This is a genomic window from Streptomyces sp. NPDC059224, from assembly GCF_042754285.1.
Lineage (GTDB): Bacteria > Actinomycetota > Actinomycetes > Streptomycetales > Streptomycetaceae > Streptomyces.
Map to the genome: position 1 here is coordinate 1 of NZ_JBHZAN010000042.1, position 54,781 is coordinate 54,781.

Sequence of the window (54,781 nt, forward strand, 5' to 3'; positions counted from 1 at the left end):
CGCGGTCCTCCCCTCCCCCTTCCCTTCCTGGTTTCGGACCCCCCCACCGATCTATGGGGTCCCCGCCACGTCCCGGTGAGCCCGGGTGCGGCACGGCCGTTGGCCAACGGCCGTGCCGCACCCGGGCCGTTTCGCGCTCTCGGCGTACACCGCGGTGTGGTGATCCTTCCGTCGTCCCGTACGCCGAGGAACGCCGTGGTGCCGCCTCCGTGAAGCGACCCCGTCCCCTCGCCCTCCGCCGCCGCGAGATCTCCGTGGCACCGGAACGGCCGGCGATGCTCGGCGACGCCGTGCTCGCCATCGCCGTCACCCTGCTCGCGCTCGACATCAACGTCCCCGAAGGCCTGCCCGAATCCGATGTGGCCCACGCGGTGCGGGAGGTGTTCCCGGCGGTCGGCGCGTACCTGCTGAGCTTCGCCGTCACCGGCGTGCTCTGGCTGACCCGGCACGCGCTGTTCACCCTGATCGCCGAAGTGGACCGCTCCTGCTCTACCTGTACTTCGCCCTGCTCGCGGTCGTGGCCGCGCTGCCCTTCCCGGCCAAGCTGCTCAGCGAGTACGGCCGGACGACCACCTCGACGGCCTGCTACTCGGGCGCGATCGCCCTGTCCATCGGCCTCCTGTGGACGATGAACCTGCGGCTGCTCACCGCGCCCGCGCCGGCCGGCCCGGAGGCGGACCCCGGGCGGCTGAGGGCGACGGTCCGCCGCGACCTGCTGCTGTTCCTGGTCTTCGCCACGGCGATCCCGGTGGCCTTCTGGTCACCGGGCCTCGCCGAGTACTGGTGGCTGCTGGCCGTCCCGGTCCGTGCCGTGCACCGCAGGCCCGTGGCGCCGGCCGCGGTCCGCCGAACACCTCCGCGAACTACGTGAGCGCCGACTCCCCGTCCGTGGCGGACCGTTCGCCGAGAACGCCGGCCCGCGGCTCGGTGGCCCGCGCCGTCCGCGGGGCTCCTGCGAGCCCGTCCACCCAGGCCGGTTCGGCGCGCGGCCGGTGAAGCCGTGCACGGACCGACAGGGGCCGGGCTGCTCCGCGCCATGGGGCTTTGACCCGCATCGAAGGCCCGCAGGCCTGGTCGCACTCCGGACGGCCGCCGCTCCGTCGCCCGAAGGGCGCAGCAGAACTTGCATCACTCGTACGGCGGGCCTGGCGTGCAGCCGGTCGCCCGACCCGGAAGCCTAGGATCCAACAGCGGACAAAAGGGACATCTCTCACTTCGTCCGGAAGGGTGGGGCTGTGACCTCACGACGGTAAGGAGACGGGATGTCGCACCGCGCCGGGAGAACCCGCTGGCGGCTCTTCGGGGTGGTCCTGGTGCCCGCCGTCGCCGCCTGCGCGACCCTCGGCATCGGCATGGCAGAGGGCGTCCTCGCCGCCTCGTTCCTCGTCTCGGGCCAGAAGTTCCAGGTCACCGCCGACTCCCTGAACGCCCGTGGGGTCAGCCTCTACAGCATGATCGACGTGACCAGGAAGCGCGAACTCATCCCCGTCGTGGTCACCGGCTTCCGGCACGCGACGATCAGCGGCCTGTGCGAGGCCATCACGGTCGACGTTCCGGTGCTGGGCCCCCAGACCCTGCTGATCAGCGGAGGCGACAAGCGGCTGGTACTGGCGTCGGACCTGTTTCTCGACGCCACGGCGGAAGCCGTCGCGCAGGCGAACTTCACCGGACTCGACATCGGTGTCGCCCAGGGCGCCATCTCCAAGGGCCCGGTCCGGTCCGGAGACCGGGACTCCCGGTTCTTCAACCCGGACGGCGTCGGGCTCCAGTCCACGTCGGTCACCCTGACGGACGTACGGGTGAACGCGGTCGCGGTGTCCGCCGGCACCTTCAACATCCCGGGTCTGCGGATCCGCATCGAAGCGGGCGAGCACTCATGCCCCTGACCCGGCGGACGATGACATCACTGATCAGGACGGGGCGCGTGATGATCGGCCCCTTCGGCAGGCCGGGTGAACTGGTCTCCGCCGCACCGGAGTTCCGCCACAGGTTCCGCACCTGGCGCGGCGAACGGCCCTTTTGGGCCGGGCTGTTCACCTTCACCGCCGGACTGCCCATCCTCTACTGGCCCTTCGCGAGACTGGACCTGGCCGGGATCCCGCTCGCCCTGTCGACCACATCGGGTGCGGGCGCCCTGGTGATCGGAACCCTGCTCCTGGTCCTGGGGATCGCCCTGTGCTGCCGTCCCCACCTCCGGGTCTTCGCCGGTATCGCCACCCTCCTGCTCGCGATCCTCTCCTTTCCCGTCGCGAACTTCGGCGGCCTCTTCCTGGGCGTCGCCTCCGGCCTGATCGGCGGCTCCCTGGCCTGCGCCTGGTTGCCGCCCGCGGCCGAGGGACAGCCGACACCGCCGGACGACGGCGCGACAACCGCCGTCGCGGCACCGGAGGGCCGACGTGGCGGCCGCTGACGACCGCACCGGCCGGCCCGTGCCCACCGGCGGGCCCGGCCGCCCGCGCCGCGCGGGCACGACCCGTTCCGTCCTGGCCCGGGCGCTCCGGCCGCTCGCCTGCGCGATGGCCGTGACCTGCCTGTCCCTGTACCCGGCGGTGAACGGCTCCACGGCGCCCGCCGACGCATCGCGGCCCGGTGCGCCGCCCCGCACCGGCAGGGGCACCCTGGTGCTGCGCGCCGACCGTCTCGTGCTGCGCGGCGCCAGGTTCCACGGGACGGCCACGGTGCACACCGCCACGGGGAGCGTCCGGACGCTCCGGCTCACCGTACGGTCGCTGGACGCCGTCGATCTCGACCTGACGGCCGGGCGGGGCCGCGCGGCGCTGCGCCTGCGGGCCAGACCGGAGACGACCGCCACGGTCAGGGGCCTGGGAGCGGACGGCGTGGTCACGCTCTACGTCCGCAAGCTGTCCGGCCGGGTCACCGGCCTCGGCGGCGGCCGGCTCCCGGCGCACCGTACCGTCACCGTCACGCCGGGCGCCGTACCCCGCTGGCTCGCGCACCCCGCCACCCGGACCCGCACGATCACCCTCGTCTCCGCGACCGTCACCCAGGTCGTGCAGCGCGGCGGCCGGCTGTCCATCAAGGGCGCCCAGCTGCGCGCCGCGGCCAGGTGACCTAGTGCCCCGTCAGCGGCCGGACCGTCAGGATCTGTGAGGCGTGTCCGACCGGGCCGTCCACGTCGTGCAGGACGGTACTGGTGAGACCCTGCCCGGTGGGGCCGAAGGTGACCCTGGTGTCCAACCCCGTCCAGATGCCGCGGGGCTGACGGTGGAGATGGACGGTCAGATCGACGTTCGGGAACATCCACTCGCCGGGCGGCTGCCGCACCGCGATGCCGTTGGCGGTGTCGACCAGGGTGAGATACGAGGCGAGCGGGCTGACCGGAACGCCGGCGACCAGCTCCACCGGCGAGGAGATCCAGGCCGCCGTACGGCCCGGGCGCCGCGGTCCGACCGGGCGGATCTCCACGGAGTCGATGTAGCCGCCGGGCCAGAGCTCGGCGGCCGGCCACGGGGCGAGGGAGTCCGGCGGGACGAGACGGTCGTCGGGGCCGCCGGCGACCGCGGCGGTGTCGAGTTCCGCCAGGTACCAGGCGCGGGCCCGCAGGACCGAGCGGCCGGAGATCCGTACGACCGCTTCGAGGAGCTCGATGGTCCGCCCCGGACGGACGGTCTCCACCTCGATCTCGCACTCGTCCAGGGCCAGGCGGCCGAGGATGTCGTAGCTGATCCGGGACAGCAGCAGACCGTCGTCCGCTCCCGCGGCCCGGTACTGGTCGAGGGCGTGCACGACGAGCCCCGACAGCGGACTGAAGTGCTGTTCGTCCGGGGCCCAGGCCCCGCCCGCGTGCGGGGTCGGCTTGTAACGGTGGCCGCCGACGGCCTCGAAGTAACTGCCCTGGGACACGGTCGGGATGGACAACGGACGCCTCTCCTCGCGGGGTGTGCACCTCGGACGCTAGCGGTATCCGCGCCCGCGCGGCGGGTGAGAAAGTGCACAGTGCACCTAAGTGGCCGGGGGCCTGGGAGGCGTCACGGGGTGCGGAAGCCGCGGAAGGTCACGTGCCTGCGGCTCTCGAAGCCGAGCCGTTCGTAGAGCGCGAGCGCGCGGGTGTTCGACTCGGCCGCGTGCAGGAAGGGACGCTCGCCCCGGGACAGGACGCGTGCCACGAGGGTGCTCACCAGGCGGGCGGCATGGCCCCGGCCGCGGGCCTCGGGGGCGGTGCAGACGGCGCTGATCTCGGTCCAGCCCGGCGGCCTGAGCCGTTCGCCGGCCATGGCCACCAGCACGCCCCCGTCGCGGATGCCGAGGTAGCTGCCGAGTTCACGGGTGCGCGGCCGGAACGGCCCCGGTTCGGTCCGGGCGACGAGCGCGAGCATCTCGGGGACGTCGGCCGCGCTCAGTTCGACCAGGTCGCCACCGCCAGGGACGAGGGCCGGTGCGGGCCGGCCGGTGCCGGGCCAGACCAGCTGCCGGCCTTCGAGGACGAAGACCGGCTCCCAGTCCGGCGGTGGCGGCGCCGGGCAGTTGAACATGTCGGCGAACGCGCCCGGGCCGAGCAGTTCGGCCAGATCGGTCCAGTCCTCGGGCCCGGGACCGGCGGACACCGACGAGAAGGTCGCGACGTCCGGCTGATAGGTCGCGGCCCGGCCGAGGCGGCGGCCCAGATGCGCGTGGCGGCCGCTCAGGGACGCGCCCACCGGGTCGTCGAGCACGATGCTCTCCTCGCTCGTCATCGTGGAGCCTCCCTTCGGGCCGGTGTCCGTGCCGCCGATGATCGTAACCAGCGTGCGCGGGGCGGGAGACGGGAGTCCCGCGGAGGTGCCCGAGGACGGCCCCCTCGGGCGGGGTCCACGGGTGCCGTGCCGGGGCGCGGCGGCCGCACGCGTACGGTATCGGGAGGACCAACCGTGACCTGCGGGTCCACCGGATCCCGGAAGGAACAACGAGATCATGCGCGTCGACCTGGCCCGCGGCCGCACGGAGGCCTCCGGATGAGCGACGTCCTGCTCCACGTCGCCGGCCGGGCGGGCCGCATCACCCTCGACCGGCCGAAGGCGCTCAACGCCCTCACCCACGCCATGGTGCTCGACATCGCCGAGGCGCTCACCGAGTGAGAGCACGACCCGGCCGTGGAGACGGTCGTCATCACCGGCGCCGGAGAACGCGGCCTGTGCGCGGGCGGTGACATCCGGGCCATCCACGACGACGCCCGCGACGGCGACGGCAGGGCCTCCGCCGCGTTCTGGCGCGACGAGTACCGCCTCAACGCCCGGATCGCCCGCTACCCGAAGCCGTACGTCGCCGTGATGGACGGCATCGTCATGGGTGGCGGCGTCGGCGTCTCCGCGCACGGCAGCGTCCGGATCGCCACCGAGCGTTCCCGGATCGCCATGCCGGAGACGGGCATCGGCTTCGTCCCCGACGTCGGCGGCACGTACCTGCTCGCCCTCGCCCCCGGGGAACTGGGCACCCACCTCGCCCTGACGGGGAGGCAGATCGGCGCCGCCGACGCCCTGTTGTGCGGGCTGGCCGACCACTGCGTGCCATCGGACAGGATCGAGCGGCTGATCGACGACCTCGCCGAACGGCCGGTGCGCGACGCGCTCGCCGGGCACGTGCGAACGGCGCCGGAGGGCGAACTGGCCCGCCGGCGCGCGTGGATCGACGCCTGCTACGCCGCCGGCACGGTCGAGGAGATCGTCCGCCGCCTGCTCGCCCACGGTGACCCGGCCGCGAAGGAGGCGGCGCGGACCCTGCTGTCGAGGTCGCCGACAGCCCTGAAGGTCACCCTGGCCGCGCTGCGCGGGGCCCGTCGGCTCGGTTCGCTGGAGCGCGTCCTCGACCAGGAGTACCGCGTCTCCTGCGCCGCCCTGTCCGCGGCCGACCTGGTGGAGGGCATCCGCGCCCAGGTCATCGACAAGGACCGCGCCCCGCGCTGGTCCCCGGCCACGCTCGCCGAGGTCACCGACGCCGAGGTGGCCCGCTTCTTCGCTCCGCTCGGCGAGCGCGAACTGGGACTCGCCGGCCCCGCCGGGTTCCGCCGCCGCTGACCCGGCGGGCGCGGAACGGACCGCCGGACGCGAGATGAAGATCACGGCTGGTGGGGCGGTCTTGGCCGTGCCCCTGACACGCGGTACGGTCGGTCCGATATCGACGACGGCAGAACGGAAGCCGGTGCAAGTCCGGCACGGTCGCGCCACTGTATGCGAGAGCCCCCGGGATCTCGTGAGTCAGACCCGTAGCCGTCGTCCAGTGCTCCACCGAGATGGGACGCGAACTCCCAGAGGAGGTTCTGCCATGGCGCAGACCGTCGCGCAGCCGACAGCCACCACCCCCGTCGTTCCCGCCAAGCTGCCGCTGAGCGCGATAGCTCCCTGGGCGGTCTTCTTCGGCGTCCTCATGCTCGTCCTGCTCTACTTCGTCGGCGCCGAGCAGGGCGCCACCTCCGTGTTCAGCGGTACCGACGTCCACGAGTGGGTGCACGACGCCCGCCACCTCCTCGGCTTCCCCTGCCACTGACGCGAGGGACGCCGCACGCTCATGAACTCCACAACGGTAAGAAACCTCCTGGTGCGGGGCATGCTCGCCGGCCTCGCGGCCGGTCTGCTCGCCCTGGTCGTCGCCTATCTCCTCGGTGAGCCGAACGTCGACAAGGCGATCAGCTTCGAGGACGCCCACGCGCACGAGCACGAGATGGAGGTCGTCTCCCGCTCCCTGCAGTCCACCGCGGGCCTGGCCACCGGTGTGCTGGTGTACGGGGTCGCCTTCGGCGGTATCGCCGCCCTCGCCTACTGCTTCGCCCTGGGGCGCGTCGGCCGCTTCTCGCCACGGGCGACGGCACTGCTGCTGTCCGGCTGCGCGCTGCTCGCCGTGTACGTGGTGCCCTTCCTGAAATACCCGGCCAACCCGCCGTCGGTGGGCGACCCGGACACCATCGGCAAACGGACCACGCTGTACTTCCTGATGATGGTGCTCAGCGTGCTGCTGGCGGTCGCCGCCACCATCCTCGGCAAGCGGCTGCAGCCGGGCCTCGGCACCTGGTGGGCGACCATGGCCGCGGTGGCCGCGTTCGCCGTGGTCGTCGGACTCGCCTACCAGTTCCTGCCGGCCATCAACGAGGTGCCGAGGGACTTCCCGGCCACCCTGCTGTGGCGGTTCCGGATCTCGGCACTGGCCGTCCAGCTGGTGCTGTGGGGCGGATTCGGCCTGCTCTTCGGTGAGTTGGCGGATCGGCAGCTCAACCCCAGGCCGGCGAAGGCCCCGGCCGGGCGGACGGTTCCCGCCGCTCACTGAACGATTCACGTCACGCGAGGGCCCTTCGGAACCATCCGGGGGCCCTCGCCTTCTGCGGGCACCGCGACCGATCAGGCAGGGACGGGCAGGACGAGGAGCGGAGGACCCGAGTGGCCGGACACCCCCGGCCACGCCGCATCAGCCGCGGCGGCCAGAGCAGCTCCTGAGCGAGCTGGAGACCCTGGTCGGCGACCTGGCGGACCGTCACGATCCGGACTGCCGGGAGCTGACCGGCCGGGCCGCGCCGGAGTGCCGGTCCGCTTCGGGCACGGCAGCCGCGCCTCAGGCCGAGTGCCTGCGCTGCGCGAGGGCCGGCCTGCTTTGCCGCCACCGCGTCCCGGCCGCCTCACGCCCGCCGGCGGGGGACACCGCGGCCCGAAGTCAGAGCCCGCGGGGGCCGGACCGCTCCGCCCGGGTGGTCGCCAGGTAGGCACGCACCAGCGCCTGCCCCGTCCGGCAGCGCGCGGGCCGGCAGTCGGGGCAGCTCCGCACATGGCTCAGATAGGTGTCGTAGCGATCCTGAGCGGCGGGCGCGAGGGAGTTCTCCACGGGTGCTGCCTCTCGTGAGTGCCCCGGGGGCGCGGGAGTTGACCGATGTTCAGTATGTCGCCCCGGAGGCCTTCCGGAACGTCCGCCGCGCCCGTCGGGGAGCCGTTCGGCCGACCGCCCGGCCGCCGCGGCACGAACGCCGTATCCTGCGGGCCGTGAACCAGCCGTGAACCCGCTGTGTCTTCGGGGCCGACGCCGGTCCCGCACTCGCGTCCGCCGCCCCTGACAAGGAAAGATGGGCGTCCAGCGATCGATCAACGACTGCGGAGGAAGTGGACTCATGCCGCATGAGCGAGCGGGCCGGCCGGCGGCTCCGGAGGACCTCGTCGACGTGGCCCGGCTGGTCACGGCCTACTACGCACGGCACCCGGACCCGGCCGACCCGGCCCAGCGGGTGGCGTTCGGCACGTCGGGGCACCGCGGATCGTCACTGGCGACCGCGTTCAACGAGGACCACATCGCGGCCACCAGCCAGGCCATCTGCGAGTACCGGAGCGGCCAGGGCACCGACGGTCCCCTCTTCCTGGGCGCCGACACGCACGCCCTGTCCGAGCCCGCGAAGGTCACCGCCCTGGAGGTGTTCGCCGCCAACGGCGTCACCGTCCTGGTCGACAGCGCCGACGGCTACACGCCGACCCCCGCCGTCTCGCACGCCATCCTCACCCACAACCGCGGCCGCGCGACCGGCCTCGCGGACGGCGTCGTGGTCACCCCCTCGCACAACCCGCCCGCCGACGGCGGCTTCAAGTACAACCCGCCCAGCGGCGGCCCCGCCGCCTCCGACGCCACCTCCTGGATCCAGGACCGCGCCAACCGGATCATCGCCGACGGGATGAAGGACGTACAGCGCCTGCCCTACGAGCGCGCCCTCGCCGCGCCCACCACCGGCCGCTACGACTTCATGGGCGTGTACGTCGACGACCTGCCCAGCGTCCTCGACCTCGACGCCGTCCGGGCGTCCGGGCTGCGCATCGGCGCCGACCCGCTCGGCGGTGCCTCCGTCGACTACTGGGGCCGCATCGCCGAACGGCACAGCCTCGACCTCACCGTGGTCAACCCGTACACCGACCCCACCTGGCGGTTCATGACGCTGGACTGGGACGGCAAGATCCGCATGGACTGCTCCTCGCCGTACGCGATGGCCTCGCTGATCGAGAAGCGGGACGAGTTCCGGGTCGCCACCGGCAACGACGCGGACGCCGACCGGCACGGCATCGTCACCCGCGACGCCGGCCTGATGAATCCCAACCACTACCTGGCCGTCGCCATCTCCTACCTCTACCGCCACCGCGAGCAGTGGGCTCCGGGCGCGGGCATCGGCAAGACCCTCGTCTCCTCCTCGATGATCGACCGGGTCGCCGCCGACCTCGGCCGGCGGCTGGCCGAAGTGCCCGTCGGGTTCAAGTGGTTCGTGGACGGGCTGATCAGCGGTGAGATCGGGTTCGGCGGCGAGGAGTCGGCCGGCGCCTCCTTCCTGCGCCGGGACGGCTCGGTGTGGACCACCGACAAGGACGGCATCCTGCTCGCCCTGCTCGCCTCCGAGATCACGGCCGTGACGGACAAGACCCCGTCCGAGCACTACGCGGACCTGACGGCCCGGTTCGGCGAGCCCGCCTACGCCCGTATCGACGCTCCGGCGACCCGCGAGGAGAAGGCCCTCCTCGCCAAGCTCTCCCCGGCCCAGGTCACGGCCGAGACGCTGGCCGGTGAACCGGTCACCGGGGTCCTCACCGAGGCGCCGGGCAACGGCGCCGCTATCGGCGGCATCAAGGTGACCACGGAGAACGCCTGGTTCGCGGCCCGCCCGTCCGGCACGGAGGACGTGTACAAGATCTACGCCGAGTCCTTCCAGGGCCCCGACCACCTGGCCCGGGTACAGGAGGAGGCCAAGGCGGTCGTGATGGCCGCGCTCGGCGGCTGACGCCCGGCTGCGGAGGCGACGGAGGGCCGGACCGGCCGGCGCCGTCGCCTCCGGTACCCGCCGTGGATCGGCCGGGTGCTGTGGCGGACCGTCGGCCGCCGCCAGTACGCGGCCCGCCGCCGCACCGTGCGCGCGCCGCTGGACGGGGAGTAGCCCGGTGACCGTACTCGACTCCGCTGCGCTCGCGGTCCTGGACGCCCACCGCACCTGCGAGTTCGTCACCCCGGGCCGGGACGGCACCCCCTGGCGTGGCCGACGGCCGTGCGGCGCCGCCGGGACGGAACCCTGCTGTCGAGCACGTCCCTGGCGTTCGCTCAGAAGGCGCTCAGCATCCGCGGGGACGGGCCACCGACCGCCGACTGCGCCGGCGCGGTCGGCCCCGGCCTCGGGTGCGATGGCAGGAGTTCAGGGAACTGCCGCAGGACGCGAAGCGGCGCGGCCGGCGCGGTCGCGGCGCCCGGTGGTCCCTACCCGGCCCGGCACTCCATGAGCCTTTTCTCCAGGAACCTCCGCTCGGCCGTGTTCTCCACCAGTTCCAGGGCCCGTTCGTAGGACGCGGCCGCCTCGCCGCCGCGCCCCATGCGGCGCAGCAGGTCGGCGCGGGTCGCCGGCAGCAGGTGGTAACCGGCCAGGTCGTCCGTCGCCTCCAGCTCCGCCACCAGGGCGAGGCCCGCCTCACCGCCCTCGGCCATGCCCACGGCGACCGCGCGGTTGAGCCGGACCACGGCCGAGGGGACGTACCGCTCGAGTTCGCCGTACAGACCGGCGACGTCCGCCCAGTCGGTGTCGGCGGCGGTCGCCGCGGTGGCGTGGCAGGCCGCGATCGCCGCCTGGATCTGGTACGGGCCGGGGCGGCCGCGACGCAGCGCGCCCTCCAGGAGCGCGGCGCCCTCGTCGATCTCGGCGCGGTCCCACGCCGTGCGGTCCTGGTCCTCCAGGGTCACCAGGTCGCCTGCCGCGTCCACCCGGGTGTCCCGGCGGGCGTCGTGCAGCAGCAGGAGCGCGAGCAGCCCGACGACCTCCGGCTCGTCGGGCATCAGCCGGGCCAGCAGCCGGGCCAGCCGGACGGCCTCGGCGCACAGCCCGGCCCGCGTCAGGCCGTCGCCGGCCGTCGCCGCGTACCCCTCGTTGAACAGCAGGTAGAGCACGGCGAGGACGCCCGTCGTGCGGTCGGGCAGCAGATGCGCCGGCGGCACCCGGTACGGGATGCCGGCGTTGCGGATCTTCCGCTTGGCGCGCACCAGCCGCTGCGCCATCGTCGCCTCGGGGACGAGGAACGCGCGGGCGATCTCCGGCGTGGTCAGCCCGGCGAGGGTGCGCAGGGTCAGGGCGACCCGGGCCTCGATGGGCAGCGCCGGATGGCAGCAGGTGAAGATCAGCCGCAGCCGGTCGTCGGCCACACCGCTGTCGTCGCCCTCGTGATCCGGATCGCAGGGTCCCTCGTCCCGTGCCAGCACGGCCGCCTCCCGCAGCTTCGCCGCCCCCACCGCCTCCCTGCGCAGCACGTCCAGGGCGCGGTTGCGGGCGGTCGTGGTCAGCCAGGCGCCCGGGCGGCGCGGCACTCCGTCGTGCCGCCACCGCACGAGCGCCTGGGCGAAGGCGTCCTGCGCGCATTCCTCGGCGAGGTCCCAGTCGCCGGTCACCCGGATCAGGGTGGCGACGACCTGGGACCACTCCTCGCGGAAGGCGGCGGCGACGGCCTTCCCGCCGTCGTCCGTGACACTCACTCCCAGACCGGCCGCACCTCGACCGAGCCGCCGGCGAGTGCCGCCGGGTGCCGGGAGGCGAGCGCGATGGCCTCGTCGAGGTCGGCGACCTCGATGATGTCGAGGCCCGCCACGTACTCCTTGGTCTCGGCGAACGGGCCGTCGCTCAGCAGCACGTCGTCACCCCGCACGCGCACGGTGGTCGCGTCGGCGGCGGGCCGCAGCCGGGCGCCGCCCTTGACGACGTCACGGCTGCGGACCTCGTGGATGTACGAGGTGAAGCGCGGGTCCTCGGCGATCTCGGCGGGGCTGAGCTCCTCGCCGCCGACGGGCGTGCAGATGAACAGGACGTACTTCATGACCACTCCTTCCCGGCCGTCTCCGCCGGCGGCACCGATACGTGCTCGTGGGCGATCAGCCAGCTGAAACCGGTGTCCCGGTAGCCGGTGGTGACGCGCACCGTCCGGTCCAGGCGCTCCCCGGTCGGGCGGGTGCCGCGGATCCGGACGAGGGCGTGGCTGAACGCGCTGCCCTCCCCGGGCCGCACCCGCAGGTCCAGCACCTCGCGGTGGACCGGCCCGTCGAGCGCCGCGAACCACCCCTCGGCCGCCTTGCGGAACGCGGCGATCCCCGACCGCCCCTGCACGTCACCGGGCGCGAAGGCCTCCAGATCGGGCGCGTAGCAGGCCGTGAGCCGCTCGACGTCCCGCTCGCGGAAGGCCTCGGTCAGCTCGGTGTCGAGAGCGCGGATCGCCGTCTCGGCGTCCTCGGTGAACCCCTCGTCCCAGAACGGCCGCACCTCCATGGCCCCGATGGTGGCCACGGGGTGCCCGGCCGCGATCCGTACGGCCTCCTCCAGGCTGTCGCAGTCGACGACGTCGAATCCGGCGACGTACTCCTTCGTCTCCGCGAACGGACCGTCGGTCCGCAGCACCTCACCGTCGCGGACGCGTACGGTGACCGCCGTGTCGGGCAGTTGCAGCCGGTGGCCGTAGAGCCGGGCCCCGCGCCGGACACCGTGCTCCTCCACCCAGGGCCCGACCGGCGCCATCCCGGTGGCGTCGGCGGTGTCGTCGCCGCAGACCAGCAGCATGTACTTCATCGTTCCTCCCGGTCCTCAAGAGCTTCTTACACCCCACCGACGAACGGCGCCGCGCGGAATCGACACCCCGGCGGACCCAGATGCTCAGGGCACCATGCCGTGGCCCCGGCCGAGGATGCCGTGCGGGTCGTGGACAGCCCTGGCCCGGACCAGGGCGTCCCACTGGCCGCCGTAGTGCTCCCGCCAGTCGGCCGGGGTCATCGCCAGCGCGTTGACCGGATAGGCGACGGCGCCCCTCGCCCGCGGAACCATCTTCGGGCCGGCGGTCCGGCGGACGTGTGAGGTTTCCCGCATGGACGCCGGCGCGTCACGGCAGGTTTACTTCGCGGGATTCCGGAGAGCAGCGTGACCGGAGTACCGCCCGGGTACCGCCGCCGTGCACCGCCCCGTGCGGAGCCCCGTGCACGGCCCCCCTTCGCTCCCGTGAGCGCATGATGTGTGAGAGGTGTTCTGGTCTGTCCGGCTCCCGCGAGACAGCAGCCACAGTCGACGCGCCGCCCGCCGGCGCGGCGGACGCGGACCGGACCCGGGTCCCGCCGCCCCGCCCGGCCCCGCGGAACGGCCCGGCCGCCCGGAACGGACCGCCCCCCGCCCGGCGCGACGCCTACTTCGACAACGCCAAGTACCTGGCGATCGTCCTCGTGGCCGTGGGGCACGCCTGGGAGCCGCTGCGCTCGGACAGCCGTACCGTCACCGCGTTCTACACGTTCGTCTACGCCTTCCACATGCCGGCGTTCATCATCATCTCCGGCTACTTCTCCCGCCGCTTCGACGCCGGCCCCGCCCGCATCAAGCGGCTGGTCACCGGGGTCGCGGTGCCCTACGTGGTGTTCGAGGTCGCCTACACCCTCTTCACCCGGTGGAGCGACCACGCCCCCGACCGCGAGATCAGCCTGCTGGATCCGCTGTACCTGACCTGGTTCCTGGCGGCCCTGTTCATCTGGCGGCTGACGACGCCGATCTGGCGGCTCGTGCGGTGGCCGCTGCCCCTCGCGCTCGCCGTCGCCGCGCTGGCGAGCCTCACGCCGTCCATCGGCAGCGACTTCGACCTGCAGCGGGTCCTGCAGTTCCTGCCGTACTTCGTGCTCGGCCTGTGCCTGCGGCCGGAGCACTTCCGCCTGCTGCGCCGGTGGAGCGTGCGCCTGTGGGCCGTCCCCGTCGCCCTGTGCGCCCTCGCCGTCGCGTACTGGTCGGCGCCGCACCTGGGCTACCGCTGGTTCTTCCACCGGGACAGCGCCCAGCAGCTCGGCCTGCCCGCCTGGTACGGGCCCGTCATGACCCTCGCCGTCTTCGGCTGCTCCCTGGTGCTGGCCGCCTGCTTCCTCGCCTGGGTGCCGGGCCGCCGCACCTGGTTCACCGCCCTCGGCGCCGGCACGCTCTACGGCTACCTGCTGCACGGCTTCGTCGCGCAGAGCGCCAAGCCCGCCCACTGGTACGGCCCGTCCTGGACGCACGGCCCGCTGGGCGCCGTGACGGCCACCCTCGTCGCCGCCGCGGTGGTGACCCTGCTGTGCACACCGCCGGTGCGCCGGGTCTTCCGGTTCGTACTGGAACCCAGGATGGAGTGGGCGTTCCGGGCGCAGACGGAACACAGGGAAGGGCGACAGGAGGGACGGGGGGAGGAGCGCCCCGTCCAGGACGGCCGGCGAAACGCCGCCGGGGTGCTTCCCGCAGAGCGCTGAAGCGGCAAATATGCCGCACCATGGACATTCTGCTCGTCGCCAGCGCCTTCAACAGCCTGTCCCAACGGGTGTACGCCGAACTGTCCGACCTCGGCCACCGGGTGGACATCGTCCTCGCCGACCGCGGCCCGGACGCCGTCCGCTCCGCGGTGCGGGGCCGCCGTCCGGAACTGATCATCGCGCCGATGCTGAAGACCGCGCTCCCCGGTGACGTCTGGCGCGACCACACCTGTCTGGTCGTGCACCCGGGACCGCCCGGCGACCGCGGCCCCTCCTCGCTCGACTGGGCCGTCGCCCGGCGGGAGCGCCGCTGGGGAGTGACCGTGCTCCAGGCCGAGGCGGCAGTGGACGCCGGCGCGGTCTGGGCGAGCGAATCCTTCCCGGTGGAGCCGGTCGGCAAGAGCGACCTCTACCGGGGCGAGGTCGCCGACGCCGCCCTCACCGCCGTCCACGAGGCCGTACGCCGGTATGCGGAGGGCTCGTACAAGCCGGTGCCGCAGAGCGATCCCGCGATCCGCGGCCGGATCGTCTGGCGGGACGTCTTCCGCCAGTCGCGGCGGCGGATCGACTGGGCGGCCGACGACACCGAGACGGTCCTGTGCAAGCTGCGCGGCGCAGACTCCCAGCCCGGGGTGCTCGACGAACTCCTCGGCCGGGAGCTGTTCCTGCACGGCGGCCACCCCGAGGACCTGCTGCGCGGCCGCCCCGGTGAGCTGCTCGCGACCCGCGCGGGTGCGGTCTGCCGGGCCACCCGGGACGGCGCCGTGTGGATCCCCGAGCTGCGCCCCCGCAAGAACTCCGGCGACCCGGCACCCTTCCGCCGCCCCGCGGCCGACGTCCTCGCGGACCACGGCCTCCCCGACAGCCCCGCCCCGCTCGAACCGCCCCCCGGCCGCCGCACCTGGACCGACATCGGCTACCGGCAGCGCGGCGACGTCGGGTTCGTCTCCTTCTCCTTCCCCGGCGGCGCGATGAGCACCGACCACTGCCGGCGCCTGCTCGCCGCCTACACGTACGCGCTCGCCCGTCCCACCCGGGTACTGGTGCTGGGCGGCCGGCGGGACTTCTTCTCCAACGGCATCCATCTGAACGTCATCGAGGCCGCCCCGGACCCCGCCGAGGAGTCCCGGGCCAACCTCGACGCCATGGACGACCTGGTGGAGGCCGTGCTGCGGACCACCGACCGGCTGGTCGTGGCGGCGCTCGGCGGGAACGCGGCGGCCGGCGGCGCCATGCTCGCCCTCGCCGCCGACGAGGTCTGGTGCCGGGCCGGCACCGTTCTCAACCCGCACTACCGGCGGATGGGACTGTACGGCTCGGAGTTCTGGACGTACTCGCTGCCCCGCCGCGCCGGGGCGCGGACCGCGCGCCGGCTGACCGAGGAGGCGCGGCCGGTGAGCGCCGCGACCGCCCTCAGGACCGGGCTCGTCGACCGGGTGCTGCCGGTCCCCGCACAGTGCTTCGCCGCCGAGGTCGAGGAGCTGGCGACCGCGCTCGCCGGCACCCCGGAACTCGGCCGGCGCGTCGCCGCCAAGGCCGCGGCGCGCGAGGCCGACGAGGCACGCAGACCGCTCGCCGAGTACCGCAAGGACGAACTCGACCGGATGCACGCCCTGTTCTTCGACCCGGCCGCCGCCTACCACGCGCTGCGCTCGGACTTCGTCCGCAAGGTCCCGGGCGGTGCCCGGTGACGCGGCTGCTGGTGGCGGGTGTCGGCAACATCTTCCTCGGCGACGACTCCTTCGGGCCCGAGGTGATCCGCGCTCTGACCCGGCGCCCGCTGCCCGCCGGGGCGGCGGTCCGGGACTTCGGCATCCGGGGCATGGACCTCGCCTACGCCCTGCTCGACGGCTGGACGGTCGCCGTCCTCGTCGACGCCGCCGCGGGCGGCAGGCCCCCCGGCACGCTCTCCCTGATCGAGCCCGAACTCCCGGGCCGCGCCCCGGCGGCCCCGCCCGAGGCACACGGCATGGACCCGGCGAAGGTGCTCGCCCTGGCCGCCCACCTCGGCGACGAACCCCTGCCGCGGGTCCTGGTGCTCGCCTGCGAACCCGCAGAGCTGCCACGCGGCGACGAGGACATCGCCCCCGGCCTGAGCGAGCCGGTGCGCGGCGCGGTCGGACAGGCCGTCGAAGCCCTGCACGTCCTGGTCCCGGCACTGCTGGCGGATCCCCAGGTCACGCCCTCGTTGGCCCGCCCGGAGGAATCCACGGGCCCCTCCGCGGCCGGGCTCCCGCACCCGGCAGCCACCGGCGCGGAGGATCGCTAGCGGACCGGGACGAGCCCCGCCCGATCCGAGGGTTCCACCGGAACGCAGCGATCGAGGAGCACCCATGTGTCAGTCCGAGGACGTCACCCGGGCCGTCCTGGCCCGCAACGACGGCTTGGCCGCAAGCCTGCGCGACGACCTGGCCGCACGCGGGGTGAGCGTGGTGAACCTGCTCTCCAGCCCCGGCAGCGGCAAGACCGAACTGCTGGGCCGGGTGCTGGCCCGGGCACTGGAGCGGGACGTACCCGTCGCCGCCTTCACCGCCGACCTCGCCACCGAGAACGACGCCAGGCGGCTGGCCCGGTCCGGGGCACCGGTGAAACAGCTGCTCACCGACGGGCTCTGCCATCTGGAGGCCCGGCAGGTGCGCGGCCATCTGGAGGGCTGGCTGCCGCCGGACACCGCGCTCTTGTTCGTGGAGAACGTCGGCAACCTCGTCTGCCCGGCCTCCTACGACCTCGGTGAACAGCTGCGGATCGTGCTGATGGCGGTGACCGAGGGCGAGGACAAGCCCGCCAAGTACCCCACCGCCTTCGGCTCGGCGCACCTCGTCGTGCTCACCAAGACCGACCTCGCCGCGCCGGCCGGCTTTGACGAGAGGGCCTTCGCCGACCAGGTGCGGCGGGTCAATCCCGGGGTGGAGATCGTCCGCTCCTGCGCCCGTACCGGCGAGGGCGTCGACACGGTCCTGGACCGGGTGCTCGCCGTACGGGACGGCGCGCCCGCGCACCGGCCGCCGCTCGCCCCGCACCCGCACGGTCACGTCCACGCGCCCAGCGCCCCGTGACCTCCCCCACCACGGCGACGGCCGTGCGCCGGCGCATCACCGTGCGCGGAACCGTGCAGGGCGTCGGCTTCCGTCCCCACGTCCACCGCCTCGCCGCCGCTCTCGCGCTCACCGGGTTCGTCGGCAACACGGCGAACGGTGTGATCATCGAGGTCGAGGGACCGGCCGCCGACGTCGAACGGTTCGGTGAGCTGCTCGCCGCCGAGCCGCCGCCGCTGGCCACCGTGAGCGCCGTCGGCGTCGAGGACGTACCCGTCACCGGGGCGGACCCCGGGTTCACCATCCGCGCGACCGAGCAGTCCGCCCCGGGCCGCACCCAGCTCCCGCCGGACACCGCGACCTGCGCCGACTGCCTGCGGGAGCTGGCCGATCCGGCCGACCGCAGACACCGCCACCCCTTCATCACCTGCACCCACTGCGGCCCCCGCTTCACCATCGCCACCGCCCTGCCCTACGACCGTGCGGTCACCACCATGTCCGGCTTCCCGCTGTGCGCCGCCTGCGCCCGGGAGTACGACGCCCCGGCCGACCGCCGCTTCCACGCCCAGCCCGTGGCCTGCCCGGACTGCGGGCCCCGGCTGCGGCTGGTGCCCGCCGCGGGCGGCGGAGTGCGGGCCGCTCGCGACGGTGACGCCCTCTCACGGGCGCGAGAGCTGCTCGCCGCCGGTCGGATCGTCGCCGTCAAGGGCATCGGCGGCTACCACCTGGCCTGCGACGCCACCGACGCCCGGGCCGTCGAGACCCTGCGCACCCGCAAGGCGCGCGGGGACAAGCCGTTCGCCGTGATGTGCGCGGACCTGGCGGAGGCGGAGCGGATCGCCGTGGTCGGCGCCGCCGAACGGGCCGTGCTCACCGGCCCCCGCCGCCCCGTCGTCCTGCTCCGGCCCCGCGACGGCGTACGGCTGGCACCCGGGGTCTGCCCCGGCAGCCCCCACCTCGGCGTCATGCTGCCCTACACCCCCGTCCACACCCTCCTGTTCGGACTTCCCGGCGACCCGCCCGGCCCTCGCGTCCTGGTCATGACCAGCGGCAACCGCTCGGGCGAACCGATCGTCACGGACGACGACGAGGCGCTGACCCGGCTGTTCGGACTGGCCGACGCCTGGCTCGCCCACGACCGGCCCATCGCCTCACCCTGCGACGACTCCCTGTTGCGGGTGCGCGCCGACGGCACCGCACAGGTCCTGCGCCGCTCCCGCGGATACGTGCCCGGCCCGCTGCGCCTGCCGGTCCCGGTACGGCCCGCGCTCGCGGTCGGCGGCGACCTCAAGAACGCGCTGTGCGTCGGCGAGGGCGAACTGGCCTGGCTCGGGCCGCACATCGGCGACATGGGCGACCTGGCCACGCTGGAGGCCGCCGTCCGCGCGGAACGGCATCTGCACCGGCTCACCGGAGTCAGCCCCGAACTCGTCGCCGCCGACCGCCACCCCGGCTACCACGCGTCCGCCTGGGCCCGCCGCCGCGCCGCCCGGCTCCCGCTGAAGAAACCGGTGTTCGTCCAGCACCACCACGCCCATGTCGCCGCCGCCATGGCGGAGTCCGGCCTCGACGGCACCACGCCGGTCATCGGCGTCGCCTTCGACGGCACCGGCTACGGCGACGACGGCACCGTGTGGGGCGGCGAGGTGCTCGTCGCCGACTACACCGGCTACCGGCGCCTCGCCCACCTCGCCCCCGCCCCGCTCCCCGGAGGTGACGCGGGGGTCGCCAACCCGTGCCGGACGGCGCTGGCCCGGCTGTGGGCGGCCGGCCTGCCCTGGGACCCGGACCTGCCCAGTGTCGCCGCCTGCTCGAACGAGGAACTCCACCTACTGGCCCGGCAGTTGCCCAGCCAGGCCGGCTGCGTGGCCACCTCCAGCATGGGCCGGCTCTTCGACGCGGTGTCCTCCCTCACCGGTGTGTGCCACCGCGCCGGGTACGAGGCCCAGGCCGCCCTGGAACTGGAGGCGCAGGCCTGCCTGGCCTGGCACGAGGAGGCGGCCGCCTACGCCTTCGGCGATCGCTTCGACCCGGCCCCGGCCCTCAGCGCGCTCGTCACCGACCTGCGGCGCGGTACCCCGGTACCGGTGATGGCGGCCCGCTTCCACCGCGGTGTCGCCCGGGTGGTCCTGGACCTGTGCCGCGCCGCACGCCGGGCCACCGGCCTGAGCACCGTCGCCCTCACCGGTGGCGTCTTCGCCAACGCCCTGTTGGAGCAGGCCGGTTCCGACCTGCTGCGCGGCGACGGGTTCACGGTCCTGCTGCACCGCGAAGTCCCGCCGAACGACGGCGGGCTGGCCCTCGGGCAGCTGATGGTCGCGGCCCACGGACAACGACCCGAGGACGGCCGGCGTACGGCAGTCTGCGACGAGACGGAGTGACCCATGTGTTTGGCAGTGCCCGGCAGAGTCGTGAGCATCGACGGCACGTCCGATCCGCTCACCGGCCTGATCGACTTCGGCGGTGTGCAGAAGCAGGCCTGTCTGGAGTACGTGTCCGACGTCCGCGTCGGTGAGTACGTCATCGTGCACGTCGGATTCGCCCTCCAGCGGCTCGACGAGGAGTCGGCCCTGGCCTCCCTCAAGCTCTTCGAGGAACTGGGGCTGATGGAAGAGGAGTTCGGCGACGCCTGGCAGCAGGCGGCCCGGCAGGCCGAGGGGGACGAGGTCCGGTGAAGTATCTCGATGAGTTCAACGACCCCCAGCTGGCCCGCCGTCTGCTGGAAGGCATCCGGTCCACCGTCACCCGGCCCTGGGCCCTGATGGAGGTGTGCGGGGGCCAGACCCACTCGATCATCCGACACGGCATCGACCAACTCCTGCCCGAGGAGGTGGAGTTGATCCACGGCCCGGGCTGCCCGGTCTGCGTGACCCCACTGGAGTGCATCGACAAGGCACTGGAGATCGCCGCCCGCCCCGGGGTGATCTTCTGCTCCTTCGGCGACATGCTCCGGGTTCCCGGCACCGACCGCGACCTGTTCCGGGTCAAGGGCGAGGGCGGCGACGTCCGCGTGGTGTACTCGCCGCTCGACGCGGTCAAGCTCGCCCAGCGGCACCCCGACCGCCAGGTGGTGTTCTTCGCCATCGGCTTCGAGACCACCGCGCCCGCCAACGCCATGGCCGTCCACCAGGCCAGGCGGCTGGGCCTGGGCAACTTCAGCCTGCTGGTCTCCCACGTCCGGGTCCCCCCGGCCATCGAGGCCATCATGACCGCCCCCAGCTGCCGGGTGCAGGGCTTCCTGGCCGCCGGACACGTGTGCAGCGTGATGGGCATGGCCGAGTACCCGGAACTGGCCGCGCGCCACCGGGTCCCCGTCGTCGTCACCGGCTTCGAACCGCTCGACATCCTGGAGGGCATCCGCCGCACGGTCCTCCAACTGGAGCGCGGCGAGCACCGGGTGGAGAACGCCTACCCCCGCGCCGTGCGCGAGGACGGCAACCCGGCGGCCGTCCGCATGATCGAGGAGGTCTTCGAGGTCACGGACCGCTCCTGGCGCGGCATCGGCCCCATTCCGGCCAGCGGCTGGCGGCTCGGCCCGGCCTACCGGGACTTCGACGCCGAGCACCGCTTCGACGTCACCGGCATCCGCACCGAGGAACCGGCCGAGTGCCGGGCCGGCGAGGTCCTGCAAGGGCTCATCAAACCCACCGAGTGCGCGGCCTTCGGCACCGGCTGCACCCCGCGCACCCCGCTCGGCGCCACCATGGTCTCCAGCGAGGGTGCCTGCGCCGCCTACTACCTGTACCGCCGGATGTCCGAACCGGCCGCGCGCGAGGAGATGAACCCCGTTGGCTGAGCAGACCGTCGCCGACCCGGCGAACTGGAGCTGTCCGGCACCGATCCGCGACCAGCCGGTCGTGGTGATGGGCCACGGCGGCGGCGGCGCCCTCTCCGCCGAACTGATCGAGCAGGTCTTCGTCCCCGCCTACGGCAACGCCGTGCTCGCCGGCATGACCGACTCGGCCGTCCTGCAGCTCGGCGGTGCCCGGCTGGCGCTCTCCACCGATTCCTACGTCGTACGGCCGCTGTTCTTCCCCGGCGGCTGTCTCGGCGACCTCGCCGTCAACGGCACGGTCAACGACCTGGCGATGAGCGGCGCCCGGCCCGCCTACCTGTCCGCCGCGTTCGTCCTGGAGGAGGGCGTGGAGCTGGCCGTCGTCGAGCGCGTCGCGCGGGCGATCGGCGCGGCGGCCGAGACGGCCGGGGTCACCATCGCCACCGGTGACACCAAGGTGGTCGAGGCCGGGCACGGGGACGGCGTGTACGTCACCACCGCGGGCGTCGGGCTCGTCCCCGAACGCGTCGACATCCGGCCGCAGCGGGCCCGTCCCGGTGACGCCGTCATCGTCAGCGGTCCGATCGGGCTGCACGGGGTGGCCGTGCTGAGCGTGCGCGAGGGGCTGGAGTTCGGCGTCGAGATCGCCAGCGACACCGCGCCGCTGGCCGACCTGGTCGCCACCATGCTGGACGTCACCCCGGACATCCACGTGCTGCGCGACCCCACCCGCGGTGGCCTGGCCGCCTCGCTCAACGAGATCGCCCGGGCCTCGGGCACGGGGGTGCGGCTGGCCGAGCGGGCCATCCCGGTACCGGAGGCGGTCGCCAACGCCTGCGGGTTCCTCGGGCTCGACCCGCTCTACGTCGCCAACGAGGGCCGGCTCGTCGCCTTCGTGCCGCCGGGCGAGGCCGAGGCCGTCCTGGAGGCGATGCGCGCCCATCCGCAGGGGGCGGGCGCGACCCGGATCGGTGAGTGCGTGGCCGACCATCCCGGGATGGTCGTGGTGGCCACCGGACTGGGCGGCACCCGGGTCGTCGACCTGCCGCTCGGCGAGCAGCTGCCCCGCATCTGCTGAGGACGGCCCGATGACCCGCCCGGTGCCCCGGTTCGTTCCGGGGCACCGGGCGGGGTCATTGCACCGCGGTGATCTCCAGTTCCCGGCCGCTGCGCAGCTCGGGACAGGGCCGGTCGCAGCGCGGGCACCAGAAGAACGGCGGCATGCCCACCGCGAACTCCTGCGCGCACGGGTCGCACCAGGCCCGGGCGGGCACCTGCTCGACCACGAGGTCGGCCCCCGCCAGCGCGGTGCCGTCACGGGCCACCTCGAAGGCGAAGGTCAGAGCGTCGGGGACCACCCCGGACAACTCGCCGACCCGGACGGACACCGCCGAGACGGTGTCCGCCCCGTCCGCCCGGGCCCATGCACCGGCCTGTTCCACGATCGCGGTCGCGATCGACAGTTCATGCACGACCGGCTCACGGATACCGGTGGCCGGCGCGCAGACCACCCGCGATCCGCCAGATCTTCATCTCGCGCATGATCGAGGGCAGCTCCGTGACGAACACCGCCAGGGCGAGGGCGCCCACGACGGCGATCTCGGCCGTCAGCACGCGCTGGGCCGCCGTTCCGGTTCTCTTTCGCTGGACCTTCATTCGCTGGACCTTCATGTGGGGAACTCCCTGTTCTGTGTCATCCGGGAGGGATGTTCGGCATGACGTCCAGCAGGGTGTCGTGCCGCTTCCAGTGGATGCCGGTGGAGCGCCGCGCGTCGGCGGTGCCGTCCGGGTGGTGCCCGGTCTGGGTGGTGTGCGGCCCCTGGTTGCCCTGGTGCATACCGGGCACGTGGGACGGTGTGTCGGGCCTCGCCTGGGCTCGGCCGACTCGGATGCTTCCCATGGGGTTTCTCCTTCCTGTGCTGCCGTTCCTCAAGGCCGCTCGGTGAGCTCCTCGAAGAAACGCTCCACGGCCGGCCACATCCGTCCGCCGCCGGACAGGCCGCGCCACTCCCGGCGGACCACCGCGAGCATGCGGAAGCAGTCGTCGACCGGTGCGATCCAGTGGTGGTCCAGGCCGTGGACGGTGTTGACCAGCAGCGCCTCGACGTCGGGGACCAGACCGGCCAGGGGCGGGCAGCCGGCGACCGCCCGCTGCCAGGCCGCCGCGTCCACCTCCCAGCGCATGGCACCCGCCGGGCTCGGTCCCTCGGCGGTGACCGAGCCGTCGGCGCGCGGTACGAAGAAGACCAGACCGACCGGGACCCCGAGGGTCGCGGTGTCCACCTTCGGAAGGCGGACCCGGCGGGTCGGGATCAGCCGGAACTGCACGTCGCCGGAGCCGTGTCCCGGCCGTCCCGGGTCTCCCGGGAACAGCAGCGCACAGGGGCGGCAGGCGCAGCGGACCTCGCCCTGGCCGGTGTCGTACAGGTGCGGATGGTGCTCGGGAACCGGGGCGGCGCACAGGTCGCACACCTCCGCCTCCGCCGCCGGCCGGTGGTCGGCGGCGGAGCGGATGAGGCGGGCAAGGGCTCCGTCGGTGCTCACCGGGCCTCCTGCGGCCGGCGCAGGGAGTCCAGGGGGACGAAGGCGGGGGCCGGGGCCTCGGGCAGGGGCTGCACGTCCACCAGCTCGGGGGCCGCGGCGAGCACCGCCTCGCGGACCGCGTCGGCCACCTCCGTGGTACCTCCGCCGCACCCGGAGCCGCAACCGCCGCCCGTGGTCAGCCGCACCCGGCCCACCTGGCCCTCCACTCCGGCCCACTCGACGTCGCCGCCGCGTTCGCGCACGGCGGGGCGCAGCCGCTCGACCGCGCGGGCCGCCCGGCGCTCGGGCGAGTCGGGGTGGATGTCGTGCAGGACCAGGAGATGGTCGAGGAGCTCGTCGTCGAAGAGCTGCCCGGCCAGGGCCGCGTCCGCGCGGTCCAGGACGCGGGCGAGCGCCTCGCCGTAGACCTCGGTCAGCAGGCGTACCGCCTCGACGGCCGGACCGCCGGTCGGGCCGGGGGCGGACTCCAGCCCCTCCAGCAGCGTGTCGAGGCGGGCCAGCCGGGCCTCGACCGCCCGGCCGTCGAGCCGCCCCGGGTCAGCCATGGTTCGCCCCGTAGGTGGGCGAGTGCGTGACGCTCAGCGTCTTGCCCTTGCCCGTGTACATGTGGACACCGCACGGCAGACACGGGTCGAAGCTGCGGACCGTACGCATGATGTCGACGCCCTTGAAGTCGTCCGGCCCGTTCTCCTCGAAGATCGGCTGGCCCTGGACGGCGTCCTCGTAGGGACCGGGGGTGCCGAACTTGTCCCGGGGGCTGGCGTTCCACGGGGTCGGCGGGTACGGGTGGTAGTTGGCGATCTTCTTGTCCTTGATCACCAGGTGGTGGGAGAGGACCCCGCGCACCGCCTCGTGGAAGCCGCAGCCGATCGCCTCGTCCGGCACCTCGAAGTCCTCGAACACCTTGGTGTCGCCGGACCGCACCAGCCCCATCGCCTCGTCCAGGAACTGCAGGGCCATGGCCGCCGCGTAGGCGACGAAGTACGGCCTGGCGCGGTCACGTTCGAGGGTGTTGGACCACTTCGGGATCTTCCACTCCAGGGTGGTCTCCGGCAGGGACTCGCCCTTGGGCAGCGAGATCCGCACACTGGTGCCGGTGGCCTTGATGTACGGCGTGTCGACGATGCCGCTGAGCGCGGTCGACCAGAGCCGGGCGAGCGGGCCGCCACCGGTGTCCAGCGCCAGGTGGTCGCCGGTGCGCTGGTCGAACCAGCGCGGGCTCATCACCCAGCTGTAGTTGGCGTCGAAGTCCCGCTTCTGCGGCACCGGGAGGGTGGTCTGGTTCCACGGGTGGCGCATGTCGACCGGGTTGCCCAGCGGGTCGTGGGTGACGAAGGGGTCCTCGTTCACCCAGTCCTCGTAGAAGGAGCTGCCGAGCATGATCCTCAGGCCCAGGTTGATGTCGACGAGGTTGTTGGTGACCAGCTCGCCGTCGACCACGATGCCCGGGGTGACGTACATCGCCTTGCCCCAGCGGTCCATGTTCTCGTACTTGTAGTCGACCACCTTCGGGTCCTGCCAGGCGCCCCAGCAGCCGAGCAGGATGCGGCGCTTGCCGACCTCCTCGTAGCCGGGCAGCGCCTCGTAGAAGAAGTCGAAGACGTCGTCGTTCATGGCGACGGCCTTCTTCACGAAGTCGATGACGTGCATCAGCCGGCTGAGGTAGTCGGTGAACGCGGTCGGCGACGGCATGGTGCCGACACCGCCCGGATACAGCGTGGAGGGATGGACGTGCCGGCCCTCCATCAGACAGAACATCTCGCGGGTGGTCCGGGAGACCTTCAGGGCCTCCTTGTAGACCTCGCCCTCGAAGGGGTTGAAGGCCTTCATGATGTCCGCGACGGTCCGGTACCCGTGGATGTCCCCGCGCGGGGCGGCGGTCTTCTGCGCCCGCGCCAGCACGCTGGGGTTGGTGGCCTTGACCATCTGCTCGCAGAAGTCCACGAAGACCAGGTTGTCCTGGAAGATCGTGTGGTCGAACATGTACTCGGCCGCCTCGCCGAGGTTGACGATGTGCTCGGCCAGCGGCGGCGGCTTCACCCCGTACGCCATCTGCTGGGCGTAGTCGGAGCACGTGGTGTGGTTGTCGCCGCAGATCCCGCAGATCCGCGAGGTGATGAAGCCCGCGTCGCGCGGGTCCTTCCCCTTCATGAAGACGGAGTAGCCGCGGAAGAGGGAGGAGGTGCTGTGACACTCCACCACCTCCCGGTTGGCAAAGTCGATCTTCGTGTAGATGCCCAGGTTTCCGATGATCCGGGTGATCGGATCCCAGGACATGTCCACGATCTGCTCGGGCTTGCGCCCTGTCTTCCGGGCCTCGGTTGTCATCGGCGTCGCTGACCTTTGCTGTGGGGGGACGTGGGGCGGGAGGACTCTGGGGCGTCAGGGCCGCCAGCGCGGGGCGTACCCGCTGGTGAGCTTGCGCTTGTTGTGGCGCCACTTGGGCTCGTGGTTGACCAGGTCGTTGGTGAAGCCGCGCAGCCTGCGGATGACCGCCCCGTACGGCTTGATGGCCAGCGAGGAGAGGGTGCCGCCGGGCGGTTCGTCCATGAACGGCATGAACGCGTCCGGGAAGCCGGGCATGGTGCAGCCGATGCAGATGCCGCCGACGTTGGGGCAGCCGCCGATGCCGGCCATCCAGCCCCGCTTGGGCACGTTGCAGTTCACGACCGGACCCCAGCAGCCGGTCTTGACCAGGCACTTGGGGGAGTTGTAGTCCATCGCGAAGGACGCCTGCTCGTAGTACGACCCCCGGTCGCAGCCCTCGTGGACCGTGCGCCCGAACAGCCACTGCGGGCGCAGCATGTGGTCCAGCGGAGGCGGGGGAGCGGTGCCGGCGGCGTGGTAGAGCACCCAGACCAGGGTCTCCATGAAGTTCTCCGGCTGCACCGGGCAGCCCGGGATGTTCACCACGGGCAGGCCGCCCTGCGACTTGTAGTCCCAGCCCAGGTAGTCCGCGAGGCCCATCGAACCGGTCGGGTTGCCGGCCATCGCGTGGATACCGCCGAAGGTGGCACACGTGCCGACGGCCACCACCGCCCAGGCCTTGGGCGCCAGTTGGTCGATCCAGTCGTTGAGGGTCTGCGGCTGGCCGGTCTCCGGGTCGTTGCCGAAGGACGTCCAGTAGCCCTCGCCCTCGATGATGTTCTGGTTCGGGACCGAGCCCTCGATGACGAGGATGAACGGCTCCAGCTCGCCCCGCGCGGCCTTCCGGTACGGCGCGAGGAAGTCCTCGCCGCCCAGGCTCGGCGACAGCACCTTGTTGACCAGGTTGACCTTGGGAATGCCCGGGATCAGGCCGAGTACCAGGTCCTCGATGGACGGCTGGTCGGCCGCGGTCACGGAGACGGTGTCGCCGTCACAGCTCATGCCCTCGGAGATCCACAGGATGGTGATCTCGTCGAAGCCCTGGTGTTCGCCGGCTTCGCCCGGTTCGCCGCCGACGGCGGTGGTGGCGTTCTTGGTGCTCATGCGCTAGGCCTCCGGTGGAGTGGGTCCCGTGGGCGGCCCTTGCGCCACCGCTGGATCCGGGACGTCGGTACCCCCGAGCGGCTCGAGTTCGTCGGGCCGGAAGTAGTGGAAACGGCCGTACCAGCCGTGCAGTTCGGCCGCCGGATCGTCGTCGACGGTGACGGCCAGGTGGGTACTGCCGTCCACGTCGTGGAAGACGGCGGCCACGGTCGCGGTCCGTCCGGCCAGGAACATGTCCTGGGCGTCGGCGCCCCGGCCGCGCGGCCGCAGCCGCACCGCACTGCCGCCGCCGACCCGCACGCCGGCGACCAGAACGGTGTCGGTGGCCGGACAGAGCCCCTCGTCGGCGCCCTCCTGCCACCAGGCGGGACGGCCGGCGGCCGGCTTCAGCGAACGGATGGCGCCGTGCAGCCGCCCGAGGACCTCGGGCGGCATGGTGTCGACACGGTCGAGGATCTCGGCGGCCCGCGGGTCGGTGGCGCGGGCCTCCCGCTTCTCCGCGTCCGTCAGCAGCATGGTGCGCAGGGTGAGGATCTCGTCGATCTCCCCGGCGTCGTGCAGATCCCCGGGGCTCTCCGGTGCCACCTGCGGATGGTCGGGCAGGATGATCGGCGAGGACAGCAGCAGGGCGGAGACCGAGCCGTCCGCGGGGGCGTCGGCGGGGGGTGCGCCGCCGAGCACCGGGAACGTGAAGTCGTTGCGGCAGCTCCGGGCGGCCTCCTGACGGGCCGCGCCGGGGTCGATGAGGGAGACGAACTCCGCGCCCTCGGCGCCGAGCAGGGTGTGGGTGGCGATGAGGGCGTGACGCAACGCCCGGTCGCGGGAGGCGTGCGGATCGGCCGGGTGCCCCTCGTGCGCGGTGCGCACCCGGAGCCGCAGGAGGTCCTCGCCGAGCCGCTCGACCACCAGCGTGGTGCTCGCCCGGATCTCCTCCCGGTGCCTGACGATCCGCCCGGCACCTGCGGACAGCACCTCCCGGTCCGTACCGGCGGGGGAGCCCACCGGAAAGCGGTGCTCACCCTCGACCGCGCTGACCGTGAGGTCGGCCGCGCGCGGCACCGCCTCCTCGAAGGTCAGCTGCACGGTCCCGTCGTCGCACGTCAGCGACTCCACCGGCCGGCCCTCGGCGTCCTCGACCTGCTTGTGCTGCATCTGCAGGTACCGCACCCGCACCCGCAGCACCGCGTCCGGCCGGTGCACCCTCACCAGACACTCCGTCTGCTGGTACCAGGAGTCCGCCGAACCCGACACACCCGGGCTGACCGGACCGTCGGCCTCCACCCAGTCCTTCGGGAAGAGGACCCCGAACTGCCAGCGGGCACGGTTCTTCGGCGAGGACCGCCGATAGGGGTACAGGAGGTAGCCCTCGTAGAGCACGGCGTCGGCGACGGCGCTCAGCTGTCCGAAGACGTGCCCGGACCGGTCACAGGGCCGCTGCGATCCGTCCGCCGGGGCAGTGCGGGGTGCCCTGCCGTCGACCAGTGGCTCGGCCATGCAGCCTCCTCGGATCCGTACGCGCGCCCATACCTTCCACCACGGTCACATCGGTCACGCCCGCTCGCCTCTTCTGGGCGAGCGGGGTTGGGCCGAACGGGGTGTGCCGGGGCGTGCGCCGGACCGGCCGGGGGAGGCGGCGGTCAGGGGGCGGTGAACAAGGAGGGGAAGCGGGGGGCCAGCCAGGGCTTGCGGCCGGTGGCGAGTATCTGGCCGCGGGCCATGGCCGACCACGGGCTGCGGCGGCCGAGGGCGATGAGGAGGAAGGCGGCCGGATCGATGAGGATCGTGCAGTCCGGACGGTCCTGCGGTTCCGGGGCCACCCGGACGGCATCACCGGCAACGGTCACCCCGAAGGCGCCGCCGTCACCGCGCAGCCGGATCGTGTAGCGGGCGGTGAGTCCGGCGACGGCCGGGGCGTTCGCCACGGCCGGCATCACCGACAGCATGAACGGCATGCACAGCGCCACCCGTTCGGCGTGGATCATGTGCGGGCGCCGCAGCGCGCGGGCGAGATCGTAGCCGTGGCCCAGCATGTGCGTGAGCAGGTAGGAGGCGAGCACGGACCGGTCCATCCGGCCGAGCGGCGTGACCGGCGCAGGCCCGTCCGCCGTCGCGGCCAGCGCGGCGACGGCGCGTGCGGCCTGTTCGGTGATCATGGCGGCGAGCGGTTCGGCCCGGCGTTCCCCGAACCCGGCCAGGGACTCGGCGTTGGCCGCCGCGAGGCTCTGCGGTGTGCCGTCCCCGTAAGGGCGTTCGGTGCCGAGGGCGAGGTCGGCCATCAGCTCGTTGGCCAGCGCCAGGTGGGCCGCCGCCTCGCCGACGGTCCATTGCGACCCCGGTACGGCGGATCGCGTCTGCGCCACGCCGTCCAGCACGGCCGCGATGTCGTCGCCGGTCCGCCGTATCGCCCGTCCGAGCCCTTCGGGCAGCGCCCCCTGGACGTCCCGCCGTGCCGCCTGGTCCATGTCGGTTGCTCCCGTTCTGCCGGGCGGTACCCAATCAGAGGTACGGGCGCACCACAAGACCCGTGGCGATCACCGCGGGCCGAGGCCGTTCAGGAAGGTGTCGACGACCACGTCGGCGGCCTGGGCGGCGCTGAGCCCGGTCAACTCCTGTGCGGCCGAGTGCATCAGCTGCGGCAGCAGTGAACTCGCCCACGCGAGCGGCAGATCGGCGCGCAGCAGCCCCTCGTCGGTGGCGCGCCGCAGGAAGTCGTCGATCTCCCCGATCAGAGCATCGCGCCGCCGGCGGATCGAGTCGTCGGCGCGCAGCCGGCCGAGTTCCACCGGCCATGTGCGGTTCACGCCGATGATCTCCTCGACGTAGCGGTGCAGCGCCACGGCGACCGGAGCCGCGCGCAGCCTGGCGTTCTGCACGGCGCGCTCGACCGCGTCGTAGCGCGCCTCGTAGACGGCGGCGAGCAGCTCGTCGCGGGACGCGAACCGCCGGTAGACGGTGCGCCGGTCGACGCCCGCCTCGGCCGCGATCGCGGCGATGCTCGCGGCCGGGTCGGCGGCGAGCATGCGGGCCCCGGTCGTCAGGACCGCTTCCAGGTTGCGTGCTGCGTCTGCTCTCACGCGCCGAGCATAGCCCGATGTGTGGAACCTGACTCGCCTAGTGACTCATGAACGATGCGGTGAAGGAGCTAAGTGCTACATTGAAGTGACAGATAACCGAATGGTTCACTCGACAACCTCGGAAGAGGGCACATGATCACGTACGACCGCCTCTTCATCGCCGGCTCCTGGGAGGCACCCAGCGACCCCGGACTGCTCGACATCCGGTCGCCGCACGACCAGAGGGTCCTCGGCCGTGCCGCCCAGGCCCGGCCCGCCGACATCGACCGCGCGGTGGCCGCCGCCCGGCTCGCCTTCGACGAGGGGCCCTGGCCGCGCACGGCGCCGGCCGACCGCATCGCCGTCATACGGCGTCTGAACGCGCTGCGCGAGGCCGGTGCCGAGAAGATCGCCGACCTCATCTCGGCCGAGAACGGCTCGGCCGCCTGGTTCACCAGGGCCGGGCAGCCGGGGCTCACCCGGCAGGCCGAGGCCTACCTCGCGGCCGCCGAGGGGTTCGGCTGGGAGGAGCCGGTGGGGTCCGGCTCCGCGGTGCGCGCCGTCGTACGCCGGGAGCCCGTCGGTGTCGTCGCCGCCGTCATTCCCTGGAACTCCCCGTACTCGGCGGCCCTGGCGAAGATCATCCCGGCGCTGCTGGCCGGCAACACGGTCGTCCTGAAGGTGTCCCCGGAGAACTCGCTGAGCATGGGTTTCCTCGCCGAGCTGCTGGAGCGGACCGGTCTGCCGGAAGGGGTGATCAGCGTGCTCGCCGCCGACCGGGAGACCAGCGAGTACCTGGTGTCCCACCCCGGCATCGACAAGATCGCGTTCACCGGCTCGACCGGGGCCGGGCGCCGGATCGCCGCCATCGCGGGCCGACAGCTGAAGCGGGTCAGCCTGGAACTGGGCGGCAAGTCGGCCGCGATCATCCTGCCGGACGCCGACATCGACCGCGCGGTGCGCGGGCTCAAGTTCGCCTCGCTGCTCAACAACGGCGAGTCCTGCATCGCCCAGACCCGCGTCCTCGCCCCGCGCGACCGGTACGAGGAGGTCGTCACCGGCCTCAAGGACCTCGTGGAGTCGCTCAAGGTCGGTGACCCGGCCGACCCCGACACCTTCATCGGCCCGATGATCCGCCGCGACCAGCAACAGCGCGTGCGCGACTACATCGAGGCCGGCGTCAGGGAAGGGGCCCGGCTCGTCACCGGTGGCCCGGGCGTCCCGCCGGGGCTGGAGAACGGCAACTACGTGACCCCGACCGTCTTCGCGGACGTCGACAACTCCATGCGGATCGCCCGCGAGGAGATCTTCGGCCCGGTCCTCGTGGTCATCCCCTACGACGACGAGGACGACGCCGTACGGATCGCCAACGACTCCGAGTACGGCCTCTCCGGGGGCGTGTGGTCCGCCGACGAGGCGCACGCGCTGGAGACCGCCCGCAGGCTGCGGACCGGCACGGTCACCGTCAACGGCGCGGCCATCTCCTTCGACGGCCCGTTCGGCGGTTACAAGGCGAGTGGGATCGGCCGTGAGTACGGCGCGGTCGGGCTGGCCCAGTACGTCGAGCACAAGTCCGTCACCCTGCCGGTCTCCGGGGCGTGACCGCCCGCGCCGAGGAGGTGAGTCCGGGACCGTCCGGCACGGCGAGGACCTCCCGGCGGGCGGTCTCGTCCAGGCCACGCAGACCAAGGGGCAGGTTCGGCTCACCTGTGAGACCGAGGTGCCAGGCGGCTGGATGTGTCCCGAGAACTCGAACCGCTGTGGGACCTGGTCCGCCGCCACGGCAGCGATACGTCATCGGGGCGGGCGGCACTCCCGGGGCGCCCGCCGGCTGGGCGTCCTCGGCGAGCTCCAGGACGTGCGAGGTGCGCGGCGCGCCGGTACCGACGACGACGGGAACGCCGCCGGCGGCCTCCACCGCGACGGCCGGGGCACGGGCGCGCTGCCCCCGGGTGAGGCAGGCGTGGCCACCGGTAGACCGGGCGCGCCGACGGAGTCCACGCCGGCGTCGGCCAGGCGGGCCACCAGCGCCGCGTACCCCGCTTCGCCGACGCCCCGCTCGCTGGTGGGGGTGAGGGGGAAGCCACTCAGCCGCGGAACATGGTGGCTCCCTGGACGCGCGGGAATCGGCGATGGCCGGTCGGCCGAGGCGCACGCATCCGCGACGGCCGCGGCACGGCGCGGCACGGCGCGGCACGGCACGGCACTCAGGATTAGTTCAGGTGGTCCGTGGCACGGTCGGGCCTCATGACACAGGAAACGTCACCCATCCCGGTGCCTTCGGCGACCGACGCCGAGAGAGAACCGGACCGTCGGACGCGCCGGAACAAGGTGCCCGAGGTCATCCTCTGCTTCTGGATCACCAAGGTGCTGTGCACGACCGTCGGGGAGACCGCGGCCGACCTGCTGAACGAGAAGGCCGGGCTCGGCCTGACCGGCGTGTCCCTGCTGATGAGCGCCCTGCTGGCGGCCGTCCTGGCCGTACAGTTCCGGACCCGTGCCTACCGGGCGGGCGTGTACTGGCCGGCCGTCGCCCTGATCAGCGTCGTGGGGACGCTGATCAGCGACAACCTCACCGACAACATGGGCGTCCCGCTGGAGACCAGCACCACCGTCTTCGCGATCGTCCTCGCGGTCGTGTTCGCGCTGTGGTATCGGCGTGAGCGGACGCTGTCCATCCATCACATCGACACGACCGGCCGTGAGTCCTTTTACTGGCTTGCCGTGCTGTTCACCTTCGCCCTCGGCACCGCGGCCGGCGACCTGGTCTCCGAGCGGATGGACCTCGGCTACCGGCTCGCCGCGGTCCTGTTCGCGCTGGCCATCGCCGCCGTCGCCCTGGCCCGCTTCGCCCTCGGGCTGGACGCCGTATGGAGCTTCTGGATCGCCTACGTCCTCACGCGCCCCCTCGGCGCCTCCGTCGGCGACTACCTGTCCCAGCCCACCGGTGACGGCGGCCTCGGCCTCGGGACCGTCGTCACCAGCGCACTTTCCTGGCCGTCATCCTCGGCCTCGTGGTGTATCTGGCCGTCACCCGGAAGGACGTGTCGCAGCCTTCGCGGGCCGCACGCCACCCTGTCTGACCAGGCAGGTGACAGGCGTTCAGGAGCCGTTCAGGCCGATGCTGCCAAGGTCGTCGGCGGCGATCGCGGCGTCGCGGTCGCTCCGCCGTACGACCGCGCAAGGAGCCCCCCACGATGCAGCAGCCCAGAACGCTCACCGGCCCCGAGGCCGCCGGTACACCGGTGCCGGTGACGAAGAGACTGCCCGAGGTCACCCTCACCTTCTGGATCATGAAGATCGCGGCGACCACACTGGGCGAGACCGGCGGGGACCTCTTCGCGCAGACGCTGAGGCTCGGCTACTTCCTCACCACGATCGCCCTGCTCGTGGTCTTCGTGGTGACGCTCGTCGTCCAGCTCCGCGCTCAGCGCTACAACCCGTTCTGCTACTGGACCGTCATCCTGTCGACCAGCATGGCCGGCACCACCGTGTCCGACTTCATGAACCGTGACGCCGGCGCCGAGTACCTGTCCGGCGGCGCCACGTCCCTGGGCTGGGGACCCCAGGGCCTCGGCCTCGGCTACCCGGCCGGCGCGGCGATCCTCGTCTCGGTCCTCCTGATCGTCTTCGCGGTCTGGCGGCTGAGCGGCATGACCTTCCGGATCCGGGAGATCGTCACCCTGCGCGGTGAGACCCTGTTCTGGTCGGCGATCCTCGTCTCCAACACCCTCGGCACCTCCATGGGCGACTTCCTGTCCGACAGTTCCGGTCTCGGCTACGCGGGAGGGGCGCTGCTGGTGACCGGAGCGCTCGCCGTCCTCGCCGTACTGGTGAAGGTGCCCGCCGTGCCCGACGTCCTGCTGTTCTGGATCGCGTTCGTCCTCACCCGTCCGCTGGGAGCGACCGCCGGTGACTTCCTGACGAAGCCGGTCGCCAAGGGCGGCCTGAACCTCGGTACGGCCGGCTCCTCGGCCGTCCTGCTGGTCCTGCTGCTCGGCCTCATGGCTCGTGCGCGGGTCCGGGAGCGCGCGGCTGCCACCCGTTGACCGACGTGGCGCGGGGCCGCCTCGGCTCACCCCGCGGGCAGGTCCGCCTGGAAGCGTGCCCCCGGTGTGTGTCCGGGATCGTGGGACACCTCCCCGCCGGCGGCCCGGGCCAGACGCCGCGCGAGCGACAGGCCAAGTCCCGCGCCGTCGTGCCCGTCGGCGGGTTCGGCCCGGCGGCCGGGGTGGAAGAGATCACCCACGAACGCCTCGGGCACGCCCGGTCCGTCGTCGGCGACGCTGATCCGTACGGCGCCGGGCACCGGTCGCGCGGTCACGCTCACCGTGGCACGGGCGTAGCGGGCCGCGTTGGCCAGGAGCGGGCTGACGATGCGTTCGAGGAGAGCGGGGGCCACGCCTGCCTCCAGCGCCGGATCGACGTCCTCGAGCAGCACCCGCACCGGCACCTGGGCGCCGAGGGCGTCGACCATGCGCTTCAGGACGGGGGCGACGGGCGTGGCGCCGGGGGGCGAGGAGACGCCCGACGCGCTCTGGCGGGCGTCGCTCAGCAGGGTGTCGCAGATGGTGCGCATGGACTGGGCGGCTTCCGCTATCACCTCGTGGGTGGCGCGGGTCTCGGCGGCCGAACGCGGCCCGCTCCGCCACCAGTCCAGCTCGATGATGATACGGGTGAGCGGCGTGCGCAGTTCGTGGGAGAGCTCCCCGGTCAACTGCCGCTCGTGCCGCAGCACGGTACGTATGCGGTCCAGCAGTGCGTCCAACGAGGCGCCCAGGCGAGCGAGTTCGGCCGGGCCGGTGGCGCCGAAGCGTTCGTCGGAGCCCGCGGTGCTCCACTCGGTGGCCTGGTCGGTCATGGTGGCCACCGGTTGCAGGGCCCGCCCGACGGCCAGCCGGGTCAACGCGTACGTGCACGCGAGCACGACCGCGTCCAGGACCAGGGATCCCAGCAGCAGGGTGTCCGCCGAGCCGCGGTACGGGGCCAGATCCACGGCGGTGACGACCGTGGCGGAGCCGGGGGGACCGGACACCGGCCGCGCACACATACGCACCAGGCGCGGGTTGTCCGCCTCGACGGTCGTGCAGTGAGCGGATCCGCCCCCGGCGAGCCGTCCGGCGGCCCGGGTCAGTGTGCCGTCGGCCAAGGCCGACGGCGGCCTCTCCAACAGGTGCGTCCCGGTGTAGATCCACACGTTGGCGTCGAGGAGGCCGTCGTTGACGCTCTCCACGACCCGTACCCGCCGGTGGCCGGTGTCGACGGTGGTGGCGACGGCGGCCGCTCGGGTGCGCAGTTCGTCGTCCGCCTGGACCCGCAGATGCCGTTCCACCACCACGTCGAACACCACGGTCAGCACGGTCATCAGCAGGGCGGCGGTGGTCAGGGCCACGAACGAGAGCCGTCCGCGGAGCGTACGGGGCGCGAGCCGGCGCAGCGGACGGATCATGACAGCCGGTGCCCGATCCCCCGCACGGTGCCCAGGCTCAGGGCGCTGCCCGCCTCGCGCAGTTTGCGGCGCAGCCGGCTCAGGTACTGGTCCAGGGTGTTGTCGCTGACCTGGGCTCCCTCCGGCCAGGCGGCCCGGACCAGGTCGCGACGGCTCACGATGGCGCCGCCCGCGGCCACGAGCGGGGCCAGGAGCCGGAATTCGGTCGGGGACAGGTCGACATGGGTGTCCCCGGCCCGCACGCTGTGCCGGGTCGCGTCCAAGACCAGGTCTCCGGCCGTGGTCACGGCCGCGGGCGCGGAACGCCTGAGCGCGACCCGCAGCCGGGCGGCGAGCTCGGCGAGATGGAACGGCTTGGGGAGGTAGTCGTCGCCCCCGGCGGAGAACCCGGACAGCCGGTCGGCGAGGCGATGGCGGGCCGTCAGGAAGATGACCGGCGCACCGAATCCGTTGCCCCGCAGCGCCTGGCACACGTCCCGGCCGTCCGCGTCGGGCAGCTGGACGTCCAGGACGACCGCGGCGATGCCGTCGGTGGCCAGCCGCAGGGCGGTCGCCCCGTCGGCGGCCGGCACGGGGTCGAAGCCCTCCTCGCTGAGGCCGCGGAGCAGCACGTCCCGCAGGCCGTGATCGTCCTCGACGACCAGGATCTTGTGCCGCATGGTCCTCCGTAGGATCGCCGGCCGTACCGGCCGTGCCTGAGCCGAACCCCCCACGGCCACCGCACCGTCGCGCACGCTCACGCCCGGCCACCAGTGGGCGCCGCCGGTTCGCGGGCCGGCCGGGTGCCGGTCACCCGCGCTCCTCCGCGGCCCGGGCGGCCCGGCGGCTCCAGTACACCTCGGCGGCGAAGGGCACCAGCGAGACGGCCACGATCAGCGCCACCAGCGGCAGGAGGTAGCGGTCGACGTTCGGGACCGAGGAACCGAGTCCGTACCCCGCGAGGGTGAGGCCCACGCTCCACAGGAGGCCTCCGACGACCTGCCACAGGGTGAAGGTGCGCGCCGGCACCTCCAGCGCGCCCGCCATCGGATTGAGGACGGTCCGCACCACCGGCACGAACCGGGCCAGGACGATGGCCTTGGCGTACCCGTACCGCTCGAGGAGTTCCTCGGCGCGTGCCGCCCCTTCGTGCAGCCGGCGGGAACGGCTCCGGGCCAGGAGGGCTCCGCCTGCCTTGCGGCCGAGCAGGTATCCGCACTGGGCTCCCACCAGCGCACCTGCCGCCGCCGCCACGAGCAAGGGCCCCAGTGACAGGTGCAGACTCCCCTTCGCCGAGCCTGTGCACAGCAGGCCGGCGGTGAACAGCAGGGAGTCGCCCGGCAGGAAGAACCCGACCAGCAGTCCCGTCTCGGCGAACATCACCACCGCGACACCGAGCACGCCGAACGCCGCCAGCAACGAGTGGGCGTCGAGCACGTTCACGGCCAGCTGGGACGCCACAGGGATCGGTGCGGTCATGCCGGGGTCCTTTCGAGGCGGACGGTGTCGCCCGGACGATCAGGCGACTACATCTTTGTAGACGCTTCCGGGAACTCTAGACGCTCCCCGGGGGTGTCCGCGGCCACGGCCGCCTCGGCGCGGCCGGCGGCGCCGAGGCGGCGCTGGCCGCACGTGAAACGCTCTTCGTATCACCGTTCACCCCTCCTGAACAGGCTCTTTGTCGAGGCGTTCAGGTTGCTGTCAGGCCGGCGCCGCCGTTGTGAAACTCATGCACCTGAAGCCCCAAAACAATGGCAAAGGGATCTGTGGCATCGGGAGCCGGCCGTGTCATCGTGCGGGCCATGACCACAGAGCGTCTCCTCGACGACCGGCCCCTCGCCCCCCTGCGCACCACGGCCAACAAGGTGCCGGAAGTGACCGTCTACTTCTGGATCATCAAGGTGCTCACCACCGGGATGGGCGAGACCGCGTCCGACCTGCTGGCCCGGACGCTGGGCCCGGTGCCGGCGGTGGCACTCGGCGGTCTCGCCCTGGCCGTCTCCCTGGCCGTGCAGTTCGCGGTCCGCCGGTACATCGCCTGGGTCTACTGGACCGCCGTCGTGATGGTCAGTGTCTTCGGCACGATGGCCGCCGACGTGCTGCACGTCGGTCTCGGCGTGCCCTACACCGTGTCCGCCCCGTTCTTCCTCGTCGCGCTGGCGGCGGTGTTCGCGCTCTGGTACGCCGTCGAGCGCACCCTGTCCATCCACAGCATCGACGTCCGGAGCAGGGAGATCTTCTACTGGGCGGCGGTCCTGGCCACCTTCGCGCTCGGTACCGCGGCCGGCGACCTCACCGCGACCGTCGGGTTCGGCTACCTCGGCTCGGTCGTCCTCTTCGGCGTGGCGATCTGCCTCCCTCCGCTCGCCCACCGCTCCGGCGCCCTGAAGGCGGTGCCCGCCTTCTGGGCGGCCTATGTCATCACCCGCCCCCTCGGAGCCTCCCTCGCCGACTGGATGGCGCTCGGCCGCCCCCGTGGCGGCCTCGGGCTCGGACTGGCACCGGTGACCCTGGCCTGGACCGCTGCCATCGTCTGCTTCGTCGGCTACCTCGCCGTCTCCCGCCGGGACACGTCCACCGTCGAGGCGGCCTGAGCCTGCGGCGTCGTGGGGGGACCGCCCGTCACCCGGATGCGCGACGGCCGAGTGAAATGCAAGCTGAAGACCGGGCTTCCGGGCGGCGTATCGAGGAGGTCTTCACGTGATCAGCAGGCGCACCTTCGGCCAGGCGGTGGGCACGGGCGCGGGGGCTGTCTCGCTGGGAGGTCTTGGGGAGGTTCCCCCGGCCTGCGCCGCGGCCCCCGCGGCCGCCCGGGACCGACGAGCGGCAGCCGGCGGGGGCGCGGGCTCCTTCTCCCAGGTGAGGCAGACACGGGCCGGACTGCTCGACGTCGGCTACGCGGAGGCCGGCCCGGCCCACGGCCCCGTCGTCATCTGCCTGCACGGCTGGCCGTACGACATCCACAGCTACGTCGACGTCGCCCCCCTGCTGGCCGGGCAGGGGTACCGGGTCGTCGTCCCCTACCTGCGCGGTCACGGCACCACGCGTTTCCTGTCCGCCCGCACGGTCCGCAACGCCCAGCAGTCGGTCGTCGCGCTCGACATCATCGCGCTGATGGACGCCCTCGAGATCGAGAAGGCCGTGCTGGCCGGCTTCGACTGGGGATCGCGCACCGCCGACATCATCGCCGCGCTCTGGCCGCAGCGGTGCCGGGCGCTGGTGTCGGTCAGCGGGTACCTCGTCACCGACCTGAAGGCCAACCTGGAACCACTGGCGGCGAAGGCCGAGTACACCTGGTGGTACCAGTTCTACTTCGCCACCGAGCGCGGCCGCAGGGCCATGGAGGACCGGGACAGGCGCCGTGACCTGACCCGGCTCGTGTGGACACAGGTGTCCCCGACCTGGGACTTCGACGACGCCACCTTCGACCGTACGGCGGCGGCCTTCGACAACCCCGACTACGCGGCCATCGTCATCCACAACTACCGCTGGCGGCTCGGTCTCGCCCCCGGAGAGCGCCGCTACGACGACCTCGAGAAGAGACTCGCCGCGAAGCCGTCCATCGCCGTGCCCACCATCACCCTCGATCCCGGCCGCGACCCGTTCACCGCACCCGGGGACGGCAGCACCTACCGGGACAGGTTCACCGGCGCGTACGAGCACCGCACCCTCGCGGACACCGGCCACAACCTTCCCCAGGAGGCGCCCGAGGCCTTCGCACAGGCGGTCGTGGACGCGGACCGCCTCGTGGCACCGTCACCTTCCTGACCGGAGGCGGTCCGAGCCGAGGCAGCGGCGCACCGGGGCGCGGCGACGGTCGCGGGCCCGGCGGCCCGGGGACGTGACGGTCAGGAGCCGGGCCGCTCCCGCTCTGTCTGGCGCGTGACCCGCGGGAAGCCGGACCGCCGAAGTCGCCCGGCCGGCGCACCCGTGCGCACCTCCCTGCCCGAGGTCTGCGCCCACCAGGCCAGGTGTCTGCGCGCCGAGACGGACTGTGTGGCCACCCGGTTCCGCCCGGACCCTGCCGAGGTGAGCGGGCCGCCGCCCGTGCCGGGGTCCTGGGCGCCTGCGAGCCGATCGACGGACCGAGGGAGGCGGAGCAGGCGCTCGAACAGGCGCTGCGCCGTGAACTGACCTCGGACGCGGACGCCCACGATGCTTCCGCTGTCGTACGGCTGATCTGGACGGTGGACCACCTCGACGCGCTGCGTCTGCTCCCGGCGTAGATCACCGGTCCCGTACAGGAGGCCGCCGGTGTCGTCACCCGGCGCCGGCCTCGGAACCGGCAGCCATGAATCGCGGGTAGTGGGCGGGAATGAAATACCCGCGCATGCAATTATTGGGGACGTCAGGAACCGCGGTCGGCCCCCGGCCGGCCCGGCACCTCGTCCCGTCCCGCCCCCAAGGAGTTACGAGTTGAACTCGCTGTTCACCCCCTTCGATCTCAAGTCGCTGACGATCCCCAACCGCGTCTGGATGGCGGCGATGTGCCAGTACAGCGCCGAGCCCGGCGGCGAGCGGGCGGGCGTACCCACGGACTGGCACTTCACGCACCTGGCCGCGCGTGCCGCGGGCGGCACCGGGCTGATCATCACCGAGGCCACCGCCGTCAGCCCCGAGGGCCGGATCTCCCCGTACGACCTCGGCATCTGGAACGACGAGCAGGTCGCCGCCTTCCGGCGCATCACCGCGTTCCTGAAGTCGCAGGGCAGCGTGCCGGGCATCCAGCTGGCGCATGCCGGGCGCAAGGCGTCCACCGAGCGCACCTGGGTCGACCGCGGGCGCCCCATCGCCCCGGCCGAACCCTTCGGCTGGACCCCGGTCGGCCCCAGCGCGGTGGCCTTCGGCAAGACCTCGACGGTTCCCGAGGAACTGACCGCGGAAGGCATCCGTGAGACCGTCCGGCAGTTCGCCGACGCGGCCGTACGCGCTCTCGCGGCCGGGTTCCAGGTCGCCGAGATCCACGGCGCCCACGGCTACCTGATCCACCAGTTCCTCTCCCCGCAGAGCAACCGGCGCACCGACGAGTACGGAGGATCCTTCGAGGGACGGACCCGCTTCGCGCTGGAGGTCGTCGACGCCGTCCGCGCCGTATGGCCCGAGGAACTGCCGGTGTTCTTCCGGATCTCCGCCACCGACTGGCTCTCGGAGAACGCCGAGGACGGCCGTGAGGGCTGGACCGCCGACGACACCGTCCGCCTCGCCAAGGAGCTGCTGGCGCACGGCGTCGACCTGATGGACGTCTCCACGGGCGGCATCGTCCCCGACGCGCGGATCACGACCGGCCCGGGGTACCAGGTGCCCTTCGCCGAGCGCGTCCGCAACGAGACCGGCATGCCCGTCGCAGCCGTGGGCATGATCACCGATCCGGCGCAGGCCCAGGAGATCGTCGCCTCCGGCACGGCCGACGCCGTCCTCCTGGCCCGCGAACTCCTGCGCAATCCCTACTGGGCCCGCCACGCCGCCGAGCAGCTCGGTGGCACGGTCGACACCCCCGTCCAGTACCACCGGGCCTGACGCGAGGCGTCAGCAGACGGGCGGGCGGCGACCGCTCCAGGGGAGGGCCGGCTGCAGGGTGCGCGACACCCGGAGCAGCAGGTCCTCCCGCCAGGGCGCGGCGACGATCTGGACGCCGACCGGAAGTCCGGTGGCCGCGTCGTGGTGGACGGGGAGCGAGACCGCCGGCTGCCCGGTGACGTCGAACACCGAGGTGAACACCCCCATCGGGTAGCTGCTCAGCAGCGCCGCCAGAGGATTCCCGTCGGCAACCCCTTCCCATGGGTCCACCGCGATCCCGTCGACCGGTGACGCGGTGAGCACGCCGATCCGCAGCCCGGCCGGCGGCGGCCGCCGGGCGCGTACCTGTCCGTGCACCCCTCAGGTCCGCCGGACACTGACGAGAAGCACCCGGGGGCGCCGGTCGGTCAACGCCGGGGGTCAGCCGGTTCTGGTGGGCCACTTCCGCAGCCGGCCGCGGTGCGCCGCCGCCCGGGACCTCGCCGCGTCCGCGAGGCCGGGCTGGAGCCGGCGGGCGGCGTCGACATGGTCGTCGGTCCAGATGATCCGGACCGCGACGGGGGTGGCCCGGCCCTGACCGTCGCTGAGTTCGCCGCGGACGGACTCCACCAGCCGCGCCGCACCCTCGGGATGCAGGGGGACGACGTCGGGGACGGGGGAGTGGTCCCCGAGGCTGGCCGCCAGACCGCGGTACCAGTCGGTGACGAGATCCGCGGACCCGAGGACGGCACGGTGGGCGTCCGCCCGCACGGCCTGGACGCGCGCCCGGTCCTCGCCCTGCCACAGGGAGACGACGGCGTCGGCGGCCAGGCGCAGCCCGACGACGCCCGACACGAGGGTGGCCGTGCAGGCCAGCGACAGCGGCTTGGCGCCGCGTTCGGCCAGGAAGCTGCGGAACGCGTCGTCGAGACGGCGCGCGGAGGCCGCCGCCGCCCGGCTCTGCGGATCCGGATCCGCGGGGTGGCTGTGGCCGAGGGCGTAGTCGACGGCGGCCCCCAGGTAACGGGCGCTGTCCTCGTACGCCTGGGCGAGTGCCTTGTGAACGGCCGCCTGGGCGCCGCGCGGCCAGAAGAACAGCGCGACGAGGACGCTCACCAGGCACCCCAGCGCGATGTCCTGGATGCGCAGCAGGGCGACATGCCAGCTGGGATCGTGGCCGATGTTGAACAGCACCACGAGCGTGACGGTGAACGCGGCCTGCCCGGCGGCGAAGGAGATCACGGCGGGCGCGATGCCGGCGCACAGGACGGCCACCGGGAGCACGAACCACAGCGCGGTGCCGTGATGGCCGATCAGATGCAGCAGCCCGGCACCGGCCACGGAGCCGGCCACCGTGCCGAGGACGGCGCGGGCGGCGTTCTGCCCTGTGCTGAGCGCGTTGGAGCGCAGCACGGACAGGGTGCCGAGCAGTACCCAGAAGGAGTGCTCCACACCGGTCACGCCGGCCAGGAACACGGCGATGCCGAGGCCGACACCGCCGCGCAGACTGTTGTGCATCCACACGGAGTCGGCCCTCAGATGGGCGGCGGCCCGTTCCCGCGCGGAGGCCAGCGGCGCGGCCAGCGCACCCGGCTCCCGGCCGAGCAGCAGCTCGGGCCAGCTGCGCTGCCAGGCGGTGGCCGCCATGTCCACGTTGTCGGCGATCTGCAGCACGGCGAAGCCGAGTTCCTGGGCGCGGAAGGACACGTCGAGCGCGGCGATGAACCTGTAGTTCTCCGCCGGGCTGTTCCCGCCCGGGTGCTCGGCGGGCACGTGGACGGTGGAGCTGTGCTCCATCCCGCTCAGCGCCGCCCGCAGCCGTTCGGCACGGGTCCGCAGCGGGCCGGTGTCGCCGTTCAGGTCGGTGAGCAGGTCGCAGGCCGCCTCCAGGACATGGGCCGCGGTACGGCGCACGCCGAGCGCGGCCGGATCACAGCCGGGGGGCTCCTCGGCGTAGCCGGACCGGTCCAGGAGGACGGCGCACAGCCAGGTGAGTTCGTCGACCAGCCGGACCAGGGCCCGTGAGGTCGCGGACAGGCCGGTCGGCCGGTAGGGGGTGGCGTCGAACGCTTCCCGCAGGTCCGCGCCGGCGCGGGCGGTGAGCTCCGCCGCGGCTCTGCACCGGTCGTCGAGGGGCGCCGACCCGCCAGTGGCCGGTGCGGAGGCCCGGGTGCGCAGGTATGCGGCGGCGGCACGGCAGACGGCCGCCGCCGGTGCGCTGAGCGGATCGGCGGCGGGGCGCGGCCACAGCAGGGCGACGGCCGGCAGCGCCGCCGCCGCCGCGAGACCGGCCCCGGCGAGGCGGTCCGGCAGCTGGGACAGCGACACCGGTGCGCTGACCGGCAGCACGAACGCCAGCAGGAGCGCCGTCGAGCTGCCCGCCAGGACGGAGCTGACCACACCGGCGAAGAGCACCACGAACCCGACCACGACGGTGGCCAGTACGGCGAGCCAGATCTGCGCGGCGGCCAGCGTCCCGACACAGATCAGCACCAGCCAGGCCACCGCGAGAGCCGCCTGCGCCCGCAGCCGCTCCACCATGGAACCGGAGTAGTCGACCAGCAGCAGCATCGAGAAGGTCCCGAACGCGGCGAAGCTCGCCATCGTCGGGTTGTGGAACACCTCGCCGGACAGGGCGAACAGGGCGGGCATCACCAGCGCGGTACGCCCGGCCCGCCGGGTCGCCGCGAGGTCCGGGTCCCGGTCGCGCAACCACGTCACCCAGCGCGGTGCCCGCCCCGACATGCACACCTCCCGCCGGCCCCAGGCAGCCGGCTCCGCCGCCGCGCCGCGCACACCACCCATATGCGGCCACCTCCGGGCGGTCCGCAACATTTGCCCGAGGCCCGGCGCACACCGCTGACGCGGCCCGGCTCACCGCACCGGGAAGCCGAACGTGTACCCCTGTCCCCTGAGCCAGGGGAGCACCTCGCGCAGGGCGGCCACGGTCTCGGAGCGGTCGCCGCCGGCGTCGTGGAAGAGGATGGTCGGCCCGTTGGGCATCTCGTCCTTGACGGTGGTGACGACGGCGGACGTGCCGGGGCGTTCGAAGTCCTTCGAGTCGACGTTCCAGCCGAGCGGCCGCATGCCGCGCGAGGCGGCGAGCTTCCTGCTGTACGGGGTGAAGGCGCCGCCCGGGGCGCGGTAGTAGAGCGGCCGTACGCCCCCCGACGCCTCGGTGATCATGCGTTCCGCGTCGAGGATCTGCCGGGACTGGTAGGCCTCGGACTTGCGGTCCATGGTGACGTCGTGCGACACCGTGTGGTCGCACAACCGGTGCCCGGCCGCCACCACCGCCCTGACCAGGTCGGGATGCGCCTTCGCCTGCGGGCCGATCATGCAGAACGTGGCCCTCACGCCGTACTCCTTGAGCACCTGGAGCACCTGCGGCGTCCAGACCGGGTCCGGCCCGTCGTCGACGGTGATGTTGACGCCCCGCTCGCCCCGGTCCGAGGCGTGCGCGATCTCCGCCGACACGGCGGCGGCCTTCCGGGCGGGGCCGGGCGCCGCGGGGTGCGCCGAGGTCCCGGCCCCCGCGCCCCTGCCGACGGGGCCGGACGGTGAGGTCCACAGTGAGGCGGCCACAGCCACCGCCGTGACCCCCAGCGCCGCCGCGGCCACCTGGCCGTACCATCCTCGTCCGCCGCGCCGTACCATCGTCCGCCCCGATCCTTGTCGTTCCGCTGCTCTCGTGCACCCGTCCAGACGGATGGAGGGGGTCACCGGATCCATCCGTTACCGATCACGGACAATTCCGCTGGAGATCTGCGACGGGCACCCCGTGTGTCCTTTAACGGCGGGCGGAGCGATCGGTGTTGGCGGTCCGGCCCGCAACCGCGCGGCGGAGCCCCGGGCGCCCCGTTAATGCAACTGAGTTGTGCTAATATTCCGCGCGTGAGTTCGAACCGTCCTCAGCGTGCCCGCAGTGCGGCGGCCAAGCAGCAGCGTGAAAGGGAGATCCTCGACGCCGCCCGGTCGCTCGGCACCGGGCGCAGCGTGCGTGAGGTCACGCTGACCGACATCGCCGCCGCCGTCGGTATGCACAAGTCCGCCATGCTGCGGTACTTCGAGACGAGGGAGCAGATCTTTCTGACGCTCACCGGCGAAGGCTGGCAGGAATGGTCGGCGGCGCTGCGCGCACGGCTGGGTGAGCTCACCGGCGCCGGTCATGACGAGATCGCGGCCGCCCTCGCCCGGTCGCTGGTGGCGCGGCCGTTCTTCTGCGACCTGCTTGCCCAGGCGCCGCTGAACCTGGAGCGCAACGTGTCGCTCGACTCCGCCTACGGGTTCAAGACGATCGCGCTCGCCGAGGTCGCCTCGATCGCCACTGTGCTGCGCGGGCTGCTGGGGATCGGCGAGGGCGCGGCCCTGGACGTGGTCGCCACCGCCACGGGCATGGCCGGGGCGCTGTGGCAGATGGCCGCGCCCGGCACCGGACTTCGTGAACTCTACGAAAGCCACCCGGAGCTGGCGCACGCGGTGGTCGACGTCGAGCCCCGGCTGACCCGCATCCTGACCGCCCTGCTGGACGGTCTGCGCGCCACGGCTCCGGAGGTCTGAGACGCCGGTGCCGGGCGCGGCTTCCGGCCGCCCTCCGGCGCGGCGCGGCGTCGTCCGCTCAGGCGGCCCGGTCGACCTCGTGGACCAGCTCGATCGCCCGGCCCAGGGTGGCGAGCCGCTCCTCGAGGGTCTCACCGGCCGGATAGAGCCGTACCATGTCCACGCCCGCGTCGCGCCAGACGGCCAGCCGCTCGCGCACCATGGCCTCGGTGCCGATCAGCGTCGTAGCGAGCACCATCTCGTCGGTCACCAGGGCGGCCGCGCCGTCGCGGTCGCCGTCCTGCCAGCGCTCGTGCACCTCGGCGGCGACCTCGGCCCAGCCCTGGCGGCTGTAGGCGCCGTTGTAGAAGTTGGTGGACGCCGACCCCATGCCGCCGAGGCTGAAGGCGAGTTCCTTCTTGCGGCCGGCGACCATCGCGCCGAGCGCCTCCTCGTCGGGCGCGAAGGCGACCTCGGCCCCCTGGCAGACGTCCAGGTCGGCGCGGGTCCGGCCGCCGCGGGCCAGGCCCTCGTCGAGAGGGGCGAAGTAGGCGTCGGCCGCGCCCTCGGGCACGAAGCTGGTGCCGAGCCAGCCGTCGGCGACCTCACCGGTCAGGCGCAGCATGGCCGGTGACAGGGCGGCGAGGTAGACCGGGATCCGGTGCTCGGCGCGCATCGACAGCCGCATCGGCACGGCCTCGCCGCCGGGCAGCGGAACGTTGAACTCGGCGCCGGAATAGGACAGTCGACCACCGTCGAGCACCCGCCCCACGATCTCCACCGTCTCGCGCATGCGCCGCAGCGGCCGGGCGAAGGGCACACCGTGCAGTCCCTCGATCACCTGCGGGCCGGAGGCGCCGAGGCCGAGCAGGAAGCGCCCGCCGGACAGGTTGGAGAGGGTGACGGCCGTCTGGGCCACGGCTGTCGGCGTCCGGGTGCCCAGTTGCATGACGCCGGAGCCGAGCAGCATCCGGTCGGTGAGCGCCGCGTAGTAGCCGAGGGCGGAAGGCGCGTCGGAACCCCAGGCCTCGGCGACCCAGCAGACGTCCAGGCCCAGCTTCTCCGCCTCGACGACGAAGTCGCTCAGCTGGGACCAGTGTTCGCTGCCCGAGGCCTCGATCGTGGTGGCTGTCCGCATCACGCCTCCGCCCGCTGCTTGATCTGCGTGAGGGTGGCGGTGATGCTGCGCTCGAACTCCCGCAGCCGTACGAACACGATCTTCTGCTCCTTGTCGGGCATCCGGTCGATCGCCACGGACAGCCCCGACCGGCCCGGCCCGAGTTGCATCCACTGCGACAGTTCGGTCCCGCCGTTCTCGCGGCGCAGCCGGAACCGCCAGACCGCGGAGGGAGCGGCGGGGTCCTCGACGGCCCAGGCGAGCACCGACCCCGGTTCGCACTCGATCACCTGGGACGTGGTCTCCCAGGTGCCGAACGCCTCGTGCTCGCTGCGGCCGACGAACCTGGCGCCCACCTCGGGTCCGGCCACGCCGTCCAGCCAGGTGACGGACCGGAGTTCCTCGCTCATCTCCGGCATCAGTTCGATGTCGCTGACCAGGGCCCACACCCGCCCCGGTGGGGCGTCGATCCAGGTCCGCACCTCGACCGTCGGTCTGTCCGCGTAGCGTGCGCCCGTCCACTCCAAGATCGTCGGCCTCCCTGCCGTCAAGCGTCTGACCAACAGAGTTGCGTCATGAGACTCACCATGTCAAGGGAGCGCGCCGAGTTCAGTCGGTACCGAACCGCCGTCGCACGTCCGGCCGCTGCCTGAGCCGCTCGGGATAGCCGGGCCCCATCCGCATCGAGGTCTCCTCGGCCCGCAGCGGGGTCCGGCAGTGGGCGCAGACCACCTCGGCCGTGGTGTCGTGGTCGCACGCGTCGTGATGGAACACCACGGGGACCCCGCGCTCCCCGGCCAGCCAGCGGTCGCCCCACGCGGACATCGCGGCGAGCACCGTGAACAGGTCCCGCCCCTTCTCCGTGAGGACGTAGTCGTAGCGCGGCGGCTCGGCCTCGTACTGCCGCTTCTCCAGGATCCGCTCGTCGACCAGGTGACGCAGCCGGTCGGTCAACGTGTTGCGGGCGATGCCCAGTTCCCGCTGGAAGTCGTCGAAGCGGCGGATCCCGTAGAACGCTTCCCGCAGCACCAGCGGAGTCCAGTGGTCACCCAACAGATCGACGGTCCGTGCGATGGAGCACGGCCACGTGGCGAACGACGTCCGTTTCATGCCCTCACGATAACGAGTCTCGGCGGATAGAGTCTCATCAAAAGACTCAGCTGACGGTGGCCGTGCGGGATCGCCCCACCGGCGAGCGGCCGGGTACGGGCCGCGTGGACAGCGATGCCCGGTGCGCTTTGACTGGTCATGACGGGTTCCCTGCGCCGAGACGAGGTGTCCGACCATGAAGATCGAGGGATCGGTCGCGTTGGTGACCGGAGCGAACCGCGGGATCGGCCTGGCGTTCTCGCGCGCGCTGCTGGCCAGGGGCGCGTCCAAGGTGTACGCGGGCGTCCGCCGGCCCGAGGACTTCACCGAGCCCGGACTGGAACCGCTGCGCCTCGACGTCACCGACGACGACCAGGTCGAGGCCGCCGCCCGGACCGCGTCCGACGCCACCATCGTGATCAACAACGCGGGCATCCAGGGCGGACCGCCCCTGCTGGCGGGCGGTTCCCTGGACGGGGCGCGGCGGGAGCTGGAGGTGAACTATCTCGGCACCTGGGCCGTCTCCCGGGCCTTCGCGCCGGTCCTCGCGGCCAACGGCGGCGGAGCCCTGGTGAACATGCTGTCCGTGGCCTCCTGGCGGGCGAACAGCCGCTTCCCCAGTTACGCGGCGTCCAAGTCCGCACAGTGGTCGCTGACCAACGCGCTGCGCCTCGCCCTGCGGGACCAGGGGACCCTGGTCGTCGGTGTGCACGTCGGCTATGTGGAGACCGACGCCACCACGGAGATCGAGGGCCCGAAGATCGACCCGGCCGAGGTGGCGTCGCAGACCATGGACGCCATCGCCCGTGACGAGCCCGAGGTGCTGGTGGACGAGACGACCCGAAAGGTTCGCGCCGCCCTGTCCGGGCCGCTGGATCTCCTCTACGGCACCGTCTGATCGTGCGGCGGTGCAGTGCGCTGACCGACCCGACCCAGTGGTGAGGTGGAGCCATGCAAACCGACTTCGATGTCGTCGTTCTCGGGGCCGGGCCGGGCGGCTACGTGGCCGCGATCCGGGCCGCCCAGCTGGGCCTGCGCACCGCCGTCGTGGAGGGCCGGTTCTGGGGCGGTGTCTGCCTGAACATCGGGTGCATCCCGGCGAAGGCGCTGCTGCGCAACGCGGAGGTGGCCCAGCTGATCCTGCACGACGCGGAGAAGTTCGGCGTGAAGATCAGTGGCGAGGTGGGCCTGGACTACCGCGCCGCCTACGAGCGCAGCCGGGTGGTGGCCGACGGACGCGTCAAGGGCGTCGGCTATCTGATGCGCAAGAACAAGATCGAGCAGTTCGAGGGGCAGGGCACCTTCCTCGACCCGCACACCCTGCAGGTGCGGATGCGGGACGGGGAGACGGCACTCACCTTCCGGTCCTGCATCATCGCCACCGGCTCGACCGTGAAGCTGCTGCCGAGCACGGCCCTGGGCCGGCGCGTCGTCACCTACGAGGAGCAGATCCTCTCCGACAGCCTGCCCGCCAGCCTGGTCATCGCGGGTGCGGGCGCCATCGGCGTCGAGTTCGCCTATCTGCTGCGGTCCTACGGCGTCGAGGTGACGCTGGTGGAGTTCCTGGACCGGATCGCGCCGCTGGAGGACGAGGAGGTCTCCGCCGAACTCACCCGGCGCTTCAAACGGCAGGGCATCCGGGTGCTGACCTCGACAGCCGTGCAGGGCATCGAGGAGACCGAGGACGACGTCCGGGTGACCGTCCGGCAGGGCGACACCGAACAGGTGCTCCAGGCGGACAAGATCCTGCAGGCCACCGGCTTCCAGCCGCGCACGGCCGGCTACGGACTGGCCGCCACCGGGGTACGGCTCACCGAGCGCGGGGCCATCGACGTCGACGGGTACTGCCGTACCAGCCAACCGCACATCTACGCCATCGGTGACGTCACGGCGAAGCTGATGCTGGCGCACACCGCCGAGGCGATGGGCATCGTCGCCGCCGAGAGCATCGCCGGCGCGGAGACCATGGAGCTGGACTACCGCATGATCCCGCGGGCCACGTTCTGCCAGCCGCAGATCGCCAGCTTCGGCTGGACCGAGGCCCAGGCCCGTGCCGAGGGCTTCGACGTACGGGTGGCGAAGTTCCCCTTCACGGCCAACGCCAAGGCCCACGGCTTCGGCGACACGGCCGGGTTCGTGAAACTGGTGAGCGACGCACGCTACGGCGAACTCCTCGGCGGCCACCTGATCGGCCCGGACGTGACCGAGCTCCTGCCCGAGCTGACGCTGGCCCAGAAATGGGACCTCACGGTGACCGAACTCGCCCGCAACGTCCACGCCCACCCCACCCTGAGCGAGGCGGTCCAGGACGCCCTGCACGGCCTCGCCGGCCACATGATCAACCTCTGAGCCGGGGCCGGGCGTACGGCCGGGTGAAGTAACCTTCTTCGACCCCGACACCGCGCCCTGGAGGAGACGTGCCCACCGCGGACGAGCTGATCAGTCCCGACGGCATCCGCCGCCTGTCCGGCATCCTCCAGGAGGCCGCCCCCGTCGCGTCGCGCTGGCAGGCCGTGGCGGACAGTGCGGCGCTGCTTCGCCCGCTGGGCCTCAGCGAGCGGGCCCGGACGGTGGGCGACGCACTCCTGGCCGACTGCGGCCGTGACTACGAGCAACTGGCCCAGGCGGTACGACGGTCCCTCACCCGGGCCGATCTGACGGGCTGGATGATCTGGCCGGTCAGCGAGGCCGTCGCCGTCGGCGCCACCGCCTCCGGCACCGGCCGGCACTTCGACGACGGCCTCGACCTGCTGGCGCGGCTCACGCCCCGCCTGACCGGTGAGTTCGCGCTGCGCACCTTCCTCGTCGCGGACCTGGACCGTACCCTCGCCACCGCCCTGACCTGGACCGGCTCCCCGGATCCGGCCGTACGCAGGCTGGCGAGCGAGGGCACCCGCCCCAAACTGCCCTGGGCCCGGCAGGTGGCCGCCCTCAACCGCGACCCGGCGGTCACGCTCCCCGTGCTGGACAGGCTGTACACGGACGCCTCGCCGGACGTGCGCCGGTCGGTGGCGAACCACCTCAACGACGTCTCGCGGCTGGACGCCGCACTCGCCGCCGAGGCCGCCGCCCGCTGGCTGCGGAAGCCGGAGTCCACCACCCCCGCCCTGGTCCGGCACGCGATGCGGACCCTCGTGAAGAAGGGCGAGCCGGCCGCCCTGGAACTGGTCGGGTTCCACGGCGGCGGCGAGGACGTGAAGGTGGTGGGCCCGCTGCTGTCGAAGACCGATGTGCCCATGGGCGGAGACCTCGTCTTCACCGCGCGCATCACCAACGTCTCGGACGGACCGGTCTCCCTCGCCATCGACTATGTCGTCCATCACCTGAAGGCGAACGGCAGGCCGGCGCCGAAGGTGTTCAAGCTCGCCAAGCGCCGCCTGGGCCCCGGAGAGTCGGCCGACCTGACTCGAAGCCACTCGTTCCGTCCCCTCACCACCCGCGTCTACTATCCGGGCGCGCACGCCGTGCAGCTCCAGGTCAACGGGCACCGCTACGACAGGGCGGACTTCCGGCTCCTGAAGGCCGACGGGCCCGTGTCGCCGGACGCCGGGGAGTGATCTTGGGCACGCCGGTGGTTTCGATGACGGTCGTACTATGACGTGACCGTCCCGAAGTCACCCCGAGGAGTCACCGTGGCCCGCCCCCGCACCGCGGCACGCACAGTGGAGCACCCCGAGCTGTCGGAGGTCTCGCTCCAGCAGGTGCTGGAGGCGCTGGTGGACCCGGTGCGGCGCATGGTGGTGACGCAGCTGGCCGGCGCGGGCGAGGACCTGAGCTGCGGGACGTTCCAGGCGCCGGTGTCGCTCTCGACGCTGACCCACCACTTCAACGTGCTGCGCGAGGCCGGTGTGATCCGGCAGTACTACGTCGGGACGGCCAAGATGAACACGCTCCGCGCCGAGGAGATGGAGCGGCGATTTCCCGGCCTGCTGACGGCCGTGCTGGCCGCCGCGACCGCGGAGGAAGGGGCGAGCGCCGCCTGACCCGGCCGACAGTACTTTGACGGCTCTCGAAATTTGACGGTCATCGAAGCTTGGGGCAGGGTGGGTGATGACGCCGAGTTCGTACCGGCGCGACTCCCCTCATCCCTGCCCCGAGGACGGATGCACCATGGCACGACTCGTACAGTTCGATCAGACCGGCGGACCCGAGGTCCTGACCCTCCGTGACGTCGAGATCGGCGCCCCCGGCGCGGGAGAGGTACGGATCCGTGTCGACGCGATCGGTCTGAACCGCGCCGAGATCATGTACCGGGAGGGCGGCTACTTCTACGACCCGGTCTTCCCCTCCACGCTGGGCTACGAGGCCGCCGGAGTCGTCGAGGCGGTCGGTGAGGGGGTCGCCGGTCTCGCCGAGGGTGACCCGGTCGCGGTCGTGCCGCAGTTCCTGCAGACCGACTACGGCACCTACGGCGATCACGTCATCGTTCCCGCCTCTGCCGTCGTGCCCCGCCCCGCCGAGGTCGAGCCCGTGCGGGCGGCGGCCGTCTGGATGGCCTACATCACCGCCTACGGGCCCCTCGCCGAGAGCGGCCGGGTGCGTCCCGGCGACCACGTCCTCATCTCCGCGGCCTCCAGCAGTGTGGGCCTGGCCGCCCTCCAGATCGCCCGCCACGTCGGCGCGATCCCGATCGCCACCACGCGTGGCCCCGGCAAGAGGGAGCGCCTCCTGGACGCGGGCGCCGCCCACGTGATCGTCACCGACGAGGAGGACCTGCCCGCCCGGATCAAGGAGATCACCGGCGGCGAGGGCGTCCGGCTGGCCTTCGACCCGGTCGCCGGACCCGGCGTCGAGACCCTCGCCCAGGGCATCGCCCCCGGCGGGTTCCTGGTGGTCTACGGCGCCCTCGACCCGCGCCCCACCCCGCTGCCGAACGCGCAGTCCTTCCCGGCACTGACCAGCAGCACGTACACGCTCTTCGAGATCACCACCGACCCCGAACGCCTGCGCCGCGCGGTCGCCTTCGTCAACGCGGGCCTCGCCTCCGGCGCCTTCGCGCCGGTCGTCGACCGCACCTTCGACCTCGCGGACATCGCCGAGGCCCACCGCTACATGGCGGCCAACGGCCAGGTCGGCAAGATCGTCGTCACTGTCACCCACGACGACGACACCTCGGCGTGAACCCCGCCCGGCGCCCACCGGCCGTCCCGGCCGGGACGGCCGGTGGGCGCCGCGTCGGACCGGTCGGTCACGCACCGACGAAGCTCACCGTCTCCCCGATGCTCGCGCGCCCGGTGCGCAGCAGGGGTGCGTCTTCCTTCTCGAAGCCGGCCGATACACCGCAGAACAGGACGAGGCCGTCATCGGCGCCGACCGCCCGGCTAACGGTCCTGCGGTACATCGTCCACATCACCTGAGGGCAGCTGTGCAGCCCTTCCGCTCTGAGCAGCAGCATGACCGTCTGCAGGTACATCCCCGCGTCCCCCCACTGCCCTGGGCCCATCGTCCGGTCGAGGTAGCAGAACAACACGACCGGAGCCCCGAACGCCTCCGTGTTCAGGGCGGCGACCTTCATGGGCCTGCCGGGGTCGTCGCGCTCGATCCCCAGTGCCTCGTACCGCTGCGCGGCGGCGGCCGAGAAACGGTCCAGATACGGCGGGACCAGTTCGGCCGGATACATCGGATACTCCCGCTCGTCACCGGGATCTCCCGCCAGCGCCCTGGCCGTCGCACGTCTCTTCAGTTCGGCCAGGGGGCCGCCTGCCACGACGTAGACGTGCCACGGCTGCAGGTTCCCGCTCGACGGAGCCCGGGCCGCCGTGGCCAGAACCCGTTCGAGCACCTCTCTGGGCACCGGCTCGTCACTGAACGCCCGCACGGCCCTTCGACTGCGCACGGCCTCGTACACATCCACGTCCTCGGGTCCTTTCGTCCGGCGACGGCGGCCTTGTCCCGGCGTTTGCGGGTGTGCCGAGTGGGGACTCGGCCGGGGTGAGTGCCATGGGGGAGACGACGGGGGAGTTCCTGCGCGCCGGGCCGGAACGGGGCCGGGCAGAGAGAAGACGAGAAGCCGTGACCAGGGAAGCCATGAAGACGGGCAGCGCCCGCGGATCCGAGACGGGTTGGGCGAAGGCACGCCGCCTGCGCGGCAAGGGCATACGCACCTGGGTGCGCGCGACGACCGACGGCACCGCGGGCCGGCCGCGGAGCGGGGACGACTGGAACGTCGTGCGGGGTGAGGACTGAGCCGCCGTCCCCCTCGCGCGGGGCGCGACCGCGGCGCGGCTCGGGCCGGTCATCCGGCGCGCCGCCCTCGTCGGTGCGCAGCGCGCTCAGCGCGGAGGCGAGCTGGGTCCGGAATCCGTCGGGCGGTGAGTCGCCCTGCAGGGCCAGTACGCCCGTGGCCTGGTCCACGGCCGGGTGCGTACGCATGGCGCGCCGCAGCCGAGCCGCCTCGGCCACGAGGTCGTCCGCACCCCGGGCGTCCTTGGTCTCGTCGTCGCTCAGGGCGTCCTCCCTCTCTTCCGCTCGGGGCGTCCTCCGCCCGCCGCCCGGAGCGGAAGAGACGGCACGATCTCTCCACAAGACTTGCCCGCCGGCCGATTACACCTCAAGGGATACCTGAATAGACTTTCAGTCTTCTGGATGCGCGAACAACACGTCTAGCCTGGGAGCATGGGGCAAGCAACTGAGGCACCGAAGCCACACACCGGTTGGACGTTTCTCACCAATCACGCCCGCGTGCTGGTCGCCATCGCGGAGGACCGGTCCACCCGCATCCGTGACATCGCGGCGCGCTGCCGGCTCACCGAGCGGGCGGTCCAGAAGATCATCACCGACCTGGAGTCCGAGGGGTATCTCACCCACACCCGCGAGGGCCGGAGCAACACGTACCGCATCCAGCCGGACACCAGTCTCCGCCATCCGGCGGAGGGCGGCCTCCCCGTCGCCGGACTGCTCGCCCTCCTGCTCCAGCACGACCACGAGCGCGAAGAACACCGGGCATGAGCCCGCCGCGGGCCGGGACCAACGGTGTCAGAGGTCTTCTTCCATCCGGATCGCCTTCCGCAGGTCCTGCCG

The 54,781-nt window shown here is 72.8% G+C and carries 58 protein-coding genes, 2 pseudogenes and 1 riboswitch (1 of these 61 cut by a window edge); of the genes and pseudogenes, 32 read left to right on the forward strand and 28 right to left on the reverse strand.

Annotated features, from left to right (window positions below; genetic code table 11):
• Positions 1–275: 275 nt before the first annotated feature.
• From ACFXI4_RS36355 to ACFXI4_RS36375, 5 genes are all read left to right on the forward strand, one after another.
• Positions 276–632, forward strand: coding sequence for a TMEM175 family protein (locus tag ACFXI4_RS36355; protein WP_384999596.1), 357 nt, complete (start codon positions 276–278; stop codon positions 630–632).
• Positions 518–871, forward strand: coding sequence for a hypothetical protein (locus tag ACFXI4_RS36360; protein ID WP_384999608.1), 354 nt, complete (start codon positions 518–520; stop codon positions 869–871). The genes ACFXI4_RS36355 and ACFXI4_RS36360 overlap by 115 nt, the downstream gene beginning before the upstream one ends.
• 391 nt (positions 872–1,262) lie before the next feature.
• Positions 1,263–1,886, forward strand: coding sequence for a DUF6230 family protein (locus ACFXI4_RS36365; protein ID WP_384999407.1), 624 nt, complete (start codon positions 1,263–1,265; stop codon positions 1,884–1,886).
• Positions 1,887–1,897: 11 nt separating this feature from the next.
• A complete protein-coding gene (locus tag ACFXI4_RS36370; RefSeq protein WP_384999410.1) occupies positions 1,898–2,410 on the forward strand; it encodes a DUF6114 domain-containing protein in 513 nt (170 codons plus the stop codon).
• On the forward strand, positions 2,397–3,071 hold the full coding sequence (locus ACFXI4_RS36375) for a hypothetical protein (protein ID WP_384999413.1): 675 nt from the start codon (positions 2,397–2,399) through the stop codon (positions 3,069–3,071). The genes ACFXI4_RS36370 and ACFXI4_RS36375 overlap by 14 nt, the downstream gene beginning before the upstream one ends.
• Position 3,072: 1 nt before the next feature.
• On the opposite strand, the gene ACFXI4_RS36380 is transcribed toward ACFXI4_RS36375, so the two are convergent.
• Entirely contained in the window at positions 3,073–3,879 is an 807-nt protein-coding gene (locus tag ACFXI4_RS36380; RefSeq protein WP_384999416.1) for a thioesterase family protein, read from the reverse strand.
• Between the two features lie 110 nt (positions 3,880–3,989).
• Positions 3,990–4,694: a GNAT family N-acetyltransferase gene (locus ACFXI4_RS36385; RefSeq protein WP_384999418.1), complete on the reverse strand. Its 705-nt coding sequence runs from the start codon at positions 4,692–4,694 to the stop codon at positions 3,990–3,992.
• Between the two features lie 258 nt (positions 4,695–4,952).
• Here ACFXI4_RS36385 and ACFXI4_RS36390 point away from each other — a divergent pair.
• From ACFXI4_RS36390 to ACFXI4_RS36400, 3 genes and pseudogenes are all read left to right on the forward strand, one after another.
• Positions 4,953–6,011, forward strand: a pseudogene (locus tag ACFXI4_RS36390) (enoyl-CoA hydratase/isomerase family protein).
• A 73-nt stretch (positions 6,012–6,084) separates the two neighbouring features.
• Positions 6,085–6,223, forward strand: a riboswitch (cobalamin riboswitch).
• 35 nt (positions 6,224–6,258) lie between these two features.
• The gene (locus tag ACFXI4_RS36395; RefSeq protein ID WP_360238136.1) at positions 6,259–6,480 is read left to right on the forward strand and encodes a CbtB-domain containing protein; all 222 of its coding nucleotides are present in this window, start codon (positions 6,259–6,261) and stop codon (positions 6,478–6,480) included.
• A gap of 21 nt (positions 6,481–6,501) precedes the next feature.
• On the forward strand, positions 6,502–7,254 hold the full coding sequence (locus ACFXI4_RS36400; RefSeq protein ID WP_384999421.1) for a CbtA family protein: 753 nt from the start codon (positions 6,502–6,504) through the stop codon (positions 7,252–7,254).
• Between the two features lie 381 nt (positions 7,255–7,635).
• On the opposite strand, the gene ACFXI4_RS36405 is transcribed toward ACFXI4_RS36400, so the two are convergent.
• Positions 7,636–7,803 (reverse strand): hypothetical protein, encoded by a 168-nt coding sequence (locus tag ACFXI4_RS36405; protein WP_384999424.1) that lies wholly within the window; start codon positions 7,801–7,803, stop codon positions 7,636–7,638.
• 280 nt (positions 7,804–8,083) lie between these two features.
• Here ACFXI4_RS36405 and pgm point away from each other — a divergent pair, with 280 nt between their 5' ends.
• Entirely contained in the window at positions 8,084–9,724 is a 1,641-nt protein-coding gene (gene pgm / locus ACFXI4_RS36410; protein WP_384999427.1) for a phosphoglucomutase (alpha-D-glucose-1,6-bisphosphate-dependent), read from the forward strand.
• A gap of 467 nt (positions 9,725–10,191) precedes the next feature.
• On the opposite strand, the gene ACFXI4_RS36415 is transcribed toward pgm, so the two are convergent.
• From ACFXI4_RS36415 to ACFXI4_RS36430, 4 genes are all read right to left on the reverse strand, one after another.
• Complete coding sequence (locus ACFXI4_RS36415) at positions 10,192–11,451, reverse strand: RNA polymerase sigma factor (RefSeq protein ID WP_384999430.1); 1,260 nt, start codon at positions 11,449–11,451, stop codon at positions 10,192–10,194.
• Complete coding sequence (locus tag ACFXI4_RS36420) at positions 11,448–11,789, reverse strand: YciI family protein (RefSeq protein WP_384999433.1); 342 nt, start codon at positions 11,787–11,789, stop codon at positions 11,448–11,450. The genes ACFXI4_RS36415 and ACFXI4_RS36420 overlap by 4 nt, the downstream gene beginning before the upstream one ends.
• Entirely contained in the window at positions 11,786–12,532 is a 747-nt protein-coding gene (locus tag ACFXI4_RS36425) for a nuclear transport factor 2 family protein (RefSeq protein ID WP_384999436.1), read from the reverse strand. The genes ACFXI4_RS36420 and ACFXI4_RS36425 overlap by 4 nt, the downstream gene beginning before the upstream one ends.
• Positions 12,533–12,616: 84 nt before the next feature.
• Complete coding sequence (locus ACFXI4_RS36430; RefSeq protein WP_384999439.1) at positions 12,617–12,826, reverse strand: hypothetical protein; 210 nt, start codon at positions 12,824–12,826, stop codon at positions 12,617–12,619.
• Positions 12,827–12,963: 137 nt separating this feature from the next.
• Between ACFXI4_RS36430 and ACFXI4_RS36435 the strand changes: the two genes are divergently transcribed.
• The 8 genes from ACFXI4_RS36435 (at position 12,964) to hypE (ending at position 22,102) form a co-directional block, all read left to right on the forward strand.
• Positions 12,964–14,214 carry an acyltransferase family protein gene (locus tag ACFXI4_RS36435; protein WP_384999442.1) on the forward strand — a complete coding sequence of 417 codons (1,251 nt, stop codon included), beginning with the start codon at positions 12,964–12,966 and terminating at the stop codon, positions 14,212–14,214.
• Between the two features lie 20 nt (positions 14,215–14,234).
• Positions 14,235–15,905, forward strand: a complete 1,671-nt coding sequence (locus tag ACFXI4_RS36440) for a hydrogenase maturation protein (protein ID WP_384999445.1) — start codon at positions 14,235–14,237, stop codon at positions 15,903–15,905.
• Positions 15,902–16,483: a hydrogenase maturation protease gene (locus tag ACFXI4_RS36445; protein WP_384999448.1), complete on the forward strand. Its 582-nt coding sequence runs from the start codon at positions 15,902–15,904 to the stop codon at positions 16,481–16,483. Before ACFXI4_RS36440 ends, ACFXI4_RS36445 begins: the two co-directional genes overlap by 4 nt.
• A gap of 64 nt (positions 16,484–16,547) precedes the next feature.
• Entirely contained in the window at positions 16,548–17,270 is a 723-nt protein-coding gene (gene hypB, locus ACFXI4_RS36450; RefSeq protein ID WP_384999451.1) for a hydrogenase nickel incorporation protein HypB, read from the forward strand.
• On the forward strand, positions 17,267–19,630 hold the full coding sequence (gene hypF / locus ACFXI4_RS36455) for a carbamoyltransferase HypF (RefSeq protein ID WP_384999453.1): 2,364 nt from the start codon (positions 17,267–17,269) through the stop codon (positions 19,628–19,630). Before hypB ends, hypF begins: the two co-directional genes overlap by 4 nt.
• Before the next feature lie 3 nt (positions 19,631–19,633).
• Entirely contained in the window at positions 19,634–19,924 is a 291-nt protein-coding gene (locus ACFXI4_RS36460; RefSeq protein WP_362727812.1) for a HypC/HybG/HupF family hydrogenase formation chaperone, read from the forward strand.
• The gene (gene hypD, locus ACFXI4_RS36465; protein WP_384999456.1) at positions 19,921–21,045 is read left to right on the forward strand and encodes a hydrogenase formation protein HypD; all 1,125 of its coding nucleotides are present in this window, start codon (positions 19,921–19,923) and stop codon (positions 21,043–21,045) included. The genes ACFXI4_RS36460 and hypD overlap by 4 nt, the downstream gene beginning before the upstream one ends.
• 67 nt (positions 21,046–21,112) lie before the next feature.
• Positions 21,113–22,102 (forward strand): hydrogenase expression/formation protein HypE, encoded by a 990-nt coding sequence (hypE, locus tag ACFXI4_RS36470; RefSeq protein WP_384999599.1) that lies wholly within the window; start codon positions 21,113–21,115, stop codon positions 22,100–22,102.
• Between the two features lie 55 nt (positions 22,103–22,157).
• On the opposite strand, the gene hypA is transcribed toward hypE, so the two are convergent.
• From hypA to ACFXI4_RS36520, 10 genes are all read right to left on the reverse strand, one after another.
• The gene (gene hypA / locus ACFXI4_RS36475; RefSeq protein ID WP_384999459.1) at positions 22,158–22,496 is read right to left on the reverse strand and encodes a hydrogenase maturation nickel metallochaperone HypA; all 339 of its coding nucleotides are present in this window, start codon (positions 22,494–22,496) and stop codon (positions 22,158–22,160) included.
• Between the two features lie 7 nt (positions 22,497–22,503).
• Positions 22,504–22,695: a hypothetical protein gene (locus ACFXI4_RS36480; protein WP_384999462.1), complete on the reverse strand. Its 192-nt coding sequence runs from the start codon at positions 22,693–22,695 to the stop codon at positions 22,504–22,506.
• A gap of 22 nt (positions 22,696–22,717) precedes the next feature.
• A complete protein-coding gene (locus ACFXI4_RS36485; protein ID WP_384999465.1) occupies positions 22,718–22,924 on the reverse strand; it encodes a hypothetical protein in 207 nt (68 codons plus the stop codon).
• 29 nt (positions 22,925–22,953) lie between these two features.
• Entirely contained in the window at positions 22,954–23,568 is a 615-nt protein-coding gene (locus ACFXI4_RS36490) for a DUF5947 family protein (protein ID WP_384999468.1), read from the reverse strand.
• Positions 23,565–24,113 (reverse strand): NifU family protein, encoded by a 549-nt coding sequence (locus ACFXI4_RS36495; protein ID WP_384999471.1) that lies wholly within the window; start codon positions 24,111–24,113, stop codon positions 23,565–23,567. The genes ACFXI4_RS36490 and ACFXI4_RS36495 overlap by 4 nt, the downstream gene beginning before the upstream one ends.
• Positions 24,106–25,896, reverse strand: a complete 1,791-nt coding sequence (locus ACFXI4_RS36500) for a nickel-dependent hydrogenase large subunit (RefSeq protein ID WP_384999474.1) — start codon at positions 25,894–25,896, stop codon at positions 24,106–24,108. Before ACFXI4_RS36500 ends, ACFXI4_RS36495 begins: the two co-directional genes overlap by 8 nt.
• A 54-nt stretch (positions 25,897–25,950) precedes the next feature.
• Complete coding sequence (locus ACFXI4_RS36505) at positions 25,951–27,039, reverse strand: hydrogenase expression protein HypE (RefSeq protein WP_384999477.1); 1,089 nt, start codon at positions 27,037–27,039, stop codon at positions 25,951–25,953.
• A 3-nt stretch (positions 27,040–27,042) separates the two neighbouring features.
• Positions 27,043–28,533 (reverse strand): hypothetical protein, encoded by a 1,491-nt coding sequence (locus tag ACFXI4_RS36510; protein ID WP_384999480.1) that lies wholly within the window; start codon positions 28,531–28,533, stop codon positions 27,043–27,045.
• A gap of 143 nt (positions 28,534–28,676) precedes the next feature.
• Positions 28,677–29,501 (reverse strand): maleylpyruvate isomerase family mycothiol-dependent enzyme, encoded by an 825-nt coding sequence (locus ACFXI4_RS36515; protein ID WP_384999483.1) that lies wholly within the window; start codon positions 29,499–29,501, stop codon positions 28,677–28,679.
• A gap of 69 nt (positions 29,502–29,570) precedes the next feature.
• Positions 29,571–30,059 (reverse strand): TetR/AcrR family transcriptional regulator, encoded by a 489-nt coding sequence (locus ACFXI4_RS36520; RefSeq protein ID WP_384999602.1) that lies wholly within the window; start codon positions 30,057–30,059, stop codon positions 29,571–29,573.
• 186 nt (positions 30,060–30,245) lie between these two features.
• Between ACFXI4_RS36520 and ACFXI4_RS36525 the strand changes: the two genes are divergently transcribed.
• The 3 genes and pseudogenes from ACFXI4_RS36525 (at position 30,246) to ACFXI4_RS36535 (ending at position 34,141) form a co-directional block, all read left to right on the forward strand.
• Positions 30,246–31,694, forward strand: coding sequence for an aldehyde dehydrogenase (locus tag ACFXI4_RS36525; RefSeq protein ID WP_384999486.1), 1,449 nt, complete (start codon positions 30,246–30,248; stop codon positions 31,692–31,694).
• 645 nt (positions 31,695–32,339) lie between these two features.
• Positions 32,340–33,175 (forward strand): annotated as a pseudogene (locus ACFXI4_RS36530) (hypothetical protein).
• 114 nt (positions 33,176–33,289) lie between these two features.
• Positions 33,290–34,141 carry a hypothetical protein gene (locus ACFXI4_RS36535; protein ID WP_384999489.1) on the forward strand — a complete coding sequence of 284 codons (852 nt, stop codon included), beginning with the start codon at positions 33,290–33,292 and terminating at the stop codon, positions 34,139–34,141.
• Positions 34,142–34,167: 26 nt separating this feature from the next.
• On the opposite strand, the gene ACFXI4_RS36540 is transcribed toward ACFXI4_RS36535, so the two are convergent.
• From ACFXI4_RS36540 to ACFXI4_RS36550, 3 genes are all read right to left on the reverse strand, one after another.
• A complete protein-coding gene (locus tag ACFXI4_RS36540) occupies positions 34,168–35,541 on the reverse strand; it encodes a sensor histidine kinase (RefSeq protein WP_384999492.1) in 1,374 nt (457 codons plus the stop codon).
• Positions 35,538–36,200, reverse strand: coding sequence for a response regulator transcription factor (locus ACFXI4_RS36545; RefSeq protein WP_384999495.1), 663 nt, complete (start codon positions 36,198–36,200; stop codon positions 35,538–35,540). Before ACFXI4_RS36545 ends, ACFXI4_RS36540 begins: the two co-directional genes overlap by 4 nt.
• A gap of 130 nt (positions 36,201–36,330) precedes the next feature.
• The gene (locus tag ACFXI4_RS36550; protein WP_384999497.1) at positions 36,331–36,999 is read right to left on the reverse strand and encodes a DedA family protein; all 669 of its coding nucleotides are present in this window, start codon (positions 36,997–36,999) and stop codon (positions 36,331–36,333) included.
• Between the two features lie 323 nt (positions 37,000–37,322).
• Between ACFXI4_RS36550 and ACFXI4_RS36555 the strand changes: the two genes are divergently transcribed.
• The 4 genes from ACFXI4_RS36555 to ACFXI4_RS36570 all read left to right on the forward strand — a co-directional run bounded on the left by ACFXI4_RS36555 (position 37,323) and on the right by ACFXI4_RS36570 (position 41,037).
• Entirely contained in the window at positions 37,323–38,114 is a 792-nt protein-coding gene (locus ACFXI4_RS36555) for a hypothetical protein (protein ID WP_384999500.1), read from the forward strand.
• A 106-nt stretch (positions 38,115–38,220) separates the two neighbouring features.
• Positions 38,221–39,288 (forward strand): alpha/beta fold hydrolase, encoded by a 1,068-nt coding sequence (locus tag ACFXI4_RS36560; RefSeq protein ID WP_384999502.1) that lies wholly within the window; start codon positions 38,221–38,223, stop codon positions 39,286–39,288.
• Between the two features lie 203 nt (positions 39,289–39,491).
• Complete coding sequence (locus ACFXI4_RS36565; protein ID WP_384999505.1) at positions 39,492–39,746, forward strand: hypothetical protein; 255 nt, start codon at positions 39,492–39,494, stop codon at positions 39,744–39,746.
• A 190-nt stretch (positions 39,747–39,936) separates the two neighbouring features.
• A complete protein-coding gene (locus ACFXI4_RS36570; RefSeq protein WP_384999508.1) occupies positions 39,937–41,037 on the forward strand; it encodes an NADH:flavin oxidoreductase/NADH oxidase in 1,101 nt (366 codons plus the stop codon).
• Between the two features lie 9 nt (positions 41,038–41,046).
• Here the strand turns inward: ACFXI4_RS36570 and ACFXI4_RS36575 are convergent, their stop codons facing one another.
• The 3 genes from ACFXI4_RS36575 to ACFXI4_RS36585 form a co-directional block, all read right to left on the reverse strand.
• On the reverse strand, positions 41,047–41,394 hold the full coding sequence (locus ACFXI4_RS36575) for an amidase family protein (RefSeq protein WP_384999511.1): 348 nt from the start codon (positions 41,392–41,394) through the stop codon (positions 41,047–41,049).
• 63 nt (positions 41,395–41,457) lie between these two features.
• On the reverse strand, positions 41,458–43,821 hold the full coding sequence (locus ACFXI4_RS36580; protein WP_384999514.1) for an FUSC family protein: 2,364 nt from the start codon (positions 43,819–43,821) through the stop codon (positions 41,458–41,460).
• Between the two features lie 69 nt (positions 43,822–43,890).
• On the reverse strand, positions 43,891–44,673 hold the full coding sequence (locus ACFXI4_RS36585; protein WP_384999517.1) for a polysaccharide deacetylase family protein: 783 nt from the start codon (positions 44,671–44,673) through the stop codon (positions 43,891–43,893).
• Positions 44,674–44,910: 237 nt separating this feature from the next.
• Here ACFXI4_RS36585 and ACFXI4_RS36590 point away from each other — a divergent pair, with 237 nt between their 5' ends.
• The gene (locus ACFXI4_RS36590) at positions 44,911–45,576 is read left to right on the forward strand and encodes a TetR/AcrR family transcriptional regulator (RefSeq protein ID WP_384999519.1); all 666 of its coding nucleotides are present in this window, start codon (positions 44,911–44,913) and stop codon (positions 45,574–45,576) included.
• Between the two features lie 58 nt (positions 45,577–45,634).
• Here ACFXI4_RS36590 and ACFXI4_RS36595 read toward each other — a convergent pair whose 3' ends face one another.
• From ACFXI4_RS36595 to ACFXI4_RS36605, 3 genes are all read right to left on the reverse strand, one after another.
• Positions 45,635–46,693: an LLM class flavin-dependent oxidoreductase gene (locus ACFXI4_RS36595; RefSeq protein ID WP_384999522.1), complete on the reverse strand. Its 1,059-nt coding sequence runs from the start codon at positions 46,691–46,693 to the stop codon at positions 45,635–45,637.
• On the reverse strand, positions 46,693–47,199 hold the full coding sequence (locus ACFXI4_RS36600) for an SRPBCC family protein (RefSeq protein WP_384999525.1): 507 nt from the start codon (positions 47,197–47,199) through the stop codon (positions 46,693–46,695). Before ACFXI4_RS36600 ends, ACFXI4_RS36595 begins: the two co-directional genes overlap by 1 nt.
• Before the next feature lie 82 nt (positions 47,200–47,281).
• Entirely contained in the window at positions 47,282–47,782 is a 501-nt protein-coding gene (locus ACFXI4_RS36605; RefSeq protein ID WP_384999528.1) for a winged helix-turn-helix transcriptional regulator, read from the reverse strand.
• Positions 47,783–47,957: 175 nt separating this feature from the next.
• Here ACFXI4_RS36605 and ACFXI4_RS36610 point away from each other — a divergent pair, with 175 nt between their 5' ends.
• The 5 genes from ACFXI4_RS36610 (at position 47,958) to ACFXI4_RS36630 (ending at position 52,882) form a co-directional block, all read left to right on the forward strand.
• Positions 47,958–48,659 carry an SDR family oxidoreductase gene (locus ACFXI4_RS36610; RefSeq protein ID WP_384999531.1) on the forward strand — a complete coding sequence of 234 codons (702 nt, stop codon included), beginning with the start codon at positions 47,958–47,960 and terminating at the stop codon, positions 48,657–48,659.
• Between the two features lie 53 nt (positions 48,660–48,712).
• On the forward strand, positions 48,713–50,110 hold the full coding sequence (gene lpdA, locus ACFXI4_RS36615) for a dihydrolipoyl dehydrogenase (RefSeq protein ID WP_384999534.1): 1,398 nt from the start codon (positions 48,713–48,715) through the stop codon (positions 50,108–50,110).
• Between the two features lie 68 nt (positions 50,111–50,178).
• A complete protein-coding gene (locus ACFXI4_RS36620; RefSeq protein WP_384999536.1) occupies positions 50,179–51,318 on the forward strand; it encodes a DNA alkylation repair protein in 1,140 nt (379 codons plus the stop codon).
• Positions 51,319–51,393: 75 nt separating this feature from the next.
• Positions 51,394–51,744: an ArsR/SmtB family transcription factor gene (locus tag ACFXI4_RS36625; protein ID WP_384999539.1), complete on the forward strand. Its 351-nt coding sequence runs from the start codon at positions 51,394–51,396 to the stop codon at positions 51,742–51,744.
• A gap of 127 nt (positions 51,745–51,871) precedes the next feature.
• Positions 51,872–52,882: a zinc-dependent alcohol dehydrogenase family protein gene (locus ACFXI4_RS36630; protein ID WP_384999541.1), complete on the forward strand. Its 1,011-nt coding sequence runs from the start codon at positions 51,872–51,874 to the stop codon at positions 52,880–52,882.
• A 67-nt stretch (positions 52,883–52,949) separates the two neighbouring features.
• Here ACFXI4_RS36630 and ACFXI4_RS36635 read toward each other — a convergent pair whose 3' ends face one another.
• Positions 52,950–53,615, reverse strand: a complete 666-nt coding sequence (locus tag ACFXI4_RS36635) for a nitroreductase (RefSeq protein WP_384999544.1) — start codon at positions 53,613–53,615, stop codon at positions 52,950–52,952.
• A 158-nt stretch (positions 53,616–53,773) separates the two neighbouring features.
• Between ACFXI4_RS36635 and ACFXI4_RS36640 the strand changes: the two genes are divergently transcribed.
• Both ACFXI4_RS36640 and ACFXI4_RS36645 read left to right on the forward strand, forming a co-directional pair.
• Positions 53,774–53,947, forward strand: coding sequence for a hypothetical protein (locus ACFXI4_RS36640; RefSeq protein WP_384999546.1), 174 nt, complete (start codon positions 53,774–53,776; stop codon positions 53,945–53,947).
• A 429-nt stretch (positions 53,948–54,376) separates the two neighbouring features.
• The gene (locus ACFXI4_RS36645; RefSeq protein WP_362732384.1) at positions 54,377–54,709 is read left to right on the forward strand and encodes a helix-turn-helix domain-containing protein; all 333 of its coding nucleotides are present in this window, start codon (positions 54,377–54,379) and stop codon (positions 54,707–54,709) included.
• Positions 54,710–54,736: 27 nt separating this feature from the next.
• Here the strand turns inward: ACFXI4_RS36645 and ACFXI4_RS36650 are convergent, their stop codons facing one another.
• Positions 54,737–54,781: the final stretch of a low affinity iron permease family protein gene (locus tag ACFXI4_RS36650; protein WP_384999605.1), read on the reverse strand. Its footprint extends 315 nt past the window's final position; only the last 45 of its 360 coding nucleotides appear in the window; the start codon falls outside the window, past its right edge; it ends in the stop codon at positions 54,737–54,739.

Coding starts and splice junctions, on each gene's coding strand:
- ACFXI4_RS36435 (WP_384999442.1), top strand. CDS start 12,964: ATGATGTGTGAGAGGTGTTCTGGTCTGTCCGGCTCCCGCGAGACAGCA.
- ACFXI4_RS36495 (WP_384999471.1), bottom strand. CDS start 24,113: ATGGCTGACCCGGGGCGGCTCGACGGCCGGGCGGTCGAGGCCCGGCTG.
- ACFXI4_RS36520 (WP_384999602.1), bottom strand. CDS start 30,059: ATGCTCGCCGCCGACCCGGCCGCGAGCATCGCCGCGATCGCGGCCGAG.
- ACFXI4_RS36365 (WP_384999407.1), top strand. CDS start 1,263: ATGTCGCACCGCGCCGGGAGAACCCGCTGGCGGCTCTTCGGGGTGGTC.
- ACFXI4_RS36485 (WP_384999465.1), bottom strand. CDS start 22,924: ATGGGAAGCATCCGAGTCGGCCGAGCCCAGGCGAGGCCCGACACACCG.
- ACFXI4_RS36395 (WP_360238136.1), top strand. CDS start 6,259: ATGGCGCAGACCGTCGCGCAGCCGACAGCCACCACCCCCGTCGTTCCC.
- ACFXI4_RS36585 (WP_384999517.1), bottom strand. CDS start 44,673: ATGGTACGGCGCGGCGGACGAGGATGGTACGGCCAGGTGGCCGCGGCG.
- ACFXI4_RS36425 (WP_384999436.1), bottom strand. CDS start 12,532: ATGAAGTACATGCTGCTGGTCTGCGGCGACGACACCGCCGACGCCACC.
- ACFXI4_RS36645 (WP_362732384.1), top strand. CDS start 54,377: ATGGGGCAAGCAACTGAGGCACCGAAGCCACACACCGGTTGGACGTTT.
- hypB (WP_384999451.1), top strand. CDS start 16,548: ATGTGTCAGTCCGAGGACGTCACCCGGGCCGTCCTGGCCCGCAACGAC.
- ACFXI4_RS36515 (WP_384999483.1), bottom strand. CDS start 29,501: ATGGACCAGGCGGCACGGCGGGACGTCCAGGGGGCGCTGCCCGAAGGG.
- ACFXI4_RS36430 (WP_384999439.1), bottom strand. CDS start 12,826: ATGCGGGAAACCTCACACGTCCGCCGGACCGCCGGCCCGAAGATGGTT.
- ACFXI4_RS36540 (WP_384999492.1), bottom strand. CDS start 35,541: ATGATCCGTCCGCTGCGCCGGCTCGCGCCCCGTACGCTCCGCGGACGG.
- ACFXI4_RS36480 (WP_384999462.1), bottom strand. CDS start 22,695: ATGAAGGTCCAGCGAATGAAGGTCCAGCGAAAGAGAACCGGAACGGCG.
- ACFXI4_RS36605 (WP_384999528.1), bottom strand. CDS start 47,782: ATGAAACGGACGTCGTTCGCCACGTGGCCGTGCTCCATCGCACGGACC.
- ACFXI4_RS36510 (WP_384999480.1), bottom strand. CDS start 28,533: ATGGCCGAGCCACTGGTCGACGGCAGGGCACCCCGCACTGCCCCGGCG.
- ACFXI4_RS36630 (WP_384999541.1), top strand. CDS start 51,872: ATGGCACGACTCGTACAGTTCGATCAGACCGGCGGACCCGAGGTCCTG.
- ACFXI4_RS36525 (WP_384999486.1), top strand. CDS start 30,246: ATGATCACGTACGACCGCCTCTTCATCGCCGGCTCCTGGGAGGCACCC.
- ACFXI4_RS36460 (WP_362727812.1), top strand. CDS start 19,634: ATGTGTTTGGCAGTGCCCGGCAGAGTCGTGAGCATCGACGGCACGTCC.
- ACFXI4_RS36500 (WP_384999474.1), bottom strand. CDS start 25,896: ATGACAACCGAGGCCCGGAAGACAGGGCGCAAGCCCGAGCAGATCGTG.
- ACFXI4_RS36535 (WP_384999489.1), top strand. CDS start 33,290: ATGCAGCAGCCCAGAACGCTCACCGGCCCCGAGGCCGCCGGTACACCG.
- ACFXI4_RS36355 (WP_384999596.1), top strand. CDS start 276: ATGCTCGGCGACGCCGTGCTCGCCATCGCCGTCACCCTGCTCGCGCTC.
- lpdA (WP_384999534.1), top strand. CDS start 48,713: ATGCAAACCGACTTCGATGTCGTCGTTCTCGGGGCCGGGCCGGGCGGC.
- ACFXI4_RS36370 (WP_384999410.1), top strand. CDS start 1,898: ATGACATCACTGATCAGGACGGGGCGCGTGATGATCGGCCCCTTCGGC.
- ACFXI4_RS36555 (WP_384999500.1), top strand. CDS start 37,323: ATGACCACAGAGCGTCTCCTCGACGACCGGCCCCTCGCCCCCCTGCGC.
- ACFXI4_RS36440 (WP_384999445.1), top strand. CDS start 14,235: ATGGACATTCTGCTCGTCGCCAGCGCCTTCAACAGCCTGTCCCAACGG.
- pgm (WP_384999427.1), top strand. CDS start 8,084: ATGCCGCATGAGCGAGCGGGCCGGCCGGCGGCTCCGGAGGACCTCGTC.
- ACFXI4_RS36610 (WP_384999531.1), top strand. CDS start 47,958: ATGAAGATCGAGGGATCGGTCGCGTTGGTGACCGGAGCGAACCGCGGG.
- ACFXI4_RS36580 (WP_384999514.1), bottom strand. CDS start 43,821: ATGGGTGGTGTGCGCGGCGCGGCGGCGGAGCCGGCTGCCTGGGGCCGG.
- ACFXI4_RS36595 (WP_384999522.1), bottom strand. CDS start 46,693: ATGCGGACAGCCACCACGATCGAGGCCTCGGGCAGCGAACACTGGTCC.
- ACFXI4_RS36550 (WP_384999497.1), bottom strand. CDS start 36,999: ATGACCGCACCGATCCCTGTGGCGTCCCAGCTGGCCGTGAACGTGCTC.
- ACFXI4_RS36385 (WP_384999418.1), bottom strand. CDS start 4,694: ATGACGAGCGAGGAGAGCATCGTGCTCGACGACCCGGTGGGCGCGTCC.
- hypE (WP_384999599.1), top strand. CDS start 21,113: ATGGGCCACGGCGGCGGCGGCGCCCTCTCCGCCGAACTGATCGAGCAG.
- ACFXI4_RS36545 (WP_384999495.1), bottom strand. CDS start 36,200: ATGCGGCACAAGATCCTGGTCGTCGAGGACGATCACGGCCTGCGGGAC.
- ACFXI4_RS36420 (WP_384999433.1), bottom strand. CDS start 11,789: ATGAAGTACGTCCTGTTCATCTGCACGCCCGTCGGCGGCGAGGAGCTC.
- ACFXI4_RS36505 (WP_384999477.1), bottom strand. CDS start 27,039: ATGAGCACCAAGAACGCCACCACCGCCGTCGGCGGCGAACCGGGCGAA.
- ACFXI4_RS36400 (WP_384999421.1), top strand. CDS start 6,502: ATGAACTCCACAACGGTAAGAAACCTCCTGGTGCGGGGCATGCTCGCC.